Annotated in this window: 54 protein-coding genes and 1 tRNA gene (1 of these 55 cut by a window edge); 24 read left to right on the top strand and 31 right to left on the bottom strand. The window is 62.8% G+C overall.

The window, feature by feature from the left end; translation table 11 throughout:
• Positions 1-190 precede the first annotated feature (190 nt).
• A complete protein-coding gene (locus tag F462_RS12730) occupies positions 191-2428 on the top strand; it encodes a sensor domain-containing diguanylate cyclase (protein WP_038054723.1) in 2238 nt (745 codons plus the stop codon).
• Here the strand turns inward: F462_RS12730 and mnmD are convergent.
• From mnmD to F462_RS12710, 4 genes are all read right to left on the bottom strand, one after another.
• Entirely contained in the window at positions 2425-4278 is a 1854-nt protein-coding gene (gene mnmD, locus F462_RS12725) for a tRNA (5-methylaminomethyl-2-thiouridine)(34)-methyltransferase MnmC2 (RefSeq protein ID WP_038054721.1), read from the bottom strand. The genes F462_RS12730 and mnmD overlap by 4 nt on opposite strands.
• Positions 4279-4342: 64 nt before the next feature.
• Positions 4343-5848: a peptidoglycan DD-metalloendopeptidase family protein gene (locus F462_RS12720; protein WP_038054719.1), complete on the bottom strand. Its 1506-nt coding sequence runs from the start codon at positions 5846-5848 to the stop codon at positions 4343-4345.
• 99 nt (positions 5849-5947) lie between these two features.
• Entirely contained in the window at positions 5948-6730 is a 783-nt protein-coding gene (locus tag F462_RS12715; RefSeq protein WP_038054717.1) for an ABC transporter permease, read from the bottom strand.
• Complete coding sequence (locus tag F462_RS12710) at positions 6727-7704, bottom strand: ABC transporter ATP-binding protein (protein WP_038054715.1); 978 nt, start codon at positions 7702-7704, stop codon at positions 6727-6729. Before F462_RS12710 ends, F462_RS12715 begins: the two co-directional genes overlap by 4 nt.
• Positions 7705-7796: 92 nt before the next feature.
• On the opposite strand from F462_RS12710, the gene F462_RS12705 reads away from it, so the two are divergent.
• Positions 7797-9182: a leucyl aminopeptidase family protein gene (locus tag F462_RS12705; RefSeq protein ID WP_038054713.1), complete on the top strand. Its 1386-nt coding sequence runs from the start codon at positions 7797-7799 to the stop codon at positions 9180-9182.
• A 45-nt stretch (positions 9183-9227) separates the two neighbouring features.
• Here the strand turns inward: F462_RS12705 and F462_RS12700 are convergent, their stop codons facing one another.
• Positions 9228-10655 (bottom strand): Glu/Leu/Phe/Val family dehydrogenase, encoded by a 1428-nt coding sequence (locus tag F462_RS12700; RefSeq protein WP_038054707.1) that lies wholly within the window; start codon positions 10653-10655, stop codon positions 9228-9230.
• Between the two features lie 49 nt (positions 10656-10704).
• Here F462_RS12700 and dusA point away from each other — a divergent pair, with 49 nt between their 5' ends.
• Entirely contained in the window at positions 10705-11700 is a 996-nt protein-coding gene (gene dusA, locus F462_RS12695) for a tRNA dihydrouridine(20/20a) synthase DusA (protein WP_081911420.1), read from the top strand.
• Positions 11701-11747: 47 nt separating this feature from the next.
• Here dusA and F462_RS12690 read toward each other — a convergent pair whose 3' ends face one another.
• A complete protein-coding gene (locus F462_RS12690; RefSeq protein ID WP_038054703.1) occupies positions 11748-12920 on the bottom strand; it encodes a cupin domain-containing protein in 1173 nt (390 codons plus the stop codon).
• A gap of 6 nt (positions 12921-12926) precedes the next feature.
• A complete protein-coding gene (gene purB / locus F462_RS12685; protein WP_038054701.1) occupies positions 12927-14294 on the bottom strand; it encodes an adenylosuccinate lyase in 1368 nt (455 codons plus the stop codon).
• A gap of 111 nt (positions 14295-14405) precedes the next feature.
• Between purB and F462_RS12680 the strand changes: the two genes are divergently transcribed.
• A complete protein-coding gene (locus tag F462_RS12680) occupies positions 14406-15788 on the top strand; it encodes a class II fumarate hydratase (RefSeq protein ID WP_038054699.1) in 1383 nt (460 codons plus the stop codon).
• Positions 15789-15835: 47 nt separating this feature from the next.
• Here the strand turns inward: F462_RS12680 and F462_RS12675 are convergent, their stop codons facing one another.
• From F462_RS12675 to F462_RS12645, 7 genes are all read right to left on the bottom strand, one after another.
• Positions 15836-17806: a putative bifunctional diguanylate cyclase/phosphodiesterase gene (locus F462_RS12675; protein ID WP_038054697.1), complete on the bottom strand. Its 1971-nt coding sequence runs from the start codon at positions 17804-17806 to the stop codon at positions 15836-15838.
• 29 nt (positions 17807-17835) lie between these two features.
• Entirely contained in the window at positions 17836-18675 is an 840-nt protein-coding gene (locus F462_RS12670; protein ID WP_038054695.1) for an HDOD domain-containing protein, read from the bottom strand.
• Positions 18672-19004: a hypothetical protein gene (locus F462_RS12665; protein ID WP_026280152.1), complete on the bottom strand. Its 333-nt coding sequence runs from the start codon at positions 19002-19004 to the stop codon at positions 18672-18674. Before F462_RS12665 ends, F462_RS12670 begins: the two co-directional genes overlap by 4 nt.
• Before the next feature lie 66 nt (positions 19005-19070).
• Positions 19071-21824, bottom strand: coding sequence for an aconitate hydratase AcnA (gene acnA, locus F462_RS12660; protein ID WP_038054694.1), 2754 nt, complete (start codon positions 21822-21824; stop codon positions 19071-19073).
• Between the two features lie 16 nt (positions 21825-21840).
• Positions 21841-22470: a high frequency lysogenization protein HflD gene (hflD, locus tag F462_RS12655; RefSeq protein ID WP_038054692.1), complete on the bottom strand. Its 630-nt coding sequence runs from the start codon at positions 22468-22470 to the stop codon at positions 21841-21843.
• A 73-nt stretch (positions 22471-22543) separates the two neighbouring features.
• Positions 22544-23653: a tRNA 2-thiouridine(34) synthase MnmA gene (gene mnmA / locus F462_RS12650; protein WP_038054691.1), complete on the bottom strand. Its 1110-nt coding sequence runs from the start codon at positions 23651-23653 to the stop codon at positions 22544-22546.
• A complete protein-coding gene (locus F462_RS12645) occupies positions 23650-24114 on the bottom strand; it encodes an NUDIX domain-containing protein (protein ID WP_038055001.1) in 465 nt (154 codons plus the stop codon). Before F462_RS12645 ends, mnmA begins: the two co-directional genes overlap by 4 nt.
• 150 nt (positions 24115-24264) lie before the next feature.
• On the opposite strand from F462_RS12645, the gene icd reads away from it, so the two are divergent.
• The 3 genes from icd (at position 24265) to clpA (ending at position 28235) form a co-directional block, all read left to right on the top strand.
• Positions 24265-25521: an NADP-dependent isocitrate dehydrogenase gene (gene icd, locus F462_RS12640; protein ID WP_018140090.1), complete on the top strand. Its 1257-nt coding sequence runs from the start codon at positions 24265-24267 to the stop codon at positions 25519-25521.
• Positions 25522-25629: 108 nt separating this feature from the next.
• The gene (gene clpS, locus F462_RS12635; protein ID WP_018140091.1) at positions 25630-25956 is read left to right on the top strand and encodes an ATP-dependent Clp protease adapter ClpS; all 327 of its coding nucleotides are present in this window, start codon (positions 25630-25632) and stop codon (positions 25954-25956) included.
• Between the two features lie 5 nt (positions 25957-25961).
• Positions 25962-28235: an ATP-dependent Clp protease ATP-binding subunit ClpA gene (gene clpA, locus F462_RS12630; RefSeq protein ID WP_038054689.1), complete on the top strand. Its 2274-nt coding sequence runs from the start codon at positions 25962-25964 to the stop codon at positions 28233-28235.
• Between the two features lie 88 nt (positions 28236-28323).
• Here the strand turns inward: clpA and infA are convergent, their stop codons facing one another.
• Positions 28324-28542, bottom strand: coding sequence for a translation initiation factor IF-1 (infA, locus tag F462_RS12625; RefSeq protein WP_012982660.1), 219 nt, complete (start codon positions 28540-28542; stop codon positions 28324-28326).
• A 208-nt stretch (positions 28543-28750) separates the two neighbouring features.
• Between infA and fabD the strand changes: the two genes are divergently transcribed.
• The 10 genes from fabD to F462_RS12575 all read left to right on the top strand — a co-directional run bounded on the left by fabD (position 28751) and on the right by F462_RS12575 (position 37510).
• Positions 28751-29698 carry an ACP S-malonyltransferase gene (gene fabD, locus F462_RS12620; protein ID WP_081911418.1) on the top strand — a complete coding sequence of 316 codons (948 nt, stop codon included), beginning with the start codon at positions 28751-28753 and terminating at the stop codon, positions 29696-29698.
• Positions 29699-29748: 50 nt separating this feature from the next.
• On the top strand, positions 29749-30486 hold the full coding sequence (gene fabG, locus F462_RS12615; RefSeq protein ID WP_018874912.1) for a 3-oxoacyl-ACP reductase FabG: 738 nt from the start codon (positions 29749-29751) through the stop codon (positions 30484-30486).
• Between the two features lie 128 nt (positions 30487-30614).
• Positions 30615-30854, top strand: a complete 240-nt coding sequence (acpP, locus tag F462_RS12610) for an acyl carrier protein (RefSeq protein WP_017941560.1) — start codon at positions 30615-30617, stop codon at positions 30852-30854.
• Positions 30855-30983: 129 nt separating this feature from the next.
• The gene (fabF, locus tag F462_RS12605) at positions 30984-32204 is read left to right on the top strand and encodes a beta-ketoacyl-ACP synthase II (protein ID WP_018140095.1); all 1221 of its coding nucleotides are present in this window, start codon (positions 30984-30986) and stop codon (positions 32202-32204) included.
• A 15-nt stretch (positions 32205-32219) separates the two neighbouring features.
• Positions 32220-33569, top strand: coding sequence for an aminodeoxychorismate synthase component I (locus F462_RS12600; protein ID WP_038054688.1), 1350 nt, complete (start codon positions 32220-32222; stop codon positions 33567-33569).
• A complete protein-coding gene (gene pabC, locus F462_RS12595; RefSeq protein WP_038054687.1) occupies positions 33566-34378 on the top strand; it encodes an aminodeoxychorismate lyase in 813 nt (270 codons plus the stop codon). The genes F462_RS12600 and pabC overlap by 4 nt, the downstream gene beginning before the upstream one ends.
• A complete protein-coding gene (gene mltG, locus F462_RS12590) occupies positions 34365-35402 on the top strand; it encodes an endolytic transglycosylase MltG (protein WP_038054685.1) in 1038 nt (345 codons plus the stop codon). Before pabC ends, mltG begins: the two co-directional genes overlap by 14 nt.
• A 17-nt stretch (positions 35403-35419) precedes the next feature.
• Entirely contained in the window at positions 35420-36073 is a 654-nt protein-coding gene (gene tmk, locus F462_RS12585) for a dTMP kinase (RefSeq protein WP_018874916.1), read from the top strand.
• A gap of 7 nt (positions 36074-36080) precedes the next feature.
• Positions 36081-37070: a DNA polymerase III subunit delta' gene (locus F462_RS12580; RefSeq protein WP_038054683.1), complete on the top strand. Its 990-nt coding sequence runs from the start codon at positions 36081-36083 to the stop codon at positions 37068-37070.
• 101 nt (positions 37071-37171) lie between these two features.
• Positions 37172-37510 (top strand): PilZ domain-containing protein, encoded by a 339-nt coding sequence (locus F462_RS12575; RefSeq protein ID WP_017941553.1) that lies wholly within the window; start codon positions 37172-37174, stop codon positions 37508-37510.
• A gap of 47 nt (positions 37511-37557) precedes the next feature.
• Here F462_RS12575 and F462_RS12570 read toward each other — a convergent pair whose 3' ends face one another.
• Positions 37558-38691 carry an aminotransferase class V-fold PLP-dependent enzyme gene (locus tag F462_RS12570; RefSeq protein WP_038054682.1) on the bottom strand — a complete coding sequence of 378 codons (1134 nt, stop codon included), beginning with the start codon at positions 38689-38691 and terminating at the stop codon, positions 37558-37560.
• A gap of 228 nt (positions 38692-38919) precedes the next feature.
• On the opposite strand from F462_RS12570, the gene F462_RS12565 reads away from it, so the two are divergent.
• Complete coding sequence (locus F462_RS12565; protein WP_038054680.1) at positions 38920-40278, top strand: adenosylmethionine--8-amino-7-oxononanoate transaminase; 1359 nt, start codon at positions 38920-38922, stop codon at positions 40276-40278.
• A 195-nt stretch (positions 40279-40473) separates the two neighbouring features.
• On the opposite strand, the gene F462_RS12560 is transcribed toward F462_RS12565, so the two are convergent.
• From F462_RS12560 to uvrB, 5 genes are all read right to left on the bottom strand, one after another.
• Positions 40474-41226 (bottom strand): S-methyl-5'-thioinosine phosphorylase, encoded by a 753-nt coding sequence (locus F462_RS12560; RefSeq protein WP_018140103.1) that lies wholly within the window; start codon positions 41224-41226, stop codon positions 40474-40476.
• A 17-nt stretch (positions 41227-41243) separates the two neighbouring features.
• Positions 41244-41795, bottom strand: a complete 552-nt coding sequence (locus tag F462_RS12555; protein ID WP_038054678.1) for a hypoxanthine-guanine phosphoribosyltransferase — start codon at positions 41793-41795, stop codon at positions 41244-41246.
• A 135-nt stretch (positions 41796-41930) separates the two neighbouring features.
• Entirely contained in the window at positions 41931-42299 is a 369-nt protein-coding gene (locus F462_RS12550) for a DsrE family protein (protein WP_018140105.1), read from the bottom strand.
• Positions 42300-42424: 125 nt separating this feature from the next.
• The gene (nagZ, locus tag F462_RS12545) at positions 42425-43468 is read right to left on the bottom strand and encodes a beta-N-acetylhexosaminidase (protein WP_051918129.1); all 1044 of its coding nucleotides are present in this window, start codon (positions 43466-43468) and stop codon (positions 42425-42427) included.
• Positions 43469-43509: 41 nt separating this feature from the next.
• Positions 43510-45540: an excinuclease ABC subunit UvrB gene (gene uvrB, locus F462_RS12540; protein WP_038054997.1), complete on the bottom strand. Its 2031-nt coding sequence runs from the start codon at positions 45538-45540 to the stop codon at positions 43510-43512.
• A gap of 85 nt (positions 45541-45625) precedes the next feature.
• On the opposite strand from uvrB, the gene F462_RS12535 reads away from it, so the two are divergent.
• Both F462_RS12535 and F462_RS12530 read left to right on the top strand, forming a co-directional pair.
• Entirely contained in the window at positions 45626-46816 is a 1191-nt protein-coding gene (locus tag F462_RS12535; RefSeq protein WP_018140108.1) for a pyridoxal phosphate-dependent aminotransferase, read from the top strand.
• A 74-nt stretch (positions 46817-46890) separates the two neighbouring features.
• A tRNA-Asn gene (locus F462_RS12530) sits at positions 46891-46966 on the top strand.
• A gap of 64 nt (positions 46967-47030) precedes the next feature.
• Here F462_RS12530 and F462_RS12525 read toward each other — a convergent pair.
• Both F462_RS12525 and F462_RS12520 read right to left on the bottom strand, forming a co-directional pair.
• Entirely contained in the window at positions 47031-47885 is an 855-nt protein-coding gene (locus F462_RS12525) for a c-type cytochrome (RefSeq protein ID WP_038054994.1), read from the bottom strand.
• 60 nt (positions 47886-47945) lie between these two features.
• The gene (locus tag F462_RS12520) at positions 47946-48413 is read right to left on the bottom strand and encodes a c-type cytochrome (protein ID WP_038054677.1); all 468 of its coding nucleotides are present in this window, start codon (positions 48411-48413) and stop codon (positions 47946-47948) included.
• Positions 48414-48631: 218 nt separating this feature from the next.
• On the opposite strand from F462_RS12520, the gene F462_RS12515 reads away from it, so the two are divergent.
• Positions 48632-49303, top strand: a complete 672-nt coding sequence (locus tag F462_RS12515; RefSeq protein WP_038054675.1) for an L-fuculose-phosphate aldolase — start codon at positions 48632-48634, stop codon at positions 49301-49303.
• 26 nt (positions 49304-49329) lie between these two features.
• Here the strand turns inward: F462_RS12515 and F462_RS12510 are convergent, their stop codons facing one another.
• Positions 49330-49884 carry an NUDIX hydrolase gene (locus F462_RS12510; protein WP_038054674.1) on the bottom strand — a complete coding sequence of 185 codons (555 nt, stop codon included), beginning with the start codon at positions 49882-49884 and terminating at the stop codon, positions 49330-49332.
• A gap of 140 nt (positions 49885-50024) precedes the next feature.
• Here F462_RS12510 and hspQ point away from each other — a divergent pair, with 140 nt between their 5' ends.
• Genes hspQ through F462_RS12495 form a run of 3 tightly spaced genes read left to right on the top strand, consistent with a single transcriptional unit; the run spans position 50025 to position 52792 of the window.
• Positions 50025-50345: a heat shock protein HspQ gene (hspQ, locus tag F462_RS12505; protein ID WP_038054672.1), complete on the top strand. Its 321-nt coding sequence runs from the start codon at positions 50025-50027 to the stop codon at positions 50343-50345.
• 52 nt (positions 50346-50397) lie between these two features.
• Entirely contained in the window at positions 50398-52083 is a 1686-nt protein-coding gene (gene ilvD, locus F462_RS12500) for a dihydroxy-acid dehydratase (RefSeq protein WP_038054669.1), read from the top strand.
• Between the two features lie 22 nt (positions 52084-52105).
• Positions 52106-52792: a rhomboid family intramembrane serine protease gene (locus F462_RS12495; RefSeq protein ID WP_038054666.1), complete on the top strand. Its 687-nt coding sequence runs from the start codon at positions 52106-52108 to the stop codon at positions 52790-52792.
• A 9-nt stretch (positions 52793-52801) separates the two neighbouring features.
• On the opposite strand, the gene galU is transcribed toward F462_RS12495, so the two are convergent.
• From galU to rpsA, 7 genes are all read right to left on the bottom strand, one after another.
• The gene (gene galU, locus F462_RS12490) at positions 52802-53689 is read right to left on the bottom strand and encodes a UTP--glucose-1-phosphate uridylyltransferase GalU (protein WP_038054664.1); all 888 of its coding nucleotides are present in this window, start codon (positions 53687-53689) and stop codon (positions 52802-52804) included.
• Between the two features lie 128 nt (positions 53690-53817).
• Positions 53818-54099, bottom strand: a complete 282-nt coding sequence (locus F462_RS12485) for a ComEA family DNA-binding protein (RefSeq protein ID WP_038054662.1) — start codon at positions 54097-54099, stop codon at positions 53818-53820.
• A gap of 100 nt (positions 54100-54199) precedes the next feature.
• A complete protein-coding gene (gene pyrF, locus F462_RS12480) occupies positions 54200-54919 on the bottom strand; it encodes an orotidine-5'-phosphate decarboxylase (protein ID WP_038054660.1) in 720 nt (239 codons plus the stop codon).
• Complete coding sequence (locus F462_RS12475; protein ID WP_038054658.1) at positions 54919-56148, bottom strand: tetratricopeptide repeat protein; 1230 nt, start codon at positions 56146-56148, stop codon at positions 54919-54921. Before F462_RS12475 ends, pyrF begins: the two co-directional genes overlap by 1 nt.
• A gap of 69 nt (positions 56149-56217) precedes the next feature.
• Entirely contained in the window at positions 56218-56535 is a 318-nt protein-coding gene (locus tag F462_RS12470; RefSeq protein ID WP_018140120.1) for a lipopolysaccharide assembly protein LapA domain-containing protein, read from the bottom strand.
• Positions 56536-56545: 10 nt separating this feature from the next.
• Positions 56546-56842, bottom strand: a complete 297-nt coding sequence (locus F462_RS12465) for an integration host factor subunit beta (RefSeq protein ID WP_018140121.1) — start codon at positions 56840-56842, stop codon at positions 56546-56548.
• Positions 56843-56936: 94 nt separating this feature from the next.
• Positions 56937-56950, bottom strand: partial view of a 30S ribosomal protein S1 gene (gene rpsA / locus F462_RS12460; protein WP_018140122.1) — the end only. Its footprint extends 1657 nt past the window's final position; only the last 14 of its 1671 coding nucleotides appear in the window; the start codon falls outside the window, past its right edge; its stop codon occupies positions 56937-56939.

Here is a 56950-nt window from a genome sequence, read left to right as displayed (position 1 = left end):
AAAAGCGACTCGAGCGCGGACGCGCGATTTAATCAGCGTCTCTCTAGTGCGTATTCTCGGTTGGGGCACCGTAATGCGCTTGGGGTGAGCCCAGCGTTGGCTGGGGCCGACAGGGGAACCCGTCGGCGCTTTCCGCGTCTGGTAGAAGAGCGCATAGTGTCCCTCTGTGCGTACTCAAAAAGCCCCGCGCATGCACGAGAGAACCCAGACGACGGAAGGGACCGGCTCGCAGGTGGAACATTCCGCCCGCGTACGCACTGTAGAGCCTCTGGTCAGCGGCCCGATGGTCGCCGCCCTGACCAGTGCTGTGCTATTCGTTTTGTTATTCCTCGCGATTGATCTTGGCTGGAAGCAGCAACTCACCGAACGCTATGAACAGACGGTCGCGTCCGAGGCCGCCAGTTTGCGCACTCGGCTGGAAAGTGTGCTCAACGCCTCGGTGCATTCCACCATTGGTCTGGCGGCATATGCCTATGTTCACCCGGACCTAACCGAAGAAGATTTCGCGCGCGCTGCCGACCGCTTGTATCGCGACCAGCCAGACCTCTTTCGGTCTTTGACCCTGGCGCGTGGAGAGAAGCTGGCGCTGGTCTATCCGCGCGAAGGTAATGAAGACGCGATTGGTTTGAACCTCGCACGACACCCGGAGCAGGGCGCCTCTTTCCAGCGTGTATTGGACACCCGGAATACCGTTGTGGCGGGACCCTGGTCGCTGGCACAGGGTGGAAAAGGACTGTTGGTGCGCGCCCCTGTGTTCACGGAAGCCCCGGAAGATGCCCCCGTCACAGTGAATCCGTGGACATTATCCAGCGTCGCACTGGATTTCGACACAGTGCTGGAGCAGGGGGGACTTCTGCCGCGACCAGAGGGCCTTCAACTCGCATTACGCGGACGCGATGGCTTGGGTAGCAGCGGCGATATCTTCTACAACCCGGACGAAATTGACCCGGACGGCGTGCCCTTACAGAAAACGGTCAGTTTTGCGGGAGGGCAATGGGAGATGCTGATCCGCCCGTTGCCCGTGCCGGAGGCGACCGCTCGACCGGCTGCCTGGTGGCTGATGGGGCTGGTTGGGCTCCTTGCGGTCAGCGGCTACACGTATCGGGTGGGCCAGGGTATCCAACAGCGGCGTGATGCCTTGTCTCGCTACCAGGCATTGGTCAACCGCTTGGAAGACCCCACTCTGGTGGTGACGGGGCAACGCATCCTATGGGCCAATCCGGCATTCACGCGTCTTACGGACCAAGCGCCGGAGCCCGGAAAGGCCCTGGTCGATCTCGATTTCATCCATGCCGATGACCGGGCGCGACTGCCAGAACGGCTGGATTTTTCCAAAGCGCGTGAAGAGCCAAAGGGACGCGAGATCCGTGTATATACGCGAGGTGGGAAGGAACGTTTTCATTTGTTGCGTTGGGTGCCAATTGACTGGGAAGGCCAACGAGCGTTTCTGTTGAGCTTTGTGGATGTCCATGACAACCGCATGTTGTTCAATGCGTTGAGTGAGTCTCGCGATCTGCAGGACGCCTTGTTCGAGGCGATGCCGGGCGACGCACTCGTGATCGATGAGAATGGACTGGTGCGGCGGGCTTTCGGGGAGGCACGGCGGGGCGACGTGCCCGCACGCGATGCCGTAGGTCACCTGTTGGAGGAACTCCTGCCGCCAGAGGTCGCGAAACGTTTTGCAGGGGTGGTCCGGGAGGCATTGCGCGAGGGTACATTGCAGGAAATTCAGTACCGACTGACCCCCTGTGGGTTCCATGGGGGCGAGAGGCAGGAGGGCGGTGGGGAGACTCGCTGGTACGAGGCTCGGGTGCGGCCGATCGATACGCCTTTTGAGGGCGCCGCGGCTGTGGTGTGGCACGCCCTGGATGTGACCGAGCGCAAGCATCTTGAGGAGCGGATGCAGGCCCTGGCCTGGGAAGACCCGCTAACGGGAACCGCCAACCGGGCCGCACTGGATCGAGCCTTCCCCCGTCTGGCCGCGCGAGCGGATCGTCAGGAGGCGCAGCTTGCACTGCTGTTTATCGACCTGGATCGTTTTAAACCGGTGAATGATGACTACGGTCACGCGGTGGGTGATGAACTGTTGCGTCAGTTGGCGGAGCGGTTGACGGCCAGCTTGCGTTCGGATGATCTGCTGGTGCGCCTGGGTGGCGACGAGTTCATCGTGTTAAGTGCGCCGCTGCAGCATGCCGGTGAGGCCTCGATCCTGGTCGAGCGGATACAGGCCGCCTTCCAGCGGCCATTTGAGCTGCACCCTGGCCATATGGCACCGGTCGAGAAAAGCCTGTCCTGCAGCATCGGTGTCGCGTTCTATCCGGAGGGTGGCGCACGTTTGGCCGATCTGATGATGGCCGCTGACCACGCGATGTACCGGGCCAAGGCGGCAGGTCGCAACGACGTGGCCTTTGCCACGAGCCCCCACTAGTCGCCGCTGGCTTCGATATCCAGTCGTGAGGGCCTTAGGCGAGCCGCGACCGCCGTCTCCAGAGGCTCCACTAGGCCCAGAAGGTGATCTGCAAGCCACTCACTGGCCATAGGTGCGTACAACAGGCCGCGCGAGCCATGTGCCACAGTCATTAGCACGCGACCGTTCGGGTCCAGTCGGCTTCTACCCACTAACGGTAGACGGTCTCGCACAACTGCGCGTTCGCCGACCCATTGATCCAGCACCTGAGTCTTGTCCGCCTCGTCTAGTCCCGGGACCCAGTTGACGTGTCGCAGATTGGCCGCGTCATCTTCGGCCAGTGGGGCCTTGTCCGTTCCCAGGTGGTTGGTCGCGCCTTCTGTCCGCCGGTAGGTGGCCCCAATCCATGCGGTCCCGCCACCCTGGGGGATGCAGTACCCCTGTCCCGTTGCCACGTAGCCGCCCCAGTCCGGAAAAGGGGCGCGGATTCGAGTCATCTGCCCCATGACCGTCGAGATGGCGGATTGCTCCGGGCAGAGAGGCCCGCCGGTCCCAGCGGCGTTGGCGAGCACGACCGCATCGAATCGTAGCGGCTGTTCATCCGAGGTTTCGAGCATTACACCCGTTCCATCGTCGCAGGGATTCAGCGACAACACTGCTTGTGTGTGGATCGCCGGCAGGTCTTGCGCGGCCGCGCGACAAAGCGCACCCATATCGACCGCCAGGCCGTGGGGATAGAACAGATGTGGTGCCGCGGCGCATCCCGGACCCTCTGGATTAAACAATAGGCCGGTCGCTTCGGGACCCGCCTTGAGCAGGCGTGCCACCCGTTTCTGGCCGTGGGCACTGATGCCATGAAAGGCGACGCCGGTCGCCAGCCGCAGGCAGGGACCATGCGGATCCTCCAGGCGCTGGATGAGGGCCTGGGTTTGGCGCATCCCGGCGATGGCCAGGCGATTGAGTTCGGGGTCGCGCGGGTGCAGGTTCGGCAGGAGCACCGCGGCGGGGTTGCCCGATGCACCGGCCGCGATGCCGGCCGGATCAAAAAGGACAATTCGAACCCCGCGACGATGCAACGCATCGGCCATGCATACACCGGCAAGACCACCCCCAACCACGGCCACATGCTGGACCGGATGGACGGCGGGCCCAGGGCACGTGGTTTTGAAATTCCCGATTAGGCGCTCGCGCTTGCGTCCATGACCCGCCACCCGGTGGACGCTGAATCCCACGCTCTCCAGGTCCCGTCGCACTTGTCCGGCTGCTGTGTAGGTCCCGAAGGTGGTACCGGGACCGGAAAGCCTGGCGACTTGCCGAAAGACCCCGGTATTCCAGAGCGCCGGATTGCTGCGGGGCGCGAATCCATCGAAAAACCAGGCATCGACTCGGCCTTGAACCTGCGTCAGCAATGGGGCCGCTTCGCCCACTCCGAGGGTAAGCACGGCCCGCGCGCCGGGAAACTCGATCCGATGCAACCCAGGTATGGGTGCCGGATACTGATCACGCAGGGCGCGGCTGTCGGCATCATCCAGCCCCAAGTGCCGGTGAAATGCGAGCAGGTCTCCCGGCGACAGTGGGTGCGCCTCAAAGCTCAGGATCGACAAGAAGGCGTTAGGAGGGGCGTGGCGGCGCCACTCCTCAAGGGCCAGTAGAACGTTTAGGCCGGAGCCGAAACCCGTCTCGCCGATAGAGAACCGTTGTGCGCCCGCGAAACGGAGAGACAGATCATTGGCATCGAGGAAGACCTCACGCACCTCCGCCTGTGGGTCGCGGGAGCCAAAATAGCCATCTCCGTAGTCGACAGCGAAGGGGCTGCCGTCACGCCACTCGAGACGTGCCCAGTCAAGCAAAGGGGGGGCAGGGGAGGTCATGCAGGCGCATTACCCCGGCAGGCCGCTACGCCCTCGCGCCGCACACCCGTGTAGTACGGAAGGATTATCGGGTCAGCTCATCGAACGGCGTGAACGCGACCTGCTGATTGCGAACGCCGTTGTCCATCTGCGCGAGCAAGGTGTTGCTAATGGACTTGAAGCGTTCGAGGTCTTCCCCTTCAAGGGAGTCACTTTCCGGCAACTCGACCCGCATCGGGTTCTGCGGACGACTGTTCACGTGGATCTCGTAATGAAGATGCGGGCCGGTGCTGCGCCCCGTATTGCCGGACAGGGCAATGCGGTCGCCGCGTTCCACTCTCTGCCCGGGGCGTACGAGCTGACGATCCAGGTGCAAGTATCGGGTGGAATATCCCTGGCCATGTTCGATCTCGATGAACCGGCCGGCGTAGGGATGGTTCTCGACGCGAGTCACGCGCCCGTCCGCAGGTGCCTGGATCGGAGTGCCGATCGGCATCGCGAAGTCCGTGCCATGGTGCGGCGCGACTTGCCCCGTGACAGGGTGGCGTCGTCGTGGATTAAAGCTGGAGCTGATGCGGTAATTGCCGGCAAACGGGCGCCGATCGAAGGGTGGCAGCAGGCTTTCGCCTTCAGGGGTGTAGAAACGCCCGTTGACATTGCGAGCTGCGCGAATCTCGATCCGTTCGCCTTCGTAGTCAAACGCGAGCAAGCGGAAATTGAGGGGTGTGTCATCACCTACCAGGGTTTCCTGTTCGACCAGCAGCGTAAAGCGGTCTCCGGTCCGAGCGTGGGTGCGGACCGGGAGGTAGCGGTCCAGTAAGACGGAGAGGGCATTGGCGGCGCGAGGCGAGATATCAGCACGCTCGCTCAGCGCCGAGGCGATGTTGCCGTCGATTTCGGCGTTGATGATCAGGTGGCTGACCTCGCGACCGTTTTCGACCTCGGCCCGTTCGAAGTCCCAGCCATCCGTCTCGCGGACCCATTCGTGCCCGCTGGCACGATCGGTCCACAGACGCATGTGCGTCAGATAGCCTTCTTCGTCCACCTGCCACTCGATCTCCTGGCCGGGGCGTACACGGTTGAGGATCGAGGTGTTGTCGTCGTCATCCAGCAGACGGTACAGCGTCGCCAGCGGCAAGTCCCATTCGCGTTCCCAGAGATCGGTCAGCCGCTCACCTTGCTTCAGGGTATGACTGTGCCAGTCCGAGTCGTCGCCAACCTGCTCAGCGACATCGGTATCTCCGTCCAGGTCGAAGGTTTCGTAGGAGGTCGCGGACTCAGCATCCGGATCGACCGTTTCATCGTCGAAGCTCGACGATGATTGATCCAGCCTGTTGGTGGCGAAGGCGACGGTTTGCGCACCCGAATCGAATGACCCGGACGGGGCCGGGCTGATCGACGCGCCACCGGCCGGGTGATCCGCTTGTGCGAGTGACAGCTTGGCGGTGGGGAGCGGGTTGCCGGCACCAATCTGGAGCGGCTGGGAGGTTTCGGCGGGCTGGGAGGCGAGCAGGAGGCTGGTACCCACCAGGATGGCGAGTCCGGCGGTGCCCGCCAGAAAGAAATGCGATGTCTTTCTGTTGTAACCCATATGGCCCTTGCCCCGGAGAGTTTCCGCTTTATACCACGTTTTTTCGGGCAATAAACAGCGCTGCAGGGCGGTTTCCCGGCGTTTCGCTCCCCGCGAGGCTCAGGATCGCACACCGACCCCCCGATTAAGTAGTGTCAGCGCGACCCCATAAAGAACCGCGATAAACCCCGAAATGATGGCAAACGACATGGCCAACGGGAAGTCGCTGTGGCCCAGACTGCCGTACCGGAAGGCATCCACCATGTAGAGGATGGGGTTCAGCATGGACACGCCCTGCCAGAACTCCGGCAAAAGGCTAATGGAGTAGAACACACCGCCCAGGTACGTCAGAGGCGTCAGGATGAATGTGGGCACGATGGCGATGTCGTCGAAGGTTCGGGCGAAGACGCCGTTGATCAAGCCTGCCAGGGCGAACAGGATTGAGGTCATCAGCACGATGACCAGCATCACGCCTGCGTTGTGGACGCTTAACGGGCTGAAAAACAAAGAGACTAGCAATACGGCAACACCAACACTGAGCCCCCGGGCCACGCCCCCGAACACGAAGCCGAGGATGATCACGCTGTTGGGAACGGGCGAGACCAGCATCTCCTCGATATGGCGCTGAAACTTGGAACCGAAAAAGGACGAGACCACGTTGGAGTAGCTGTTGGTGATCACGGCCAGCATGATCAGCCCGGGGACGATGAAGTCCATGTAGCGATAGCCTTCCATGTCCCCGATGCGCTCGCCGATCAGGCCGCCAAAAATAATGAAGTAGAGCGCCGTCGTTATCACCGGAGGCAGCACGGTTTGCACCCAGATACGGGCAAAGCGCAGCACCTCCTTGGTGACAATCGTTCGAAACGCGGTCCAGTAGTCGCGCAGGTGCAAGCCGCTCATGCCTGGTTCTCCGGCTGTTCGGTCGTGCCGCTGGCACCCGTGGTCAGATGGCTCGGTTCTAGCCCATTTCGGGTCATGCGAATGAACAACTCCTCCAGCCGGTTGGACTTGTTGCGCATGCTCTGGACACGAATCCCGGCCTGATCCAGCACGCGGAAGAGGTCGTTCAGGTGCTGGCCACGCTGGATGTCCGCTTCCAGGGTCATCTCGTCCACCTGACGCAAGGCGACGGCGGCGTCATCGGGGAGGCCCTTCGGAGGTTCGCTAAGATCCAGCACCATGGTTTCCGTCTCAAGCTTCGCCAGGAGGCGTTTCATGGTGGTGTTCTCGATGATGCGGCCGTCATCAATGATCGCGATGTTGCGACAGAGGGATTCCGCTTCTTCGAGGTAGTGCGTGGTCAGGATGATGCTGCGACCGTCGGTATTGATTCGGGTCAGGAAGTCCCACATCGACCGGCGCAGTTCGATATCCACCCCGGCGGTCGGCTCGTCCAGGATCAGCAGGCGTGGCTCGTGCACGAGGGCTCGGGCGATCATCAGCCGCCGCTTCATCCCGCCGGACAGGGTGCGTGCCATGTCCTTGCGCTTCTCCCACAGCCCGAGCTCGTGCAGATAGTGCTCACAGCGCTCCCAGGCCTCGCGCCGAGGAATCCCGTAGTACCCGGCCTGGTTGACCACGATCTCGCCGATCGGCTCGAAGTTGTTGAAGTTGAACTCCTGCGGCACCAGACCGATGGAGCGCTTGACCGCCTGCAGATCGGTATCCAGGTCGTGCCCGAACACTTTGACCGTACCGGCGGTCTTGTTGATCAGGGAGGTGATGATGCCGATGGTGGTCGACTTGCCGGCGCCATTCGGGCCGAGGAGGGCAAAGAAGCTACCGGGTGCGACCTCAAGGTCGATGCCTTTCAAGGCCTCGAATCCGTTCTTGTAGGTCTTCTTGAGCCCGCGAATCTCCAGCGCTGGCGTCATCGTCACATCCTGTAAGGCGAGGGGAACACGACCCCGAAGGGTCGACAAGGCAGGTATTATGAAGGCTTTGATTCGTTTTCGAGGAAAGCCGCGTGGATTCTGATTTTGTTGCGTCGTCCGATACCGCCATCCCGCTGATCCCGGTCAGTCGCGAGTCGCTCCCGGTCCGGCTAGAGAGTGCGCCCGAGAGCTGGCGCAAATGGGTCGAGGCCTCGGATTTCGAGGCGGAACCGGGCGCCACCCTGCGCATCCCGGATGCCGAAGGTGGCTTGGCCGCGGTTCTCGCGGGGTTTGATGCGGAAACGCCAATCTGGATGCTGGCTGCCGCTGCTGAGACCCTAGGGACGGGGGACTACCGTTTGGAGACCGACTTCCTGAACGCCGATGTGCAGAACCTCGCGGCGATCGGCTGGGGGTTGGGACGATACCGATTCGATACCTTTCGTGAGGCGCAGAAGCGCGCCCCTCGCCTGGTCTGGCCGGAAGACGCGGATCAGGGGCGGGTGCAAGCCTTTGTCGATTCCATCGGCCTGACCCGCGACCTGATCAATACGCCGGCGGCCGACATGATGCCGGCCAATCTTGTTCTGAAGGCCCGGGAGCTGGCTGAGGAATTTGGCAGCAGCCTGCACGTGGTCAGCGACAGCGACAAGCTGGAAAAGGACTTTCCCTGTATCCATGCGGTCGGGGCCGCGAGTGAACATGGGGCGCGGGTGATCGAAATGACCTGGGGGGCGCCGGATGCGCCTTCGCTGGTATTGGCGGGCAAGGGCGTGTGTTTCGATTCCGGAGGTCTGAACCTGAAACCGGGCAATTCCATGCGCCAGATGAAGAAGGACATGGGTGGGGCCGCCATCGTGCTGGGCCTGGCCCGGCTGATCATGGCGCACAACCTGCCGGTGCGGCTGACGGTCCTGATCGGGGCGGTGGAAAATGCAATCGGCGCCGGGGCCTTCCGTCCGGGCGACGTGCTAACGGCCCGCAACGGCAAGCGTATCGAGGTGGACAATACGGATGCGGAGGGGCGCCTGGTACTGGCCGATTTGCTGGACCGTGCCGCTTCGTTCCATCCCGATGTCCTGGTGGACTTTGCCACTCTTACCGGGGCCGCTCGGGTAGCGGTTGGAACCGAGATCAGTGCTTGCTTCACCCAGGACGAGGGTTGGGCCCGGGCTCTGGTAGAGCCCGCACGCGAATGGGACGATCCGGTCTGTCAGTTGCCTCTGCACGCGCCTTATCGCTACCTGTTGGACAGCGACGTCGCTGACATCGTGAACAGTTCCACCGGGGGGTATGCCGGCGCGATCACCGCTGCGCTGTTCCTGCAGGAATTCGTGCCGGAGGACACGACGTGGATGCACTTTGACATCATGGCGTTCAATGTCCGCGCACGCCCCGGACGCCCAAAGGGCGGCGAAGCGATGGGGCTGCGGGCCCTGTTCGCGGCGTTCGAATCCCGTTTCGGACAGGTCGGGTAGGACGTCCCATCCGCCGCGTTGGAGGTTGCGGGCCCGTCGGATGCACTACACGAGCCGCAGGTCGCTACGGGCACGTATGATCTTGCGCAGGGCGATAAGATACGCAGCCGTGCGGTAGTCGAGGATCTCGCCGTTACTCTCCACTTCGCGGACCTCGTGCATCTCGCGAAACGCCTGGCGCATGCTGTCGTCGAGGCCCGAGCGCACCAGGTCGATCTCTTCGGCACCCCGAACAATGGAATCGCGCATCCAGTCGGGCACGGTCTGGTTTGTCATCATTTCGATTGCGCTGACGATGTGTTGGCCCTGGGCATGATCGTATCGCCGCTCCATTCGACCGAAGCGGATGTGAGACAGATTCCGGACCCACTCGAAATAGGAGACGATGACACCACCGGCATTCACATAGATGTCCGGGAGGATGGTGATGCCGCGCTCGCGCAGGATGCCATCCGCTTCGAAGGTGCATGGACCGTTGGCCGCCTCCACCACCAGTCGTGCCTGGATGTTGGGTGCGTTGTCGCGATGAATGGCGCCTTCCAGCGCTGCGGGAATGAGGATGTCGCAGTCCGCCTCCAGTAGGCGATTACCGTTGCGCTCGAACTGCACACCGGGGTACCCCTCCAGTGTCCCTGCATGGCGCAGGTAGTCGGCGACCGATTCCACATCCAGCCCGTCCGGGTGGTAGATGCCACCGTCGACGTTGATGATTCCCACGATCCGCGCGCCCACTTCGGCCTGTAGGAAGCGTGCGGCGTGCGAGCCCACGTTGCCGAAGCCCTGGATGATGATGCGCTGGTCGCCAAGGCCCCCTTGCAGTCCGGCTTCGGCGGTCGCTCCGGTTTCCCCGAAAAAGGCCTGCAACGCATAGAGAACGCCGCGCCCCGTGGCCTCTAGACGGCCCCGAATTCCACCCATCTCCACGGGCTTGCCGGTTACACAGGCGGCGTGGTTGATGTCTTCTGGATGGCGTTCGCGGTACGTCTCCATGGTCCAGGCCATCTCGCGCTGGGACGTGCCCATATCCGGTGCCGGCACGTTCTGCGCGGGGCTGATGTAACCGCGATGAATCAACTCGTGGGCGAAACGCCGGGTGATGCGCTCCATCTCGGCTTCTTCGTACTGATGAGGGTCGATTCGCAGGCCGCCTTTGGAGCCGCCGAACGGGATGTCCACAATGGCGCATTTATAGGTCATGAGCGCGGCCAGCGCTTCCGCATGCGGTTGGTCCATATTGGGCGCGAACCGAAGGCCACCTTTTACGGGGAGGCGATGGCGGGAATGTACGGCGCGCCATCCAGTGAAGACCTCGATGCGATCCCTGAACCGCATCGGGAAACTCACCTGAATGACCGATTCGCAGGTCTTGAGAGCCACGCGCCCACCCTCGGGAAGCTCCAGGTACGCCATCGCCCGGTCCACCATGTGTGAGACACTATCTTGAAAGGTTTCAGGTGCTTCGCTTTCGGACATGAGGGAATCCCTTCTTGGTTTGCATCATCGCGGACAGCGCACGGTGAGGATGATAGTGACTGAATTGGGCACAACGCCGAATCCGCGATTCTCGGTCGCGCCAATGATGGACTGGACGGATACCTGGTGCCGCCAGTTCCACCGCCTACTGACACGGCGGGCATTGTTGTACACCGAGATGGTGCATGCCAACGCGGTGATCCACGGGGACCGGGATCGCCTGCTGGGCTATGTGCCGATCGAGCACCCGATCGCACTGCAGCTCGGCGGTTCCGAGCCGGCGACCCTGGCCGAGGCCGCTCGCATCGCGGCCGATCGTGGCTACGACGAGATCAACCTGAACGTGGGTTGTCCCTCGGACCGGGTGCAGTCCGGCGCGTTCGGTGCCTGCCTGATGGCGCAACCGGCCCTGGTCGCCGACTGCGTTTCGGCCATGCAGCAGGCGGTGGATGTCCCTGTCACGGTCAAGCACCGCATCGGGATTGATGATCAGGATTCGGAGGCGGACCTTCACGCCTTTGTCGAGCGCGTCGCAGCTGCGGGCTGCCGCCACTTCGTGGTCCATGCCCGGAAGGCCTGGTTGCAGGGCCTGAGCCCAAAGGACAACCGGGATGTACCACCGCTAGACTACGAGCGGGTGTACCGGCTGAAGGCTGAATTCCCGGACCTGACCATCGTATTGAATGGCGGACTCGATGACGTTGCGGCCGCAACGGCCCATCTGGACCGCCTCGATGGGGTGATGTTCGGTCGCCTGGCCTATCACCAGCCCTGGACCCTGTCGGTGGTGGACCGGCTCTATCTCGGGGCGGACCGCGATCCGCAACGCGGCGAGGTCCTGGAGGGGATCCTGGCGATTGCAGAGGGGATGCGCCGCGACGGGGTGCCGCTGGCACGATTTACTCGGCACATCCTCGGGCTGTTCCACGGCGAGCCGGGTGCGCGCCAATGGCGGCGGGCCCTGACCGAGGGGGCCCATCAGGCGGATGCGGGCCCCGAATTGATCGAGCGCGCTGCCGAGGCCTGCTGGCCGCGGGCCGCTTAACGCATCGGGACCGGTCGGCGACGCGGCCAATCAGGTAACGCTTGAAGTCACTCGGTGTCGTCGTTGAGGGCGAGCCATCCAGCCTCCAGACCATCCTCGAGAATCTGCCGGATTGCGGGGATCGCCTCTTCCCATTCCGAGATGGTGAAGGATTCCGCGCAGCAGAAGGCCTCCAGTACCTCGGGTGCGATGGCCTGGGCGGGGTAGTCGTTGCCGGCGATACACAGGACCGGGCCTTCCGGCCCCTGAAACCAGGCGCGGCGTACACCCGGGTGAAAGGCGAATCGCTGTGACGGGCCGGTAGAATGAGCGGTGCCCGGATCGGCGGGCGCGAGTTCCACGTTACCGGCAGGCCGGGTCAGAAAACGGCCCAGATAGGCATCCAGATCGTGGTCGTCGGCGGCCAGCAAGGCGCGCAGGGCCTCACGCAGTTCGCGTCGGTCCCCCGCGGGGATCTCGGCCGCGTGCAGGGCAGGGTGCCGGCCTGGATCCTCGAAGCGGGCCTGGTCGCCGACCACGTTGGCCCGTTCTTCCAGGAACCCGGTCAGGACATCAAGGATGGTGGGTGCGCGAAAGCCCACCGACCAAGTCATGCACTCGTCATCCAGCGACAAGCCGTAATGCGGCAGATTCGGAGGTAGGTAGAGCAGGTCGCCCGGGCCCAGCTCCCAGGTTTCGCTGGGCTGGAAATCGCGCAGGATGGCCAGAGGAAGGTCATCATGGCAGTCCACGGGCCCCGGCGGGTCCTGGATCTGCCAGCGGCGATACCCGGCGGCCTGGAACAGGAAGACGTCGTATTGATCGGCATGCGGCCCGACGGAGCCCCCCGGCGGGGCGTAGGAGATCATCAGGTCATCCCGGCGCCAGCGCGGGATGAAGTCAAAGCGGGCGAGGAAATCCGCTCCCCCGGGCCAGAAGCGCTCGACGTCCGTGACCAGCAAGGTCCAGTCGCGCTCGGGGAGCCCGGCCAGACGCCGTTCGTCGAAGGGACCGTACTCGACATCCCAGTCCTGACGGTCGACGTGCCCGCTGATAATACGGCTGGCCGCATCCGGGTCGGTCGCCAGCCCGGCCAGATCGTCCGGTTCGATGGGATTTTCGAACCCCGGGATCGCCCCACGAATCAGCAATGGGCGCTGCTGCCAGTACTCCCGCAGGAATTGGGCGGGCGAGAGCCCGCCCAGCAGGGGCAGGGGTGGATCCGGGTCGGGGGGCGGCATTCGGGATCAGTGATCGCGGGCGAGGCGATCGGCGATGCCGGTATAGGTGCCTGGCGTCAGCTCGCGCAGGCGGGCGCGTGCCTCTTCCGGGATCTCCAAGCCATCGATGAATGCCGCCAGGGCCTCGGGTGTGATCCGTTGCCCCCGGGTCAGTTCCTTGAGCTTCTCGTAAGGCGACTCGATCCCGTAGCGGCGCATGACGGTCTGCACCGCCTCGCCGAGGACCTCCCAGTTCTGGTCCAGGTCTTCCGCGAGGCGTCCGGGCTCGATCTCCAGCTTGCCCAGACCGCGACCAAAGGCCTTGTAGGCGATCAGCGACCAGGCGAATGCGAGGCCGATATTCCGCAGCACCGTGGAATCGGTCAGATCGCGCTGGAAACGCGATACAGGGAGTTTTCCGGCGAGGTGGTCGAACAGGGCATTGGCCAGCCCCAGGTTGCCCTCGGCGTTTTCGAAGTCAATCGGGTTGACCTTGTGCGGCATGGTGGAGGAGCCGACTTCACCGGCCACGACCTTCTGCTTGAAATAGCCCAGCGAGATGTAGCCCCAGATGTCCCGCGAGGCATCCAGCAGGATGGTGTTTGCACGCATGAAGGCGTGGAACATCTCCGCCAGGAAATCATGCGGCTCGATCTGAGTGGTGTGGGTGTTCGGTTCCAGGCCCAGACCCTCAATCATCCGCTGTGACAGGGCGGGCCAGTCGACCTCGGGGTAAGCCACGGTATGGGCATTGAAGTTGCCGACTGCACCATTGATCTTGCCACGGCAGGCCACGCCCGCGATCTCGGCACGCTGGCGTTCCAGGCGCGCGACCACATTGGCGAGTTCCTTGCCCATGGTGGTGGGCGAGGCGGGCTGGCCGTGGGTGCGGGCCAGCATGGGCTGATCCGCAAAGCGTTCGGCCAACTCGCTCAGGGGCTTCAGTACGGTATCCAGCGCAGGCAGCATCACCCGGTCGCGGGCCTCGCGGACCATAACGCCATAGGCCAGGTTGTTGATGTCCTCGGAGGTGCAGGCGAAGTGGACAAACTCGATCTGGCTTTGCAGATCCCCGCGATCCGACATCTGCTCCTTGATGTAGTACTCGATGGCCTTGACGTCGTGGTTCGTCGTCGCTTCGATCTCTTTGACCCGGGCACCCGCGACCTCGTCAAAGCTAAACGCGATTTCGTCGAGAAAGGCCACCGCCTCGTCCGTAAGCGCCGGGACTTCCGAAATCGCGGGCTCCGCCGCCAAGGCTTTCAGCCAGGCGATCTCGACCCGCACACGGGCTTGCATCAGCCCCTGCTCGGAAAAATAAGGCGCGAGGTCACGGCTATGCCGGGCATAGCGGCCATCAACAGGGCTGATCGCAGTCAGGGACGTCAGGGACATGAGCATTCCGGGGTCGGGTTCGGGACAGGCGGCGCAGTATACTAAGCCGTTCCAGTGCAATACAGCGTTGTGCAAGCCGCACGACCGCGCCGAGCAAACCAGGAGGAAGGCATGTCGAAGCCCGCAATGCGTCAGGAACAGGACAGTCTCGGACCGGTGGAGGTCCCGGAGAAGGCCCTGTGGGGCGCCCAGACTCAGCGTGCGGTGGACAACTTCCAGATCAGCGGCCGGGCCCTGCCGGCGGCCTTTATTCGGGCTCTGGCGCAAACCAAGGCAGCCTGCGCCGAAGCGAATCAGGCGCTGGGGCAGCTCCCGGAGGCGGTGGCAGGTGCCATCGTCGCGGCGGCCGAAGAGATCGTCAGTGGCGAGCATGCCGAGGCTTTCCCGGTGGACGTCTACCAGACCGGGTCCGGCACCAGTAGCAACATGAATATGAACGAGGTGCTTGCCCGCTTGGCCTCCACCGAAGCGACCTCGGTGCATCCGAACGATCACGTAAACCGCTCGCAGAGCTCCAATGACGTGATTCCCACCGCTTTGCACGTCGCCGCCTCGACCGAACTCGAACAGCGGCTATTCCCCGCGCTACGCCATCTGATTGCGGTGATTGCACGCCGTGAAGGCGAGCTCACCGGCGTGGTGAAGACTGGACGCACTCACTTGATGGATGCCATGCCGCTGCGGATGAGCCAGGAGCTTTCCGGTTGGCGGACGCAACTGGAGTTGGACCTCGAGCGCATTCGCGACACGCGTGTCCGGGTGAACCGGCTGGCGATTGGCGGCACGGCGGTGGGAACCGGCATCAATGCCCCAGCGGAATTTGGCGATCGTGTCGCCCGCCGTCTGGCCGAGCGCACCGGGATCGAGTTCGTCCGAGAAGCCAACCGCTTTACCGCCTTGGCCAGCCAGGACACTGCAGTGGAACTCTCCGGTCAACTGCGGACTGTGGCGACCAGCCTGATCAAGATCGCCAACGATCTGCGCTGGATGAACTCAGGCCCGCTGGCCGGCCTGGGCGAAATCGCCTTGCCGGCGCTGCAACCCGGGAGTTCCATCATGCCTGGCAAGGTGAATCCGGTGATTCCCGAGGCGGTGATTATGGCGTCCCAGCAAGTGGTGGGCCTGGATGCCGCGATCGCGGCGGCCGGGCAGGGTGGCAATTTTCAGTTGAACGTGGGGCTGCCTCTGATCGCCGACAACCTCCTGCATCAGGTGGGTCTGTTGGCCCGCGCCGCGGAACACCTGGCGGATCGGGCGATGGCAGGGTTCACCGTGAACGAAGCAGTGTTGAAAGAGGCCCTGGACCGGAATCCGATCCTGGTGACGGCACTGAATGCGGAAATCGGTTACGAGGCGGGTGCGCGCATCGCCAAAGAGGCCTACGCCAGCGGTCGCCCGATCCTGGATGTTGCCGAGGAACACACCGATATCCCGCGCGCACGATTGGAAGCGCTGCTGGATCCGGCTGTATTGACGGATCCACAAGACGTCTAGCCTTCTCGGCCAAGACGCTCCTCGGCACCTGATCGATTGCGTTTGCTTCAGGCGGTTTCGGCGGGCAGTTCCACGCCCTGGCGGAGCAGGGTTTGGAAATCGTCGAATGGAACGGGGCGAGAGAAGTAGTATCCCTGGGCCGTATGGCAATCCAGATCCTGCAGGATCTCCGCCTGGCGCGGTGTCTCCACCCCTTCTGCGATCACGTCCAGGCCCAGGGTTCTGGCCATGAGCACGATCGCGCGGACAATCTGGGAATGCTCCTCGCCTTGATCGAGATCCTTCACGAAGGAGCGGTCGATCTTCAGGGTGTCGGCTGGCAGCTGCTTGAGCTGCATCAGAGAGGCGTGCCCGGTCCCGAAATCGTCGATCGCCAGCGACATTCCCGCCTGGCGCAGTCGCTGGAAGACCCGTACGGCACCCTGTGGATCATCCATGATGGTGGTTTCCGTCAGCTCCAGTTCGATGCAACGCGGCGGGATGCCCATCTGTTGGATGATGCGATGAAAATTACCCGCGAGATCCGGTTGGCGCAGTTGCCGGGCCGATACATTGATCGCCACGCGGAGCAGTGAGTCAGCGCTCGTCGAGTCGGCGTTCATCCCGAGCGATTTCAGATCCTTGCAAACCTGCTTCAGGACCCATTCGCCGATCTCTTCGATCAAGGTCATGGCCTCCGCAAGTTCGATGAAGTGACTGGGGGGAAGGAGGCCCAGAGTCGGGTGTTGCCAACGGATCAGCGCCTCGGCGCCGATGATGCGGCCGGTTGCGAGTTCGACCTTGGGCTGGTAGTGCAACACGAGCTGATCGTTGGCGATGGCCTGGCCGAGTTCGTTTTCCAGTTCGAAATGGCGGAAGGTTCGGGAATTGAGGTCCTGGGTGTAGAACCGGAATCCGTTGCGGCCGCGCTGCTTGGCCTCGTACATCGCGGCATCGGCATTGCCCAGCAGCGTGTCCGCTTCCTCGCCGTCGTAGGGGTAGACCGCAATCCCGCAGGAGACGCTGCTGACCACGGGGTGGTCGAAGATCTGTCGTTCGGTTGCCGTCTTGCGCACGATATCGGTGACCAGACGGACAACCCCCTCCAACCCTTGGGTATCCTCGACCAGGATGCCGAATTCGTCGCCACCCAGGCGTGAGAGGGTCGTGCGCAAATGGCGACCGGAACGTTCTCGGGCGTGGTCCAGCACCGCGGAGAGATCTTGGGCGACTTTGCGGATCAGCTCGTCGCCCGCCCGGTGGCCGAGCGAGTCGTTGGTCCGCTTGAAGTTGTCCAGATCCAGCAGGATCAGTGCCACGTGGCCCACGCCCGTCGTTTCGGAATGGCGTTCCATCGCTTGGGATAGGCGGTCGCTGAACAGCATCCGGTTCGGCAGGTTGGTCAGCGAGTCATGCGACATGTGATGCAGCAGTTCGCGTGACTGGCGCTCGGTGATCCTCTGCAGCGCCTTTTGCCGCCGATCCATGATCTGGAAGAGGTCGGCGCTTTCCAGGGCATAGGCGGTATTGAACAGCACCATGGTCAAGGTCGAAAGAATCATTTCGTAGCGCTGCAGCTCTGACTGACGGAAGCGCGCCACGAACATGCCGCGAATACGGGTGCGCGTCGAGATCACATGCAGCATCACGCTCTCGCCTTGGACGGGCGAGGGGAGGCAGACGGGATGATTCTGGTGCAAGGCCCAGGAAAACTGGCCGTCCAGGATTAGTTGTTCCACCGTTTCGGACAGATCCGGTTGCAACGCCCCTGGGCGTTCCTGGTGGACCAGATTGAACGAGCAGTCATTGTCCAGGATGTACACCGCCAGGTCCTGCGCAGGAAGCAACCGTCGGATCGACTCGACCGTGTTCTGGATGATCAGTTCGGGACTGCGGTTGCGCTCAGTGTCACCAAAGATCGCGGTGGTCGACGCGAGGACGTCCATCGCGTAGGCATTGGCCTCCAGCGCCTCCTCGAGGAAGCGAATCCGCTCATGAAGGGCGTTGACCTCCTCGGGTGTGCGATACGAAGGGCTCATGCAACTGCGTCCTTTGTCTGCATAGGGGCTCAGTCGAGGAGGATCGCCTGCATCTGTTCAAGATGCTTACGGGCGTGGCCGATGATGTCTTCGTAAACTGGCATCTCCAGACCGATACGATCGAAGGTCTCGGGCGCGACCGGGGGTACGTAGCGTTCACCTGAAGAACCCAGGCGGAGCGAATTGGCGATGCTGTCGGCTACATGCACGATCGCGGTCTCGACAGGGAAGGTGCGCGCGTCCGCCGGGGCATGGTGATATCGCGTCACTTCGACATGCGCCGGGCCCATGCCCCAATGTTCGAGTAGGGCCGAGCCAATCGCCGCATGGTCGAAGCCGAGGAGTTCACGCTCCGCCTCGAATAACAGACACTGTTCCCGTTCGCGGATGTTGATCAGGTCTTCGGTACGAGTGCCGAGGCGGATAAACAACAGCAGCCGACCCAGGTCATGCATGATGCCGTAGAGGTACAGGCGCTCGATGTTCGCCTCGCGTCGGAAACGCGCGATGGAGCGGCTGAGGACGCCGACCGCAATGCTGTGGCGCCAAAACGACTCCATGTCGACGCCAATTACCGGCAGGCCGCGGAAGTGCTGGATCACGATAGTGGACATCACGATCTGCCGCATCTGCTGCATGCCGATGATCGAGACGGCACGGTGCAGGGTGTCGATGGGTTCGGGGAAGCCGTACAGCGACGAGTTCGCCATCCGCAGCGTCTTGGCGGCAATGGTGGGGTCGAGTTCGACTGCTTCGGTGATGCCGGCCACGTTAGCGGTCGGATCGTTAAGGCGTGTAAAGATCGTGTTGTAGCTGCCGGAAAAGCTGCAGAGCGCGTCATCCTGATCGAGAAACTCGTCGACCGTCATTCTGGACTCCGACGTTTATGACCGCGACGCATGAGCTCGTCGAGCAGCTGCGTGCGAGCGATCTGGTAGAAGCCATCCATGGGGTGGCGCGAGGCGTCACAGTGGCGAAAGCGCTCAGCCAGAATGGTGTCTGCCTGCGCTTCCATCTCCGGGGTTGGATAGGCCTCGGCAACCTGCTCGGTCGCCTCGTCCTGGGCATCGTTCGCCGCATCCTGCTCGTCTTCGACGACCTCGACCGTACTGATGCCCCAAGACAGCAACACGCGGATCTGCTTGTCCTGAAGCACCATACCAGCAGGGATCAGAAGCCGGCCGGACCGATCATGCACGGCCGTTGCCAGCGTCTGCCCGGACTGTATCGCCTCCGTGGAAATCCGCCGTCCCATAGGCAGACCTTATGCCGAAGCCGCGAGCTGGCGCAACACATAGGGCAGGATGCCACCGTGCTGGAAGTAGTCCACTTCCTGCGGCGTGTCCAGACGCACGCGGACCGTGAATGTCTTGCGCTGGCCGTCATCGCCTACTGCCGTGACCGTGGCTTCTCGGGACGTCCCGTTCTCCACGCCGGTGATGCTGAAGGTCTCGCGGCCGGTCAGGCCGAGACTGGCTGCGTTCTCACCCGGAAGGAACTGCAACGGGAGTACGCCCATGCCAACCAGGTTGGAGCGGTGGATGCGTTCGTAGCTTTCGACAATTACTGCCTTCACGCCCAGCAGCAGCGTGCCCTTGGCGGCCCAGTCACGCGAGGAGCCGGTACCGTACTCCTGTCCCGCGATTACGATCAGGGGCGTGTCCTCTTCCTGGTATTGCATCGCGGCGTCGTAGATCGACATGGGCTCGCCATCCGGCAGGTGCTGCGTCACACCGCCCTGGGTTCCCGGCGCGAGCAGATTACGCAGGCGCACGTTGGCAAAGGTGCCACGCATCATCACCTCGTGATTTCCGCGACGGGAGCCATAGGAGTTGAAGTCGGCCGACTTCACCCCTTTAAACTCGAGGTAGCGGCCCGCCGGGCTGTCCTTGGCGATGGAACCGGCCGGCGAGATGTGGTCCGTGGTAACCGAATCCCCCAGCAGTGCGAGCACCCGAGCACCCTGGATGTCGTTCCAGGGTTTCGGTGTCATGCTCATCCCTTCGAAATAAGGCGGATTGCGCACGTACGTGGAATCATCCTGCCAGTCATAGCGCTGGCCCTTCGGGGCCTCCAGGTTCCGCCAGCGATCCTCTCCGGAATAAAGATCGCCGTAGGCGCTGGTAAAACTCCCGGCGCCCACGTGATTCGCGACTTCCTGGCGCACCTCTTCGGTGGTCGGCCAGATGTCCTTCAGGTAGATCGCGCGGCCTTCGGCGTTCTCGCCGATCGGGTCGTTGTACAGATCGATATTGCTGCGACCGGCCAGGGCGTAGGCCACCACCAGCGGCGGCGAGGCCAGGAAATTCATCTGCACCTCGGAATGGATGCGCCCCTCGAAGTTGCGGTTGCCGGAGAGCACCGAGCTGACGATCAGGTCATCCTTGATAATCGCCTCGCTGATCGGTTCCGGCAGCGGGCCGGAGTTTCCGATACAGGTGGTGCAGCCGTAGCCGACCACATGGAAGCCCAGGTGCTCGAGATCCTTCAGGACCCCGGACTTCTCCAGGTAATCGGTCACCACGCGCGAGCCGGGGGCCAGCGAGGTCTTGACCCACGGCTTCACTTGCAGGCCGAGTTCACGGGCCTTGCGGGCGACCAGGCCCGCACCCAGCATCACCGACGGGTTGGAGGTGTTGGTGCAGGAGGTGATTGCGGCAATCACGATGTCGCCGTGATCCAGGGTAAAGGTCTCGCCATCCATCTCGATCGCGGTGTGGTGCGGTTCTTCCGCCTGGTGTTCCACGCCCACCGCGGTATGCCCACCCTCGGCGGCGAAGCGCTCGGCCTCGGCCGGCTCGTCGGCACCGCTTTCGCGTTCCTTGAGCATCGTGTCCAGGTGGCGGCTGATGGTCGTGCCGGCCTGGCTCAACGGGATGCGGTCCTGCGGGCGCTTGGGTCCGGCCAGGCTGGGCTCCACGGTGGACAGGTCCAGCTCCAGCAGATCGCTGTAGCGGGCCACCGGCGCATGGTCGTCACGCCACATGCCCTGGGCCTTCGCATAGGCCTCGATGAATTCGATGTGTCCGGCCTCGCGCCCGGTCAGGCGTAGATAGGTCAGGGTTTCATCGTCGATCGGGAAGATGCCGCAGGTTGCACCGTACTCCGGCGCCATGTTGGCAATGGTCGCGCGGTCGGCTAGCGGCAGGTCGGCCAGGCCGTCGCCGAAGAATTCGACGAATTTGCCCACCACGCCTTGCTTGCGCAGCATTTCGACGATCACCAGCACCAGGTCAGTCGCGGTCGCGCCTTCGGCCAGCTTGCCGGTCACGCGGAAGCCGACCACTTGCGGGATAAGCATGGAGATGGGCTGACCGAGCATGGCGGCCTCGGCCTCGATGCCGCCCACGCCCCAGCCGAGCACGCCTAGGCCGTTGATCATGGTGGTGTGTGAATCGGTCCCGACCAGGGTGTCGGGGAAGGCCGTGCACCCGCCCTCGGCCTTGTCGTCCACGAACACCGTGCGCGCCAGGTACTCGAGGTTCACCTGGTGGACGATGCCAGTATCCGGGGGCACAACCTTGAAGGTGTCGAACGCCTGCTGTCCCCACTTGAGGAAGCTGTAGCGCTCGCGGTTGCGCGAATACTCGAGTTCCGCGTTCAGATTCATCGCGTTCGCGTTGCCGTGGGCATCCACCTGCACCGAGTGGTCGATCACCAGCTCCGCCGGCTGCAGCGGGGTGATCTTCTTCGGATCGCCCCCCAGCGCCTCCATGGCATCGCGCATCGCGGCCAGGTCGACGACTGCAGGCACTCCGGTGAAGTCCTGCAGGAGCACGCGCGCCGGACGAAAGGCGATCTCCTGGGATGGCTCGGCCTTCGGATCCCAGTCGAGCAGCGCCTCGATATCGGCGCGGCGTACCGTGCGCTCGTCTTCAAATCGCAGCAGGTTCTCCAGCAACACCTTCAGCGCGAAGGGCAGGTCTTTTGCTCGCGGGTCGTCGGTGATCGGCACATAACGGCACTCGTGGCCGCCAGCGGAGAGGGAGCGGGTGTTCTTCGGATCTGCGTGGCTCATGATGCGTCTTCCGCGGTCAGGTGTTGAGTCGATTGAGGATGTTGTTGGCTTCTCGAATCAGCCGCTTGCGGCCGAAAAGTAATTTCCAGCGCGAACCTCCGGCCTGGCGCCAGAGGACCGCAGCCCGAATCCCGGCCAGCAGCAGCGCACGGATGCGCGCGGCGGTTTCCGGGTTCGAGAGGTTGTTCTGTTCGCCCTGCACGATTATGCGTGGGCCGAGTTCGGAGATGGTCTCCTTGTAGACCTCGGCAAGTCGGGCGATCACGCTTTCATGCGCGGTATGGAAGTAGTCGATCTGGCGTTGCGCACCCTGCAGCCCGTCGGTCAGCTTTTGCAGCATGTCGTCGCGTTTTTGCAGCTTGCGTTCGAGAAAGATCAGCCCGATGGCGTAGCGGGTGATCTCCATATCCGGCGGCTTGCTCCCGTTTTGCAGTTGGCTCTCGATCCGTTCCAGGCCGCTGCGCAGGCTGACGGCCTCGCGATAGACCGCTTCCGGCGTCTCCGCGTCGAAGGCGAACAGGCTCCCGACCAGGACTTCGAATTCGTATTCGTCGCAGCTGCCACGCCAGGCAAGATCCTTGACCAGGCTTGCGCACTGGAAGAGGGCTGCCAGCGCCAGGGTGCGGTTATGATCGGAGCGGTCCAAGCCAGTGGATTCCTTGGGTGGGTCGGTCGGGTCAACAGGGAGCCGCCACTATACCGGAAGTGGCCTCCCAGACTCACGGATGAGGCGACGATTGGCCCGTTGTTCGGGTGGCGATGACCGCGCCGCCGAGACAAACATCGCCACGATAGAAGGCGATGGACTGCCCCGGGGTCGCTGCGCGCTGTTGGGTATCGAAGACCACCGTCGCCCCAGCGGCATCCAGTGCCTGGATCCGACAATCCTGCAGAAGCTGGCGATGCCGTAATCGGGCCTGCAGGGGTTCGTCGAGCCCTGGTGCGCCGTGGATCCAGTGCACCGGTTCGGTGGTCAGCGACGGGCTCATCAACAGGGGATGCTGCGGGTCCTGCGCGACGACCAGGGCATTGCCCGGCAGGTCCTTGTCGACGACATACCACGGGGCCTCCGCGAAGCCGTCGACCCCCCCGATCCCGAGGCCCTGGCGTTGCCCAAGGGTATAGAACATCAGGCCCTGATGCCGGCCGACGATGCGCCCATCCGGCGTTTGCATCTCGCCCTCGGGGGCCTTGAGATACTGGGCCAGGAAATCGCGGAAACGGCGCTCGCCGATGAAACAGATGCCGGTGGAATCCTTGCGGGCATGATTAGGCAAGCCCAGCTCGCGCGCCCGCTCGCGGACCTGCTCCTTGGGGATGTCGCCCAACGGGAACAGAGCGGGGCGCAGCTGTTCCTGGGTCAGGGTGTGCAGGAAATAGGTCTGGTCCTTGTTGGCGTCCGCAGCGGTACACAGTTCGCTGTAGTCCGCGTGGTGGCGCACCCGCGCGTAATGCCCGGTCGCGATCCAGCGAGCGCCCAGATCGCGGGCGTGATCAAGGAACGAACGAAACTTGATCTCGCGGTTGCAGAGGATGTCCGGGTTGGGGGTGCGGCCCGCTTCGTACTCATGCAGGAACTGCGCGAATACCCGTTGGCGGTAGTCCTCGGCGAAGTTGGCCTTGTGGAGCGGGATTTCGAGACAGTCCGCGACCTCGCGGGCCATTGCGTAATCGGCCTCCGCGGCGCAGTACTCGGCGTCGTCGTCATCCTCCCAGTTCTTCATGAACAGGCCTTCGACCCGGTAGCCGGCCTCCAGCAGGCGGCTGGCCGCGAGGGCCGAATCGACGCCGCCGGACAGGCCCACGATGACGCGCTCGCCATGGCTCATGGCGTCGTTGCCGCCCGAACACGTCCGGCGACGGCCTCCAGGGGGAGTCGGGTGCCTTCGAGATAGCGCCGGATGCTCCGCAGTACCAGCGGGCTCCGCAGGGACCACTCGCGCTCGGCGGCCTCGGGCGTGAGCCAGTGCAGGGCATGGATGGCGGGATCACGAGGTCCTGGAGCGGGCAAATCGGTGACTGGGCCACAAAAGGTGACACGCAGGATGACGCCACCGGCGGCAAGTTCCAGGAGTTCGCAGCCCAGCGTCGCCTCGGGCGTGAAGTCCAGGCAGGTCTCCTCGCGAACCTCGCGGATCACGGCTTCGATCAGGTCTTCGCCGCCATCCAGGTGGCCCGCGGGCTGGTTCAGTACACGGCGGCCGGCATCGGTTTCTTCGACGAACAGGAAGCGGCCATCACGCTCGATGACGGCGGCTACGGTGATATGGCAGGGGAGGCGGTCGGTCATGGCGCGAATGATAACGCAGCCCACCGGTGAAACCGGCATGCCGGATCCGTCGATCGCGGCGTTGTCGGAAACCGGAAAACCCGGGTCCCTATGTATAATCGGGGTGAACGCACCGAATTCACCGATTGAAGTTCCGCATAAGGAGTTGGCATGGCCTATCAGCACATTCAGGTCCCGGAGAAGGGCGAACGCATCACCGTCGACGACCAGGGCAAGCTGCAGGTACCGGATCATCCGGTGATCCCCTATATCGAGGGTGACGGGATCGGTGTGGATATCACCCCGGTGATGCGCCGGGTCACCGACGCGGCTGTGGAAAAGGCTTATGGCGGGAAGCGGGCCATCGAGTGGATGGAAGTCTATGCCGGGGAGAAGGCGACGAAGGTCTACACCGATGACTCCGGTCTGCCGGATGAGACCCTGGAGGCGGTGAAGGACTTCCGCGTGTCCATCAAGGGTCCTCTGACGACCCCGGTCGGCGGCGGCTTCCGTTCGCTGAACGTCGCCCTGCGCCAGAAGCTGGACCTGTATGTCTGCCTGCGTCCGGTGCGCTACTACGATGGCACGCCAAGCCCGCTGAAAGAGCCGGAGAAGACCGACATGGTCATCTTCCGCGAGAACTCCGAGGACATCTATGCCGGGATCGAGTTCGAATCCGGCACGCCGGAGGTGAAGAAGGTCATCGACTTCTTGCAGGGCGAGATGGGCGTGACCCAGATTCGGTTCCCGGACAGCGCGGGGATTGGTGTGAAGCCGGTATCCAGCGAGGGGACCAAGCGCCTGGTGCGCAAGGCCATCGAGTACGCGATCGACAACGATCGCCCATCGGTGACCCTGGTGCACAAGGGCAACATCATGAAATTCACCGAGGGCTCATTCAAGGCCTGGGGCTACGAGCTGGCGCGCGAGGAGTTCGGCGCGAAGGACCTGGACGGTGGCCCGTGGCAGACCTTCAAGAACCCGAAGACCGGTAACGATATCGTGATCAAGGACGTGATCGCCGATGCCTTCCTGCAGCAAATCCTGCTGCGCCCGGAAGACTACTCGGTGATTGCCACCCTGAACCTCAATGGCGACTACATTTCGGATGCGCTGGCCGCCCAGGTGGGTGGCATCGGCATCGCCCCGGGTGCGAACCTGTCGGATACCACGGCGATGTTCGAGGCGACCCACGGGACCGCGCCGAAGTACGCCGGCCAGGACAAGGTGAACCCCGGCTCATTGATCCTGTCCGCCGAAATGATGCTGCGGCATCTGGGCTGGTCGGAGGCCGCCGATCGGGTGGTCAAGGGCATGGGCGGCGCGATCAGTGCGGGAGAAGTGACCTACGACTTTGCGCGTCTGATGGACGGTGTCGAGCCGATTGCCTGCTCGGCATTCGGCGAGGCGATGATCAAGCACATGTAACCGGGTCGGGTGGTCGGAGTGTCCGTAAGGGCACTTGGCCTCAGCCCGGAACCATTCGAGGATGGAAGGCACCCAAACGAGTAACCGCTGAGTGCGTGAGTTCGACCGATGAGTGATGACAAGCCCCAAAACCCCGATCGAGACGACTCGGTAACGGTCGAAGAATCGAGGCCGGAGCTCAAGCCACCACGACAGTACAAGGTGGTGTTGCTCAACGACGATTTCACGCCGATGGAGTTCGTGATCGAAGTGCTGGAGACGTTCTTCAGCATGGATCGCGAAAAGGCCACCCGGGTGATGCTGCACGTGCATACGCGCGGCAAGGGAGTATGTGGCATCTTTACCCGAGACGTAGCCGAGACCAAGGTGGCGCAGGTGAACGACTACGCCCGCAGTCATCAGCACCCACTGCTTTGCTCGATGGAGGAGGCCTGACTCCCATGCTCGACAAGGAACTCGAATTCAGCCTGAACATGGTCTTCAAGGAGGCCCGCGAGAAACGCCACGAGTTCGTGACCGTGGAGCACTTGCTGATGGCGCTGGCACAAAATCCCAGCGCGGCCACGGTGCTGCGGGCCTGCGGCGGCGATCTTGATCGCATCCGCGACGAACTGGAGGCCTATATTGACGAGAATACGCCGCGCATCCCACCCAACGATGCGCGCGAGACACAGCCCACACTGGGGTTCCAGCGGGTGCTGCAACGGGCGGTGTTCCACGTACAGTCCAGCGGACGCAAGGAGGTCTCCGGTGCAAATGTCTTGGTGGCCCTGTTCGGCGAGCAGGACAGCCAAGCGTTGTATGTGCTCGGCCAGCAGAACATCTCGCGCCTCGATGTAGTCAATTTCATCTCCCACGGCATATCCAAGGTGGGGGAGGATGAACTGGGCGCACAGCCCGGTCCGAACGAGTCACAGGCCGAGCCGGTGGAAGGCGAGCGCGAGGAAAAGACCAACGCGCTGCAGCTCTACGCCAGCAACCTCAATGACAAGGCACGCAAGGACGAGATCGACCCGCTGATTGGTCGCGATCACGAGATCGAACGCACCATTCAGATCCTGTGCCGCCGTCGCAAGAACAACCCGCTGCTGGTGGGTGAGGCCGGGGTGGGCAAGACGGCGATCGCCGAGGGGCTGGCACGACGTATCGTTGATGAAGAGGTCCCGGAAGCGATCGAATCGGCCACCGTCTACTCCCTGGATCTCGGGGCCCTGGTCGCCGGCACCAAGTATCGCGGCGACTTCGAGAAGCGCCTGAAAGGCGTGCTCGCGCAGCTCAAGAAGGAGCCCGGCGCGGTGCTGTTCATTGACGAGATCCACACGATTATCGGCGCGGGTGCGGCTTCCGGTGGGGTCATGGATGCCTCCAACCTGATCAAGCCCGTGCTCGCCTCTGGCGAGTTAAAGTGCATCGGTTCGACCACCTACCAGGAATATCGCGGGATCTTCGAGAAAGATCGCGCCCTGGCCCGTCGCTTCCAGAAGATTGAGGTACCGGAGCCAACAGTGGACGAGACCGAGCAAATCCTGCGTGGTCTCAAATCCCGCTTCGAGACGCACCACAACGTCCGCTTTACCAAACCGGCACTACGTGCGGCGGCGGAGCTGGCCGATCGCTATATCACCGATCGATTCTTGCCGGACAAGGCCATCGACCTGATCGACGAGGCTGGCGCCAGCCGTCAATTGTTGCCTGCAAGCCAGCGCAAGAAGACCATCGGCGTGCAGGACATCGAGACGATCGTGGCCAAGATTGCACGGATCCCGCCAAAGTCGGTATCCAGCTCCGACAAGGAGACCTTGCGCAACCTCGACCGCAACCTGAAGATGACCGTCTTCGGGCAGGACGAGGCCATTGGCACGCTTGCCACCGCCATCAAGATGGCGCGTTCGGGCCTCGGGGACATGGACAAGCCGATCGGCTCGTTCCTGTTCGCGGGTCCGACCGGGGTCGGCAAGACGGAGGTGACCCGGCAACTGGCACAACAGATGGGTATTCACCTGGCCCGCTTCGATATGTCGGAGTACATGGAGCGGCACACCGTCTCGCGTCTCATTGGGGCGCCGCCCGGGTATGTCGGCTACGACGAAGGCGGACTGCTGACGGATGCCATCCTCAAACATCCGCACTCGGTGCTGCTGCTGGACGAGATCGAAAAGGCCCACCCGGACGTGTTCAATGTCCTGCTGCAGGTTATGGACCACGGCACGCTAACCGACACCAATGGCCGCGAGGTGGACTTCCGCAACGTGATCCTCGTCATGACCACAAATGCCGGTGCCGAACAGGCGAGCCGTCCGTCGGTGGGATTCACCCAGCAAGATCACTCCAGTGATGCGATGGAGGCCATCAAGCGCACCTTTACGCCCGAGTTCCGTAACCGCCTGGATGCAACCATCCAGTTCGGACCGCTGGATGAGGCAACCATCCTGAACGTCGTCGACAAGTTCCTGATCCAGCTGCAGGCGCAGCTCGACGAAAAGAAGGTGCACCTCACCGTGGAGCCAGAGGCCCGAGCCTGGCTCGCCGAGCATGGTTACGACGTCAAGATGGGTGCGCGGCCGATGGCGCGTACCCTGCAGGAGCACATCAAGAAGCCACTGGCCGACGAACTGCTATTCGGACGATTGGCGCATGGTGGCGGGGAAGTCGTTGTGCGCCTGGGCGAGTCCGGTCTGGAGCTGGATATCCAGGAAACCGCCGTGTCTTCCTGACGCAGAATCGGGACCAACACATCGGCCACGGAAGGCCCGCAAACGAAGAAGCCCCGGTCTGGCCGGGGCTTCTTCGTTGCCGAGGGACTTACTTGTTGCGGTAGACGATACGACCCTTGGTCAGATCATAGGGCGTCATCTGCACGATCACCTTGTCACCGCGCAAGATCCGGATGTAATGCTTACGCATTTTTCCGGAGATGTGCGCTGTGATCGTGTGCCCATTTTCGAGCTCCACCCGGAAGGTGGTGTTCGGGAGCGTCTCAACGACGGTACCCTCAAGCTCGATTTCGTCTTCCTTCGCCATACAGTCCCTCTCGTATTGAATCAAGGTGGCGACATTATCCGGATGCACCGCCGGAACACAAGTCATGCCGCGGGTTGCGTTGGTTTCCAGTCGTTCAGGGGCCGCAAATGAATGGGGCCGGGGGCAACCACCCAAGACCTTGGCGGTTTGCCGACCTTTCCCCGACCGCCTACACTACGCGCGCTTTCACGCGCGAGATTATTGACGAATGACGATGACTTCTTGGGCCGCCGTATTTCCAGGACAAGGATCCCAGTCCACCGGCATGCTGGCCGATCTGGGCGATGATCATGCCATTGTCCGAGACACCTTCCAGGAAGCCTCGGACTGTCTCGACGCCGACCTCTGGAGCTTGTGTCAGCACGGCCCGGTGGAGCAACTCAACCAGACCGAGTGGACCCAACCGGTGATGCTGGCCGCTGGCGTTGCCACCTGGCGCCTGCTGTGCGAACACACCGATGCACGCCCGCAAGCCGTGGCCGGCCACAGCCTTGGGGAGTACAGCGCACTGGTCGCTTCCGGCGTGCTCCGTTTCCCGGATGCCGTGCGCCTGGTGGCCGAACGGGCCCGCGCGATGCAGGCGGCCGTTCCGGAGGGCGAGGGTGCGATGGCGGCCGTCCTCGGACTCGACGACGATGCCGTGCGAGCCCTGTGCGAGACGCATGCGAATGGCGAGGTCTTGGAAGCGGTCAATCTGAACGCGCCCGGTCAGGTTGTGATCGCTGGCAATGTCGCCGCGGTGGAACGCGCCGTGGGTGCGGCGAAGGATGCCGGTGCCAAGCGCGCCCTGAAGCTGCCTGTGTCCGTACCCTCTCACTGCGCCCTGATGCGTCCGGCGGCCGAGCGCCTGCAGGCCGCGCTGGACAACACCACGTTTAACTCGCCTACCATTGCCGTCTGGCAAAATGCGACAGCGGCACCGGCCGAATCCGCGCAGGCGATCAAGGCGAACCTGGCCGCCCAACTCTATCGTCCGGTACGCTGGGTCGAGACCATCCGCGGATTGCGCGAGCTTGGGACGGGCGTTCAGGTCGAGTGCGGGCCGGGGCGGGTATTGACCGGGTTGGCCAAGCGCATCGACCGCGATCTGGAATTGTTCGACGTAGCCGACCGCGACACGCTGCGGGCCACGATCGACCGTCTTGCGGCGAACTGACCGCAAGCGACCGCTCATACCGACTATTCAATTACGTAAAGGCGAACCCCATGTCCGACAGCAAACGTGTAGCCCTAGTGACTGGTGCGAGCCGCGGGATTGGCGCGGCCATCGCGCGACGCCTGGCTGAACAGGGTCTGCAGGTGGTGGGCACCGCGACCAGCGACGGCGGCGCAGACCGCATCACCGAGGCCCTGCAGGCGTGGGGAGGGCGTGGTATCGCGATGGATGTAACCGACGCGGAATCGGTCGCCGCAGGGTTGAAGGCCGTCCAGGAGCAGGAAGGGCCCATCGAAGTGCTCGTGAACAACGCGGGTATTACGCGCGACAACCTGTTCATGCGAATGAAGGACGAGGAATGGGATGCGATTATCGAGACCAACCTCTCCGCCGCCGTGCGTCTCACCCAGCGATTGATGAAGGGCATGATGAAGCTACGCCGCGGGAGAATCATCCTGATCGGGTCCGTGGTGGGCTCCTCGGGCAACGCCGGGCAGACCAACTACGCTGCGGCCAAGGCCGGGCTGGCCGGTTTTGCCCGCTCCCTGGCCCGTGAGGTGGGCAGCCGCAACATCACGGTGAACACGGTGGCGCCGGGGTTCATCGATACCGACATGACCCGTGAGCTGGGTGATGACACCAAACAGGCCCTGTTGGGCCAGATCCCGCTGGGACGCCTCGGCGCTCCGGAGGAGATTGCTGCCGCGGTGGGTTTCCTTGCGTCAGAGGAGGCCGGGTACATCACCGGCGAGACCCTGCACGTGAATGGCGGCATGTTCATGCACTGATCACGGCGGGTCGGCCGAGGGCCGCCCGCACGTCCCGCGGCGCTTATCGCTAGATCGCGGCGGGGCTTTTCTCTAGAATGGCGGACCTTTCAACGAAGCCGCCTCACACCGAAGGGGATTTCTGAACCATGAGTAGCATTGAAGAACGCGTCAAGAAAATCGTTGTCGAGCAACTGGGTGTCAAGGAAGAGGACGTGACCAACGCGGCCGCCTTCGTCGACGACCTGGGCGCCGATTCGCTGGACACGGTGGAACTCGTGATGGCGCTCGAAGAGGAATTCGAGACGGAGATCCCCGACGAGCAGGCGGAGAAGATCACCACCGTGCAGCAGGCGATCGATTACATCAACGAGCACATGAAGGATTGATCCCCTTCGCCTTCGGGCGTTGGGATAGAACGCGAACGGGCCTTCCTGTGCGCAGGGCGGCCCTTCGTCGTTTCGCTGACCGCGTATTTCAGTCTTTCGAGGAGAACATCATTGGCTAAACGACGTGTCGTGATTACCGGATTGGGGATTGTCTCCCCGGTCGGATCCACCATCGACAAGGCCTGGAACAACATCAAGGCCGGCAAAAGCGGCATTTCCTCCATCGATGTATTCGATGCCTCGGAAATGCCGGTAAAGATTTCCGGCGCCGTCCGGGACTTCGAGGCCAACGACTACGTTCCGACGAAAGACCAGAAGAAGATGGACACCTTCGTCCTGTACGGGATCGCGGCCGGGCTACAGGCCCTGGACGATTCCGGACTCGAGGTGACCGAGGAGAACGCCGATCGAATCGGAGTCGCGATCGGCTCCGGCATTGGTGGTCTGCCGTACATCGAACGCTCCTATGGGGCGTACCTGAAGGGTGGAGCCCGAAAGATCTCTCCCTTCTTCGTGCCCAGTGCCATCATTAACATGGTGGCGGGCAATCTTTCCATCATGCGTAACCTGCAGGGGCCGAATATCTCCATCGTCTCGGCCTGTGCGACGGGTACCCACAACATTGGGGACGCCGCGCGCATGATCGCCTATGGCGATGCCGATGCAATGGTGGCGGGTGGCGCCGAGATGGCCACCACCCCGCTGGGCATTGGCGGCTTTGCCGCCGCGCGGGCGCTCTCCACGCGCAACGATGATCCGCAACGCGCTTCGCGTCCCTGGGATCAGGAGCGCGACGGGTTCGTGCTCAGTGACGGGGCCGGCGTGATGATGCTGGAAGAGTACGAGCACGCGAAGGCACGCGGGGCCCATATTTACTGCGAACTGGCCGGGTTCGCCTGGAATGCGGATGCGCATCACATGACGCAGCCGATCCAGGATGGCTCGGGTGCCGCCAAGTGCATGCACCGCGCGCTGAAGGATGCTGGCGTCAATCCGGAAGAGGTCGGGTATATCAATGCCCATGGCACCTCGACCCCGGCCGGCGACCTGGCCGAGACGCAGGGCTTGAAAAAGGCCTTTGGCGACCATGCCCGCAAACTCCTGGTGAACTCCACCAAGTCGATGACCGGACATCTTCTCGGGGCTGCCGGGGGCATCGAAGGCGTCTTTACCGCCCTGGCGCTGCGCGATCAAGTGTCACCGCCGACGATCAACCTGGAAAACCCCAGCGAAGGGTGTGACCTGGATTATGTGGCCAATGAGGCACGTGACATGAACACCAAGGTCGGCCTGTCCAATTCCTTCGGGTTTGGCGGCACCAACGGCACCCTGGTGTTCCGCAGCATCTGACGGCGGGTCGCCGCCATGGCGGTCCATCGGCTGGCCGCCGGGGTCGATCTCGCGACCCTGGCGCAGCGGTTTCCTGAACGCTATCCGCACCTGCTTGAATCGGCCCTGATTGGGCAGGCGCCTGCGCGTTTCTCGATCCTGTTCGCGTTCCCAGGTTGCACGCTGTCCACTACGGATGGGGACGACGTCCTTGGCGCACTGGACCAAGACCTTTCAGTCTCCAAGGCGTTGGCGCCGGAATTCGCCGCACATGCCTATCTCCCGTTCCTTGGGGGGTGGTTTATCTATGCCGGGTATGAACTGGCCTGGCGCCTGGAGCCGGCTTTAGGCCGATGCCGCCCGGACCCATGGCTCCCGGATGCCCTCGTGACCTATTTCCCCGCCGCGGTCATTCGGGATCACCACGAGGACGTGACGTGGTTTGTCGATGAGGACGCGACAGACCATAGGTTCGAACAGGTGAGCCAGGACCTGTCGATGCTCCAGCAACTGCCCGATACGCTCGACCAGCCGCTGCCCTCGTTGCGTCTGACGGAAGACAATCCACAGGACTATCGTGACGCCGTCAGCCGGGCCCTGGAATACATCGTCGCTGGGGATACGTTTCAGGTGAATCTCTCGCGCGAATGGCATGGCGTGGCCGAAACGGCCCTGGAGCCAGCTGTGCTCTACGCGCGTCTACGGGAGGCCAATGCGGCCCCGTTTGCGGCCTGGCTTCAGTTGCCGGGCGCCGACGTGATCAGCTCATCGCCAGAGCGATTGGTATCGGTAGATGCAGGCATCGTAGAAACGCGACCCATCGCCGGAACCCGGCGGCGTGATGCTGACGAAATTGAAGATCAAAAGCTTTTCAGTGAGCTGGCCTTCAACATTAAAGAGCGCGCTGAGCATGTAATGCTGGTGGATCTGGAACGTAACGATGTCGGGCGGGTCGCGGAGATTGGTAGCGTCCGGGTCGCCGAACTCATGACCATTGAAAGCTATCGCCGCGTGCATCACATCGTTTCGAGCATTGTCGGGCGACTCCGGCCCGGCATCACGGCGGCCGATATCCTGCGCGCGGTCTATCCGGGGGGCACTATTACCGGTTGCCCAAAGATCCGCAGCATGCAGATCATCCAGGAACTGGAGGGGCATGCCCCCCGTGGCGCCTATACGGGCGGCTGCGGCTACGTCAGTCGTCACGGAAGGATGGACACCAATATCTTGATCCGCACGTTGGTGGTGAAAGGCCACGAACTGCGTTTTCGTGCCGGGGCCGGGATCGTCGCCGATTCGGACCCGCAGCGTGAACTGGAGGAGACGCGGCACAAGGCGCGAGGGCTGGTAGAGGCGCTGCGTGGTGACCAGGAGACGATTGGATGATCCTGATTAATGGGGAGCCAGGAATGGCCGTCCGAGCGCAGGACCGGGGCTTGCTGCTGGGTGACGGTCTGTTCGAGACCCTGCGCGTGCAGGCTGGACGTCCCCAGTTGTGGCGCTATCACTGGCAACGCCTGACGCAGGGCCTGAACCGGCTCGGCTTCCCGGAATTGGCCGAAGGTCAGTTGCTCGAAGAGATCGCCCGGGTGGGCGGCAATGCGGATTGCATGGTGCGGCTTACCGTGACCCGCGGCGAAGGCCCACGCGGCTACGCGCCGCCCGAAAACCCAACAGTGACCCGAATTGTGAGCGGCGGCCCCGCGCTGGAGATGCCCAATCCAAAGAGCATCCGATCCCTGACGCTGGGGTGGGCGGACGTCCCGATTGGCATCAATCCGGCGCTGGCCGGGCTCAAACACACGAGCCGACTTGAGCATGTGTTGGCCCGTCGCAGCTGGAGGTCCGGCTGGGACGAGGCCATCCTTTGCGATGCACTGGGGAGAGTGGTGAGCGTGACGCAAGGAAACCTCTGGCTACGCAGGGGCGAGAAGCTGATTACCCCACCAGTGCGCGAGTCGGGCATCGCCGGGACACGGCGCGCCTGGGTGCTCGACCATGCCGCCGCCTTCGGGTTTGAAGGGGTGGAGGCCTATCCCGATCCGGCCGAGGTTCGTGGTGCGGACGCTCTGTATGTAAGCAACGCCCGGATCGGGATGACCCCGGCCAACCTGGCTGAAGCGGACAAGGCGGTGCCCGCGTGGCAGGATGATCCGCTGTATCCAATGGGAATCGCACTGCATGAAGCGGATTAGTCTCGCCGTCCTGACCCTGGTGGTGGTCTTGGCCCTGGGCGCTTCCTGGTGGCTGAGCGAACACTATCGCGCCCAGCTCAATGCGCCGGTCGAGCTTGAGATGGCGGAGCGCTTCGAACTCGCGTCCGGGCAGGGCCTGCGCCAGGTCAGCCGCCGCTTTACCGAGCGTGGCTGGGTGGAATCCGCCTGGGCGCTGGAGTTGTATGGCCGGCGGCAGGGCATCGCGCCCCGGCTACAGGCGGGCGAGTACGCTGTCACCCCGGGTATGACGCCACGCGACCTGATCCACGCCATGGCTCGTGGGGATGTGGTGCAGCACCGCCTTACCATTCCCGAAGGATGGACGGTGCGCCAAGCACTGGCCGCCCTGCGCAGCCACCCCGAGCTCGTGGGTCCGCCCGAATCGGTGGGAGTACATAACCTCCTGGAGGTCCTCGAGCTGGACGATTTGGAGCACCCGGAAGGCTGGTTCCTGCCGGACACCTATTTCTTCGGCTCTGCAACGGACGCGCTGACGGTGCTGCAACGCGCCCATCGTTCGATGCGCATGCAGCTGGAACGCGCCTGGGAAGATCGCATTGAGGATCACCCGGTGGAGTCGCCCTACGACTTGCTGATTCTGGCCTCGATTATCGAACGCGAGACCGGCCGTGGTGACGAGCGTGACCGAGTGGCCGGGGTCTTCGTGAACCGCTTGCAACGCGGCATGCGTCTGCAAACCGACCCGACACTGCTCTATGTACAAGAACCGGGAGTGCAACGCCTGACCCGAGCCGAGCTGGATCGTGACCACCCCTACAACACCTATACCCGTGCCGGACTACCGCCCACGCCGATCGCATTGCCTGGGCGTGCCGCCCTGCAAGCCGCGGCCCGGCCCGCCGAAACCGATGACCTGTTCTTTGTCTCGCGCGGGGATGGCAGTCATCATTTCTCGGAGACCTATCGCGAACACCGCGAGGCCGTGATCCGCTATCAGCTGGGCGGTGATGGCACTCGCTACGGTATTCGCAACCGCCGCTAACCGGAGTCGTGCTGACCATGGAATGCCCGTCCGACCCTGGCCGCTTCCTGGTCCTCGAAGGCATCGAGGGCTCGGGCAAAACCACCCAGATTGAACGACTGGAGACGGCACTGGGTGCCGCTGGCCCCTGTGTACGCAGTACCCGAGAACCCGGTGGAACCGCTCTGGGCGAACGTTTGCGGGGTCTGCTGCTGGACCCGGACCTACCGGGGATGTGCGCAGAATCCGAGCTGCTTTTGATGTTCGCTGCTCGGGCACAGCATCTGAGCGAGGTGATCCTTCCTGCCCTGAACGCGGGCGAGTGGGTCCTCAGTGACCGTTTCACCGATGCCTCCTACGCCTATCAGGGAGCCGGACGCGGTCTGGGCCTGGAGCGCATTGCGCCGCTCGAACAGTGGTTGCAGGGGGAGCTACGCCCGGATCTGGTCATTCTGCTGGACATTGATGCCGAGACGGGGCTCTCGCGTGCGGTGCAGCGGGGGCGCAGAGACCGGATTGAGCGCGAGGCACTGGATTTCTTCGAGCGCGCCCGCCAGGCCTATCTGAAGCGGGCCGCCGAGGCCCCCGATCGGTACCTGATCGTGGATGCAGCAGCCGATCCGGATACGGTGGCCGGGGACATTATTGCGGGCGTTCGCGAGCGTCTGCCGTTACCCGCGTTGCGAGGGTAGGGCGACCATGGATGCACCGGTCGTCGCGGAGGCGCTACCGCCCTGGCTGGAGAAACCGTGGGAGGGCCTGGTTCAACGCGCGCGCCAGGGCCGCTTGCCGACCGGCTTGCTGATCCACGGTGCCACCGGGGTGGGTAAGTCGCTCCTGACGCGGGCCCTGGTCCAGGCACTCTTGTGCCAGCGTGCCCAGGGCTCCGAACCCGCTTGCGGGGAATGCAATGGCTGCCGCAGCTTTCTGGGCGGCGTGCACCCCGAGGTGATGAGCCTGGAACCGGAGGAGGCGGGCAAGGAGATCCTCATTGCAGCGGCCCGCGAGGCAATCGAATTCTTGGGGCTCTCCGGATCCGGTGACCTTCGCAGCGTGATGATCCGCCCCGCCGATGCATTGAACAGCAACGCAGCAAACGCCCTGTTGAAGACCCTGGAAGAACCCCCCTCTGGTGCGGTCCTGATCCTGGAGGCGGCGCAGCCGGCCCGCTTGCCCGCCACCATCCGCAGCCGTTGCCAGATGATCGAGGTGCCCACGCCAAACCCTGGCGAGGCCAAGGCGTGGTTGCGGGGATTCGCCGAGGACCCCAATGCGGTGGACGAGGCCTATGCGGCCAGCCTCGGGAGACCGCTCACCGCCCGCGACGTGCTCGTCGACCCCGAACGCATGGCGCAATGGGAACAGGACCGCGAGGCCCTGACCACGCTCTTGCGCGGCCCCGGGATTACGGCGATGGCCGCGGCGATGCAGCGCTGCCTGCCCGAATCTTTGATTCCCCGGTTACAGGCCTTGCTGGTTGCCGCTCAACGTCTCTTGGTGACCGGCGAGCCGGATGCCTTCGGCCAGCAGTTTCCGCGCGAGCTGCTGGAGCCATTCGCTCGTCACAAGGGGGCGCGTCGCCTCGCCCAACTGTCGGCCGAGGCGCTTGTATGGCAACGCCAGGCCTCTCGCCAGCTGAACCCGCAGCTGCGTATGGAGGATATCGCGCTCGCGATCCTGCGGCGGTAATACCCCCATCTCACGCCGCCTGTCGGGCCGGGGTGGCGCGCGGTTGGTCCGATGGGTGATACTCATCGACCCAGCAGTTTTCAGGTCACTCAGGAGGGTCTATGGCCGGGCAGGGCATGCTCACCTTGGCAATCAAGGAAAAACCCGCGCTGTATGCCGCGTACATGCCGTTCGTGACCAATGGGGGTCTGTTCATCCCTACGGACAAGGCCTACAAGCTGGGAGACCAGGTGTTCCTGCTGCTGTCGTTGCTGGAAGACTCGGACCGGCTGCCGACTCCATGCACCGTTGTCTGGATCACGCCACCCCGGGCCCAGGGCAATCGCCTCCGGGGAATCGGCGTGCAATTCAACAAATCGGACAAGGGAGTGACCCATCGTCGGATCGAGGAACACCTGGGCGGGATGCTGAATTCCGACCGCAAGACTCATACCTTCTAATTCTCGCTTTGTCTGGGGGCCGCACGGGTTCCGTGGTCCCCATTCGGTCAGCTTGTACGATCCGTCCTAGTCGTGCGCAGCGATTCCCTCAGAAACTCCAGCGCGTGATCAATCTGCTCCCGCGTCAGATAGAAATGAGGAGAGAAACGGATGCCTCCGCCGCGCATGGCACAGAGAATGCCGTGTCCCTGCAACGAGGCGTAGAGGGCGTCGAGATCCTCCACCGGGGGGCGGAAGGTCAGGATGCCGGCCCGCCGACCCTTCGGTGTCAGAATGTGACAATCCAGCGAACGCAGGCCATCCTCCAGGTGGAGCCAGTGTTCGCGGATATCGTGATCGACCGTGTCCAGGCCGGTCTCCAGCAGCAATGACAAGCTCGCGTGCAGGGCATGAATACCGAGCATGTTCGGGCTACCCGGTTCGAAGCGCCGTGCACTGGCTGCCGGTTCGATCTCCGGGTTCGAGAAATCACCCGCGTGGGCCAGCATGTTCCAGCCATACTCCTGCAGCGTCAGCCGTTCACGGATCTCGGGGTTCACGTAAAACACCCCGATACCCTCCGGTGCCAACAACCACTTGTGCGCGTCGGCCATGACGAAATCGGCGTGGCAGCCCGGCGCATCAAAGGGCAGGGCGCCAAGATGCTGAATCGCATCGACACAGAACAGAATGCGGCGCGCACGGAGTTCCGCCCCCAGCGCCTGGATATCAATCCGCATCCCGCTGTCATAACGCACCGCGCTGGCGGCTAACAGCTTTGTCTGAGCATCGCAGGCGGCGAGCAGATCGCGCTCCGGTTCTTCACCGATCGGTACTTCCCGTGCCTCGATTCCGAAGCGTTCGGCGGCGGCTAGCCAGACGACACGGTTGGAAGGGAATTCCCCAGCCGGAAACACGACATTGTCTCCCGGCTTCCAATCCAGCCCGAAGGCCACCATGGAAAGGGCCTCGGAGGTGTTCTTCACGAATGCGATGTCCTCGGCAGCGGGCGCGCCAATCAGGGCCCGGGCGAGGTCCCGTGTGGCATCCACGTGTCGCATCCACTGCAGGTAATCACGGGAACCATGCCCCACGTTCTCACCCGCAAAACGGCAAACGGCCTCTTCGGTACGCCTTGGCCAAGGGCCGACCGCGGCATGATTCAGATGGATAATCCCTTCCTGCGGAAATTCGGGGTGCATGCGTTCCTCCTGTGCGGGAGCAAAAGGGTAACCCACTCGAAATCGTGTTGGGAGCGCACGAACCCATCCGACCAGACGGCTTGGCCGGAGAAGGCCATGTGATCCGGACTGGTCACTAGACAGACAAGCCGTTCCGATCCCGCGCATTCCGTGTCTGATTGTCCGTCCAAGCGGCAAAATCCGCCGATGAACGCCGCGTACCCAGCCTGCTTTGGCACAATACCCGCCATGGACAACGAGACCCTCAAGAAGCGCGACCTGCGTGCCCTGTGGCACCCCTGCACGCAGATGAAGGATTACGGAGAAGAAGGGACGCTGCCACTCCTTCCGATCCAACGCGGGGAGGGCGTCTGGCTCTACGACTTTGATGGCAACCGTTACCTCGATGCCATCAGCTCCTGGTGGGTCAACCTGTTCGGCCACGCCAACCCCCGCATTGGCGATGCGGTGAAGGAACAGCTGGATCAGCTCGAACACGTGATCCTGGCGGGATGTACTCACGAGCCCGTCGTCGAGTTGTGCGAGCGCCTGATCGATCTCACTCCGGAAGGCCTCGACCGCGTGTTTCTGGCCGACAACGGCAGCGCCGGCGTCGAGGTTGCGCTCAAGATGAGCTTTCACTACTGGCTGAATATCGGCAAGCCGGAAAAGACCCGCTTTATCCGCCTCTCCAACAGTTATCACGGGGAGACCCTGGGGGCGCTGTCGGTTAGTGATGTACCGCTTTACAGTGCGACCTACGAACCCTTGATGCTGGATGTAATCACTGTGCCGGCCCCCGATTGCTTCGAGCGCGAGGCCGGCGAGAGCTGCGAAGATGTCGCGCGGCGTCAGTTTCACCACATGGAAGACGCGCTCGCGCGCCACGCCGACGAAGTCTGTGCCGTGATCGTCGAACCCCTGGTGCAATGTGCCGGCCACATGCGCATGTACGACCCGGAGTACCTGCGCCTGTTACGCGAGGCCTGCGATCGCCACGGTGTCCATTTGATCGCCGACGAGATCGCGGTGGGCTTTGGCCGCACGGGGACGTTGTTCGCCTGTGAACAGGGACCGATCACGCCCGATTTCATGTGCCTGTCCAAGGGTCTGACCGCGGGCTACCTCCCAATGGCCGCCGTACTTACCACTGAGACGGTCTATCAAGCGTTCTATGACGATTACGAACGCCTTAACATGTTCCTGCATTCCCATTCCTATACCGGCAACCCATTGGCCTGCAGAGCGGCACTGGCCACGCTCGATATCTTCAAAACGGATCCCGTTATCGCGAATAATCGGCGACTTGCGCAGCATATGCAGAAACGACTTAAACCATTACACGATCATCCTCATGTGGCCGACGTGCGCCAGCATGGGATGATCGCCGCCGTCGAGCTCGTACAGGATAAGTGCCGCAAGACCCCATACCCATGGCAGGAGCGTCGCGGCCTGCATATCTATCGCCACGGTCTGACGCGCGGGGCGTTGCTACGGCCACTCGGAAACGTCAGCTATCTGATGCCGCCGTACGTGATTACCGAGGAACAGATCGATTTTCTGGTCGAGGTCATGACCGAGGGGATCGAACAGGCCGTACGGGCCTGATCGAAGCGCGCCGAAAGGCCGCACAGAGAGTGGATGGGACGAGAGTTCAGTACCGACAACACGCCTCTTGGCCCATCCTTAACGACGCATAATACATATTATGTTAAATTTGATATTTGGGATTGGGTATGGCACGTCCGCGCCGCTCCGGTACCGCGCCCCTGGCCCCCACTGCACCGATTTGCGGCCCTCTTATCAGGACAGGCTGTCGATGACGTGAGTCAGGATCTGTTTCACCCGTGCCATGCCAACATCAAGATTGGCGGCAATATCTTCCATGGTGATTTCCCCATCGGCGCGACCCGCGGCCCAGTTGGCGATCACCGCGCAGCAGGCGTAGTTCAGGCCGAGTTCTCGAGCCAACGCTGCTTCCGGCATGCCCGTCATGCCGACCAGGTCGCAGCCATCTCGCTCCAGTCGGTCGATCTCTGCCGCGGTCTCGAGTCGTGGACCCTGAGTGGCGCCGTAGGTCCCGTGGTCAACGGCTGCAATGTCCAACTCGTCGATGGCATGGATCAGGGTCTGTCGGACCGTCTCGCTATAGGGCCAGGTCATGTCGATATGGGTAACACCCTGCTCGTCACCCCCGTCGAAGAAGGTGTTGGCCCGTGACCAGGTGTAATCAATAATCTGATCCGGAATGGCCACCACACCGGGTTTCATCTCCTCGGCAATCCCACCGACGGCGGCCACCGCCACCACGTAGTCGACTCCCGCATTGCGCAGGGCCCAGATATTGGCGCGGTAGTTCACCTGATGTGGTGGAATCGTATGACGCGCACCGTGGCGCGGCAGGAACACGATCTCGATCTCGTTCAGGCGGCCGAATACCAGGGGGCCGGAGGGCTCGCCATACGGCGTATGCATCACCTGTCGACGTGTAATCTCAAGATCTTTCAGCTGTGTCAGGCCTGTTCCGCCAATCACGGCAATACGGGGTGAAGACATGGGTGCCTCGGGCGGGGTTAGTGATTGGCCACGGCGAAAATGCCGGGGGCGTTTCGCAGGTAATCCTGGTAGTCCATGCCGTACCCGAACAGGTAGCGGTTGGGCGCCTCCAGGGCCGCGTAATCCACGGTGATCGCCGGATCACGCTCTGGATTGTGTTTGTCGACCAGCACGATGGAAAGCACTTGTTCGGCCCCCTGCTCCATGCAGAACGTCTTGATGCCTTCCAGGGTAATGCCACCATCGAGGATGTCGTCGACAATCACCACCGTCCGGCCCTTTAGCGGTGCCTGCGGTCGCGCCAGCCAGTGCAAGTGGTCCCCGCCGTGTGTAGCACCGCGATAACGAGTCGCATGCAGGTAATCGACTTGCATGGGGAACGACCAGCGAGTCAGCAACCCGCCCAGGATCACCACGCCGCCATTCATCACACCCAGTACCAACGGGTTGCGGTTTTTGAGCACCGCCGCCGTACGTTCGGCTAGCCGATCAATCGCCGTCTCCACCGCATCGCGACTGAAAAGACAATCGGCATCGCGCAGTGTGGCTCGGGCCTGTTCCGGGCTCATGGCATGTCCTAAGGGCATCGGTGCGGAGAATCATGTCCGAGCGGCCGGAGCGAGGCAAGCGCGCGGGTTCCGAACCTCGGAAACGCAACCGGCCGGCACAAGGGCCGGCCGGCTGGCAATCAAACGACGGTAACCTTAGTAGGTAAAGGTAACCGTGTCGTCGTCCATCGCTTCGGAGATGACGTAGGCGCCGCCCACGGTTTCTTCGATCTCCGGAATCAGGTCGTTGCCCCACAGGTCCAGCGTCGGGGTGCAGACCTTCATGACAACGCCCGCCTCGTGGGCATCTTTCATGAAGTCGTAGACGCTCTTGCTGGAGCCTTCCTGCACGAACAGGTTTTCGGCAACACCCTTCTTGGCCAATTCGCCGGCACGGCCGGTCATCACGACTTCAACGTCGTATTCCATGGCGGCGGCCACAGTGGCCTGGAAGAACGGGGCGCCCAGCTCGGACGGGTTTGTCGGGTCAGTGTTGACCATGACGATCAGGAGCTTATCGGCCATTTTTTATCTCCAACTCAAGTGGTGAATGTGAATATTAATAGCTGCTCAACCGCAATCCGGTGGCGCATTATAGGCGGGTCGGCCCGCGGGCGCCAATGGACCCCCAAAGGCACCCTTTGCGGCGCTCATGCCGTGGCCAGCAAGCAGCCCTGTATCCAGTGATCCAGCTGTGCACGCAAGGCGTTGATTTGTTGTGGGCTGGCCTCCGTCGGGCGTCCTCGCAGGCGCTCGATGCGGTGAAGCGAATCGGACGATAACGGGCGGTCTGCCTGGGCCTCTAGAATCGCGTCGGCCTGCTCCGGCTGGTTGCAGATCAAGACCATGTCGCAACCGGCCTCGCGCGCGGTCGCCGCTCGCTGGTCCGGGGTCCCCGCCCCTTCGGCGCCGCACATGGCCAGGTCGTCGCTGAGGATCGCCCCGCGAAAACGCAACTCACGGCGAAGAATGTCCTGCAACCAGATACGGGAAAAGCCAGCCGGCTGCGGATCGACTTGGGAATACACCACATGGGCGGGCATCACGGCTTCCAGATCGCCAAGCACCGGGCGGAAGGCCTCCAGATCCTCGTTTTCGATCTCGGACAGCGGTCGCTCGTCGACTGGCAACGCCACATGGGAATCCGCCGCGACCGCCCCATGCCCGGGAAAGTGCTTGCCGACCGCCGCGACTCCGGCCTCGGAAAGACCCCGGATCAGTTCGCAGGCCAGGCGGGCGATGACGTCCGGGTCATGGTGGAAGGCCCGGTCGCCAATCACCTCGCTCACGCCGATGTCTCGGTCCAGAACGGGGGTAAAGCTGAAATCGATATTCACCGAGCGCAGTTCGTGACCCAATAATTCGCCCGTAGCATGGGCCAGCTCACAGGCCTTGTTGCGATCGTAATCGTAGACGTGGCCCAACTGGCGCATGGGCGGAATGCGGGTGAAGCCCTCCTGGAGACGCTGGACGCGCCCCCCCTCCTGGTCTACCGCCACCAGGATGCCCGGGCGTTCGGCTCGGATTGCGGCGACCAATGCCCGGATCTGCTCCGGCGTCCCGACATTACGGGCGAACAGAATGACCCCGCCGGTCGCGGGATGACGCAGACGTTTGCGATCTTCCGGCGTGAGTTCCAGGCCGGCGACATCCAGCATCACGGGGCCGAGCGGCAAATCGGCATTTTCTGTCATGACTCGAAGCTCGAAGTGGCGCTCGCGCAGGAGCAATCCCTTCAGGATAGCGATGCTTCGGGGAGAAAGGCGAGTGCCTTCAGCTTTTCGATTCGGTCGCGAATGCGGGCGGCCTCTTCGAACTCAAGGTCGCGAGCCTTGGCGAACATCTCCTGTTCCAGGCGCTCGATCTCTTTAGCCGCTTTCTCTGGGGTGCCCACATAGTCGGCGCCCTCCTCCGCGACCTTGCGACCGCGGCGGCCACCGGAACCGGGCGTTGCATTCCGCGCCTCCAAGATGTCCGCAATGTTTTTCTGAATGCCCTTGGGGGTAATGCCGTGGGCCTCGTTGTGCTCGATCTGTTTCGCCCGGCGGCGCTCGGTTTCGTCAATCGCTCGCCGCATGGAACCGGTCACCTTGTCGGCATACAGAATGGCCTTGCCATTCACGTTGCGCGCCGCGCGCCCAATGGTCTGGATCAACGAACGATCGGAGCGCAGAAAGCCTTCCTTGTCGGCATCAAGAATCGCCACCAGGGAGACTTCGGGCATATCCAGGCCCTCGCGCAGCAGGTTGATGCCAACCAGTACGTCGAATTCCCCCAGGCGCAGGTCGCGGATGATCTCCATGCGCTCCACGGTATCGATATCGGAGTGCAGGTAGCGGACACGCACCCCGTGTTCCGTCAGGTAATCCGTTAGGTCTTCCGCCATGCGCTTGGTCAGCGTGGTGATCAGAACCCGCTCGTTGCGCTCTACTCGATCGCGGACCTCGGACAGGGCATCGTCCACCTGGGTCCCGGCCGGGCGGACTTCGAGCTCCGGGTCCAGCAGGCCCGTCGGGCGCACCACCTGGTCGACAATCGCTCCGGCATGTTCACGTTCGTAGGGACCGGGCGTTGCCGACACGTAGATCGTCTGTGGTTGCAGGGCCTCGAACTCCTCGAAGCGCAGTGGCCGGTTGTCCAGGGCCGAAGGCAGACGGAAGCCGTATTCCACCAGGGTCTCCTTGCGCGAGCGGTCACCCTTGTACATCCCGCCTACCTGCGGCACGGAGACGTGCGACTCGTCGATCACCAGCAGCGCATCCTTGGGCAGGTAATCAAAAAAGGTCGGCGGTGGCTCGCCCGGGGCGCGCCCGGAGAGATAGCGCGAGTAGTTCTCGATCCCGTTGCAATAACCAATCTCCAGGATCATCTCCAGGTCGAACAGAGTGCGTTGTTCCAGGCGCTGCGCCTCGACCAGTCGGTCTTCCTTGCGCAGGAAGTCCAGCCGCTCCTTCAGCTCGTCACGGATGTGATCCACTGCGCCGAGCAGGGTTTCACGCGGCGTCACATAGTGCGTTTTTGGATAAACCGTCAGGCGCGGCACGGTACGTAGCTGTTCACCCGTCAGGGGGTCGAAATACGAAAGCCGCTCCACCTCGTCATCGAATAGCTCGATGCGCACGGCTTCGTTGTCCGATTCCGCCGGGTGGATGTCGATCACCTCGCCCCGCACGCGGTACGTCGCACGGCGCAGCTCGGTGTCGTTGCGGGTGTACTGCAGTTCGGCCAAGCGCCGCAGCAGGTCGCGCTGATCAATGCGGTCGCCGCGTTCAATGTGCAGCACCATCGAGAGATACTTCCGCGGATCGCCCAGGCCGTAGATCGCGGACACCGAGGCCACGATGATTGCGTCACGACGTTCCAGTAGCGCGCGAGTAGCCGAAAGACGCATCTGTTCGATGTGGTCGTTGATCGACGCGTCCTTCTCGATGTAGGTATCCGACGAAGGGACGTAGGCCTCCGGCTGGTAGTAGTCGTAGTACGAAACAAAGTACTCCACCGTGTTGTGGGGGAAGAACTCCTTGAATTCGCCGTACAACTGCGCCGCGAGCGTCTTGTTGGGGGCCAGGATAATGGTGGGGCGCTGAATGTTCTCGATGACGTTCGCAATGGTGAAGGTCTTGCCGGAGCCGGTTACGCCCAGCAGCACCTGATGAGCCAGCCCCGCGTCGATGCCATCCGTCAGCGCCTGGATCGCGGCCGGTTGATCGCCCGCCGGCTGGTACTCCGATACGACCTTGAATTGCTCACCCTCGCCTGGTTGCACCTTATCCTCCGCGCCTGATTTCAGTATCATTTCGCACCTAGCCGCCCACGCGGACCATCGACCCGATCACACAGAGGCCCCCACCTTGGAAATCGAGCTCTCCGACCGCGTCCAGCGCATCCAGCCCTCCCCCACTCTCGCCGTCAGCGCCTTGGCCGCCCAGCTGCGATCGGAGGGTCGGGATATTGTCGGGCTGGGGGCCGGAGAGCCGGATTTCGATACCCCCGAGCATATCAAGCAGGCCGCAGTGGACGCGCTTGCCCGCGGAGAAACCAAGTACACTCCCGTCGACGGAACGGCCAGCCTGAAGGCCGCGATTATTCGGAAGTTTGATCGCGACAACGGCCTGACGTTCACCCCCGACCAGATCCTGGTTTCCTCCGGCGGCAAGCAGAGCATCTTCAACCTCTGCCAGGCCCTGCTGAATCCGGGTGACGAGGTCGTCATTCCTGCCCCCTACTGGGTCTCCTACCCTGACATTGCCCTGCTCGCAGGCGCCCGCCCGGTTGTCGTCAGTGCCGAGCAGGAGGCGGGGTTCCGCATCACCGGAAAACAACTGGAGGCCGCGATTACGCCGAACACGCGGCTCGTGTTTCTGAACAGTCCATCCAATCCGACGGGTGCAGCCTACACCGCAGACGAGCTGAACGATCTTGCCGATGTGCTTCGGCGCCACCCACGGGTGGTGATCGCGACCGACGACATGTATGAGCATATCCGCTTCGGGTCAGCCCCGTTCGTCAACATCGTGAATGTGGCCCCGGATCTCCTGGAGCGCACGGTGGTACTGAATGGTGTCTCCAAGGCTTATGCGATGACCGGCTGGCGCATCGGTTATGCCGCCGGGCCGAAGAACCTGATCGCCGCGATGAAGAAGATCCAGTCGCAAAGCACGTCCAACCCGACCTCCATCGCCCAGGCGGGTGCCGAGGCGGCACTGGAAGGTGATCAGGGCTGCGTGGTCGCCATGTGCTCCGCATTTGCTGAGCGTGCTCGCCACGTGGTGGACGGCCTGAACGCCATCGACGGCATTGACTGCCTGATGCCGGATGGCACCTTCTACTGCTTTCCCCGGGTTACGGGGCTAATGCAAGCGGCGGATATCGATACCGACGTTGCCCTGACCAAACAACTCCTGGACGAGGTCGGCGTGGCTCTGGTCCCGGGCAGCGCTTTTGGTGCCCCCGGGCACGTCCGCGTCTCCTTTGCCACCAGCGTTGACCAGCTGGACAAGGCCCTGGATCGCCTGCGCGAGTTCGCCGCTCGCCACCGGTAATGACCAGCGAAGGGGGCATGAGGCCAGATTTTCCTTGACGCCCCTGCCCCGCCCGATTAGGATTTGCGCCCAATTCCCCGGTAGCTCAGTCGGTAGAGCGGGTGACTGTTAATCACTAGGTCGGCGGTTCGAGCCCGTCCCGGGGAGCCAGATACAAAGGAAGGCCAGATCAACGTGATCTGGCCTTTTTTGTGGCGACCAACAAGTCATCCGGCTAATCCGGTTCGTGGGCGATCGGGTCCAGAGATTTCAAATAGACGGCGATGGCGCGTCGGTCTTCGTCGGTGAGGTGCGATGTACCGTGATCGATTACATCCGCCATACCACCGCCAGCGAAGTCACCATCCCGAGTCAGTCCCATCTCCAGATAACGCGCGATGTGGCGCTCGCCCCAGCGCCCGATACCGGTTTCCCGGTCCGGGGTGATGTTGCCGGCGACATCGTCATCCGGTAGCCGGGCACCCGCCCCAAGACGTTCCAGGTCGAGCCCGCCGGTGCGTGTACGTGGAGTGTGGCACTCCATGCAGTGTCCCAGTGCCAGGGTCAGGTAGGCCCCGCGATTCCACTGCTCGGATTGATCCGGGTCCGGTTCGAAGGTACCGGGTTCGAAATGCAGCCACTTCCAACCCACCAGAGAGGGCCGAAACCGCGCAAACCACACCAGATCGTGCGGTGTGTTCTCCCGCGCCTCAGGCTCCACTTCAGACTGCAGGAAGGCCCATAACGCCTCCACGTCCTGCGGCTTCATCTTGGTGTAGGACGTGTATGGGAATGCCGGGTAATAATGCCGGCCATCCGGGCCACGGCCCTCGAGCATGGCGCGTTTGAAGTCCGCCTCCGACCAGCGGCCGATCCCGTATTCTTCATCAGGCGTGATATTGGGTCCGTAGAAGACACCGAATGGGCTTTCGATCGGGCGCCCACCGGCCAGAAACTCGCCATCTTGGGCGGTGTGGCAGGTGACACACCCCCCCGCGCGCAAGACATACTCACCATAGGCAATCTGTTCATCGCCACCCGCAGCGGGGTCATGCTCGCCAATGGACACCTCGGCTTGTACCGAAGGCATCAACAAAAACAGGGCTGACAGCAAAGCTGTCAGCCCCTTGAGTTGCAGACCAAGCATGACTTAGTCGCGGCGGAAATCGTCGTGACAGGCCTGGCAGGACTGGCCAAGGTTGCGGAACCGGATGGCGTATTCGTCTTCGTCACCGGCCTCGACGGCAGCATGCAGGGCCTCGGCGGCCTCACGAGTGTCGTTCGAAAGCTCTACGTAACGGTCCCAGTTCTCCCATATCTCTTCTTTCGCATCGGTATCGGGGAAGTCGCTCCCTTCCGGAAACAGGCTGGGGATATCCTGGGTCAGCGCGACCAACTGACTGGTGTGCATCTTCAGGTTGTCGCCGAAATCGGCACCATCCACGACGACGGCGGCAAAGGCACCCACGTTCCCACCAATGGCGCGCATGACACCCTGACGGTAATCGATGGTGGCCTCATGTTCATCGAATGCATGGACCGTGCTGCCCGCACTTAGACCAAGCGTCAGCGCGGCAGCGACAGAAGTGGCGGTAACGAGGCGTGCAATGTTCTTCATGGTGTTTCCTCCCTGTACTGATCCCAAAAAGCGAGCCCCTTCGCAGACGGCGACTCGGATATCCAAATTGACTATAGAGAGACGGTCCGCTTCGTGCCATGCAGAACCGCCATCACCACACCCGCTACGCGGGCTTATGTGATGGACCTCAAAAGGCCCCCGGTGTTCCCGTTTCAAAACGGTACAATCAGGTCACTTCCACCTTCGGTTCACGATTCATGTCCCACCCCTCTGCCTGCTCGCCTGAAGAGACCCGACTCCGAGAAGCGATCATCCATACAGGACTGGAGACGAACCGCCGCGGCCTGAACCAAGGTACCTCTGGAAACATCAGCGCCCGGCTTGGGGCCGGCATGCTGATCACGCCATCCGGCGTTCGCTACGAGGACCTGGAGCCCGACGACCTGGTGTATGTGGATGCGAATGGGCGCTGGCTGGACGGACGCAAGCCTTCCAGCGAATGGCATTTCCATCGCGCGATCCTTCAGGCCCGGCCGGAACTTCACGCGGTGGTTCACGTGCATTCGGTTTATGCCAGTGTGGTCGCAATACAGGGCCGCGATATCCCTGCCCTGCACTATATGGTGGCCGCCGCCGGCGGAAACTCCATCCGTTGTGCACCCTATGCCACCTTCGGGACCGAGAACCTGTCGCAGCAAGCCGTCACGGCACTCGAAGGGCGCACGGCCTGCCTGCTGGCCAATCATGGGATGATTGCGGCTGGGCCGTCGCTGGAACGGGCCTTGTGGCTCACCGAAGAAGTCGAACTGCTGGCGCAACAGTACGTGCTCAGCCTGCAGATCGGCGGGCCGCAGCTCCTGGACGACGCGGAGATGGAACGAGTGATGGAGAAGTTCAGGGACTACGGCCCCCGGCGCGGGGACTCGTAGCGCTCCCTAGGTGTGAAACTCCACACCTAGAGACCCGCGGACTCGGCATCCACCACCGGCAGCGGTGCGGAACGCGGGGCGAAATCGGTCTGATCCCGGGTCTCGAGGTAGTGCTCCAGGGCCCAGGTGACCGAAGGGAACGCCAGATCCGTTGGCAAGTCATCGAACCGGAACAGGCCGACTTCCTCCGATTCCGGGCCCGGTGCAATGGCATCGGTTAGCAGCCGGGCACGGTAGATCATCTGGACATGCCCGATGTGCTGCACGCTGTAAACCCCGAGTAGCTGCTCGGTCTCCAGGTTCGCGCGGGCCTCTTCCCAGGCCTCGCGACGCGCACCCTGATCGGGCGTTTCACCCCGTTCCATGAAACCGGCCGGCAGGGTCCAGTAACCCTTCCGTGGTTCGATGGCGCGCCGACAGAGCAATACGCGGTCCTCCCAGATGGCCACGCTGCCGACGATGATTCGCGGATTCTCATAGTCGATGAAGCCACAATGGTCACAGACGCGCCGCTCGCGATCATCACCCTCGGGGACGAGGCGTTGAAAATGGGGGCTCAGGCCTGAAGGCTCGTGACTCATGACGGTACCGTAGGGGCAATAGGCAAGAAAAATCGCCGGTTTGTTGATGGATGGGAATTGAGTCCGGCCAACCGCGAACACGCACCACCCAGCGTGGTCCATAGTTAAGACCGATGCACCAAGGCCGTACAGAGGCGGACATGACCACACGCACACGCTTTACCATTGGTGAGCTCGTCCACCATACCAAGTTCGATTACCGTGGTGTGATCGTCGACGTCGACCCGGTATACGCCGGCTCCGACGAATGGTACGAGACCGTCGCGAAGAGTCGCCCACCCAGAGACCAGCCGTGGTATCACGTGCTGGTAGATGGCTATTCGCACAGCACCTACGTAGCCGAGCGTCACCTCGAAGCCGACACCCGTGGTGAGCAGATCGAGCATCCCACCCTGGGTCGTTTCTTCGATCGTTTCATGAACGGCCGCTATCTGCGCCACGGGGATCCGGGCGCCCACTAGCTCGGGCACCCATTGGCGTCGTGGCGCCTTAACTCAAACCACAGGGAAGACCATGGCACAGGACAACCGCCGCAGTCGCGTCGTCACCGAAGGCACGCGCCGCACGCCTAACCGCGCCATGTTGCGCGCCGTCGGGTTTGGCGACGAGGATTTCCAGCGTCCGATCGTGGGCCTCGCGAATGCGCACAGCACCATCACCCCCTGCAACATGGGGATTGGCGCCCTGGCCGAACGTGCGGAGCAAGCCGTGCGCCGTGCCGGCGGGATGCCACAGACCTTCGGCACCATCACGATCTCCGATGGCATCTCCATGGGCACCCCGGGCATGAAGTACTCGCTGGTGTCCCGTGAGGTCATTGCCGATGCCATCGAGACGGTGGTCAATGGCCAGAGCATGGACGGCATCCTGGCCACCGGAGGCTGTGACAAGAACATGCCCGGCGCAATGATCGCCCTGGCCCGTCTAAACGTGCCGGGCATCTTTGTCTATGGTGGCACCATCAAGCCCGGCCATTACAAGGATCAGGACCTGACGATCGTCAGCGCCTTCGAGGCCGTCGGCCAGCATGGCGCAGGGAAGCTTTCGGACGAGGATCTGCAGGGTGTCGAACGCAACGCCTGCCCAGGAGCGGGTTCCTGTGGCGGCATGTTTACCGCCAACACCATGTCCAGTGCCTTCGAGGCAATGGGTATGAGCCTTCCTGGTTCGTCCACGCAGGCGGCCGAAGACCCGGAAAAAGCGGAATCCGCCGCCCGATCGGCCGAAGTCCTGCTGGATGCCATCCATGCGAATCGCCGCCCCCGCGACATCCTGACCCGCGAGGCCTTCGAGAATGCCCTGGCCGTGGTCATGGCCGTGGGAGGCTCGACCAATGCCGTCCTCCACCTGCTGGCCATTGCGCATGCGGCCGAAGTCCCGCTCGACATCGACGACGTCGAACGGATCCGCCGCAAGGTCCCGGTGTTATGTGACCTGAAGCCCTCCGGGCGCTATGTGACCACCCAGTTTCACCAAGTCGGCGGCACGCCCCAGGTGATGAAGATGTTGCTCACTGCCGGCCTTCTGCATGGGGATTGTCTGACCATTAGCGGCCAGACCCTGGCCGAAACGCTGGCCGATATCCCGGATGCCCCGCCCTCCGACCAGGACATCATCCGACCGCTGAACAATCCGTTGTACGCCCATGGCCACCTGGCCGTGCTCAAGGGGAATCTGGCCGAAGAGGGAGCGGTTGCCAAGATCACGGGACTCAAACGAACGGCGATCTCCGGCCCTGCCCGCTGCTTTGATTCCGAGGAGGAATGCCTGGATGCGATCCTTGCGGGCAAGATCCAGGCAGGTGACATCCTGGTGATTCGCTACGAGGGGCCACGGGGCGGACCTGGCATGCGCGAGATGCTCGCACCCACTGCCGCCATCATCGGGGCAGGCCTCGGCGATACCGTCGGTCTGATTACCGACGGGCGCTTTTCCGGGGGAACCTACGGCATGGTCGTCGGGCATGTGGCGCCCGAAGCCGCCGCGGGCGGGACCATTGCCCTGGTGCACGATGGCGACACCATCGAGATCGACGCGTACACCAATCGCCTTTCGCTGGAAGTCGACGAACGCGAGCTGGAGAGCCGCCGCGCCGCCTGGCAGGTCCCGGCACCCCGCTTCGATCGCGGGGTGCTGGGCAAGTATGCGCGAACGGTCGGATCCGCCAGTCGGGGTGCCGTAACCGACGACTTCACCTAATGCCCGAGAGACGCACAGGGCAATGACTCATCCCGACCCCCGCCATCCGGACTTCCGCATGATGCCACCGGTGATCGGCTTCCTGCTGATCACCAACGTCGCCCTGTTTCTGTCCATGCCCTGGCTGGGCGACTGGCTGATCAGCCATTTCGGACTGTGGCCTATTGGGACACCGGCCACTGTCCATCAGCATGGGGCGTGGATGCGGGTGCCCGATTTCCAGCTCTGGCAGCTGGTTTCGTACGGCTTTTTGCACGGCGGGCCGATCCACCTGTTCGTGAATCTGTTCGCCGTCTGGATGCTGGGGGTTCAGATCGAAAACGCCTGGGGTTCGCGGACATTCGCGACCTATTTCCTGCTCTGCGTGATTGGTGCCGGGCTGGTCCAACTGGTGGTGACGGCCTACGGCAACGGCGACATGATCTACCCCACTATTGGAGCCTCGGGCGGGGTCTTCGGCGTCTTGCTGGCATTCGGGATGATGTTTCCCAACCAGCGCTTGTTCCTGATCTTCCTGCCCATCCCGATCAAGGCGAAGTACTTCGTGATGGCGTATGGAGCCCTGGAGTTGTATCTGGGGATATCGGGCACCCTGGCCGGGATCGCCCACTTCGCCCACTTGGGTGGGATGGCCTTTGGCTTCCTGCTGATCCAGTACTGGCGTGGGCGCTTGCCGATTCGGCCGCGCGAGCGCCGCTTCTGGTGGTGAAGCCCGCTATTAGCCCGCCGTACGCGTGCGCAGATAGTCCGCGAAATCGTCTTTGAGTTCCGGGTGGTTAAGTGCGAACTCGACCGTCGCCTCCAGATAGCCCAGCTTGCTACCGCAATCAAATCGGCGGCCCGCGAAGTTGAAGGCAGTCACCCGTTCCAGTTCGAGCAAACGAGCAATGGCATCGGTCAGCTGGATCTCTCCGCCCGCACCCGGCTCCTGAGTGGCCAGCATCTTGAAAATCTTTGGCGTCAGGATATAACGCCCGACGACGGCCACGCTGGATGGGGCTTCGGACGGTTCCGGCTTCTCCACAATCCCTTTCACGTCCCAGCTACGCGGCCCGGTCTGAACCGGATCGATGATGCCGTACTGGTGGGTACGATCTTCCGGGACCTCTTCGACGCCTAGCACGCTACAACCGTGTTGATTGTACTGCTCGACCATCTGGCGGGTGGCGCCCCCGTTGGTCGATTCAATCAAGTCGTCCGCCAGGATCACCGCGAAAGGCTCATTGCGCACAATAGGATGAGCGCAAGCGACGGCGTGCCCCAAACCCAGCGCATCCGACTGACGTACGTACACGCAAGTCACCCGCGGCGGCACGATATTGCGCACCTGTTCCAACAGCTCGGTCTTGCCGCGCTCCTCGAGTTCCATCTCCAACTCGTAGGCCTTGTCGAAATGATCCGGGATGGACCGCTTGTTGCGACCGGTTACGAACACGAGCGTTTCGATCCCCGCCGCAACGGCCTCCTCGGCCGCGTACTGGATCAGCGGCTTATCGACGACCGGAAGCATTTCCTTTGGATTCGCCTTGGTTGCAGGCAGAAAACGCGTACCCATCCCGGCAACGGGGAACACGGCGGTACGGATTGGGGCGTGATTCTGGCTCATTCAATCTCCGGGGCACTCAAGGGAAAAGCGATCAAGGGATCCTTAACCATAAACCCCCAGCCCATGCGTCCTGCCGGACCCATCGACCGGGGGCTGCAGTCAGGCGGCCACGTATGCCGCCGCGACTACTACTCGACGACGATACGGTCGAGATTCATCTCCACCGTGCGTTCGCCAATGCCGGATACCTCCGACAGCGCCTGCACCGAGGCAAAGTCACCATGCGCCTCGCGATGTTCCACGATCGCCTGTGCCTTGACCGGACCCACGTTGTCCAGCATGGACAGCTCGTCGGCGGATGCGGCATTCAGGTCGACGGGTTGCCCACCAGACGCGGTGAGCATCACCAGCGGCAGTACGCAGAGTGCGGCCAGGGCCCAGCATTTGGCGCATTGAAAAATCGGTTTCATGAAAATCCTCCTTATCTTCGCTAAGTCATCGGTGCGTCCATGCACCAACGGCATCCTAGCGGGATCGATTCCATCCGAAAAGCCCCTGGACCCACAGGCGTTATCCGGCGGACCCCAGACGTGAGACGAAAGTCTCCATTGCGGCCGCCGGATCCGCAGCCCGGGTAATGGGCCGGCCGACCACGATTGCGCTGGCCCCGGCCGCAATCGCCCGCTCCGGGGTCATTACCCGTTTCTGGTCGTCGTCTCCGGCTCCTTCCAGTCGGATTCCGGGCGTCACCAGCAGGGCCTCGTCTCCCAGCTCCCGTCGTAAAGCGCTTGCCTCCTGGGCCGAGCACACCAGACCCTCAAGCCCGGCCTGCTTGACGGCCAACTCCCCCAACAGGCTGACCTGATCGGCGGGCGATCGGCTCACGCCTGTTTCGCGCAGGGTCTCGGAGTCGCTGGAGGTAAGCACGGTCACGGCGAGAAGCGCGGTGGTGTCATTCGTCTCACGCACAGCCTCATGGGCAACCCGCATCATCTCCAGGCCACCACTGGCGTGGACGTTGATCAGCCACACTCCTTTGCGTGCGGCCGCGCGACAGGCGGCGGCCACCGTGTTCGGGATATCGTGAAACTTCAGGTCCAGAAAAACCCGGAATCCCAGGTCATGCAGCCGCTGCAGAAGGTCGGGGCCGGCAACCACAAAGAGCTCGAATCCCACCTTCAGCGCGCATTGCCGCGGGTCCAGCTGTCCAGCAAAACGGAGGGCGGCGTCCGCATCCGGAAAGTCGAGAGCTACAATCAATCGGGTCGCAGGTTCCAGGGCTGGGTTCATCAATTGGAGCTCCCTTCGCGGATGAGCGCCTCCTCGGCGGCCTCCGTCGTTTGATCAATGTCGAAATCCAGGCCGCGCAACGTGTCCCAACGACGACAGCTGGGGCACTGCCACACATGCGCCCGCCCCTGATAACCGCAGTTCACGCACTGGTACAGGTGCTGACTACCCAGTTGGTCCGCCAATGCCTTTTCAAACGCCGAAAATTCGGCGCTGTATTGCTGCACCGCTGGAAGGATCTTCATCCAGCGTACCGCCTCGAGCAGGCCCGATGTCGGGACCGGACGTTGCGACAGGATCATACCCAGTTCGGCCAGTGCCGCATCCAGGCGACCGGTGCGGCGGTAAAGTCGCATCAACGCAATACGGGCCATGGTGATACCACGGGTCCGTGCAAGCTCGTCCAAAAGCTCTTCCAATTGACCGAGGCGATTCTCGCCCGGGAGTGCCTGGTGAAGCCGCTCCAGGCGCGGCACCAGCAAAGGAGCCAACTGCGGGGTCCGAGCCACCGCATCGCGCCCGAAACGGATTGCCTCTCGAACCTCGTCCCGCCGTGCAGCGATCTCCGACTGGATTAATAGCGCCCGCGACAGACCGGGAACCAGGGCCTCTGCCTGCGCGGCCCGTGACCGGGCCGCGTCCCAATCCTCTTTCTCCAGCGCGATCTGTGCGAGCTCGCAATGATAGTGAGCAATCCGCTGTTGCTCATGCGGAACGCCATGAGCCTTTAGACGATCCCCTACCTCAATCGCCCTTTCCCACTCCCTTTGCGTTTCGTACACCTGCCGCAACCCTTCCAGAGCGGCGACCGCCTGGTGGGGAGAGTCGGCCAGCTCTCGAAACACTGCCTCCGCCCGGTCAAGCACTCCGGCAAGAAGGAAATCCTCTCCCAACTCACACATGGCTTGGGCACGTTGGGATGGCGGCAAGGTGGGGCGAGCAACGAGGTTTTGATGAATCCGTATGGCGCGGTCGACTTCTCCCCGGCGCCGAAACAACCGGCCCAGAATGACGTGCGTCTCGAAGGTCTCGTGATCCACCTCCACCATCTCGATGAAGGCCTGCAGGGCATCATCGGTACGATCATCCAGCAGGTGCCGCACCCCTTCCAGATAGCGGTCCAGCGAAGGTTCCGGTTCCTCACGGTCTTCCAGGACGCCATAGCGCGCCAGCCACCAACCGCTTGCGGCCGCGATGGGGAGCAGCAGCCAAAACCAGTCGTCAATCATGGGGTGGGGAATTCCCGGGTGCGAGCAACACGATGAGTGTGACCACGGATCGCATGCAGCAACGCGCGACTAGTAGAAGTCCCGCATGGGAGCGGTACGCAGTTGTTCCACCTCAACCTTGAGGGCGTGGTTTTGTTCACGCAGCTGGGCAATCTTCTGCCGCAGGCGACGCAGACGCAGCCAAAGGATCAGCGAAGCAATGGCGACCCCGAACAGGGCCGAGATACCAAGCAGCACCACCAAGGGTGCCTCGATGCGGACACCCGGCAGGGCCAGTGTGACCAGCTCTTCATTCAGTACAACGAGGATGCCCACCGCCGAAGAAATCACGATGAGCGCGGCAAAAGCCACGATATTGCGGATCTGCTGACGACGACGATCGTCCATCGACGGTCGCCTAATCGTTTCCGTCTGCCGAACCGTTTACCCGTTCACGCAGTTCCTTGCCGGGCTTGAAATGAGGGACATGTTTGCCGGGCAGGGCCACGCCCTCTCCCGTTTTCGGATTGCGTCCCAGCCGCGGGGGCCGGAAATGCAGGGAAAAACTACCGAAGCCACGGATCTCCACCCGTTGACCATTGGCCAAGGCATGACTCATCCGTTCGAGTAATGCCTTCACCGACATCTCGACATCCCTGGCAGGCAGGTGAGGCGATTTCCGGGCGAGGTTCTCGATCAATTCCGATTTGGTCATCTGGCACTCGTCACAGACTAGGAAATTATCCGGTTTCCCGGTACAAAATGGCCCACGACACCCCGCGGCGTCGTGGGCCTGATCAGAGCGGGCTTTAGTCGTTCTTGC

Origin of the sequence: Thioalkalivibrio sp. ALJ1 (genome assembly GCF_000745395.1) — a bacterium.
Lineage (GTDB): Bacteria > Pseudomonadota > Gammaproteobacteria > Ectothiorhodospirales > Ectothiorhodospiraceae > Thioalkalivibrio.
The sequence above is the reverse complement of the archived record's forward strand: the minus strand, read 5'-3'. Positions and strand labels throughout refer to the sequence as shown.

Excerpts from the sequence above, each read along its gene's own strand:
- F462_RS12730 (WP_038054723.1), top strand. The coding sequence starts at position 191 with ATGCACGAGAGAACCCAGACGACGGAAGGGACCGGCTCGCAGGTGGAA.
- mnmD (WP_038054721.1), bottom strand. The coding sequence starts at position 4,278 with ATGACCTCCCCTGCCCCCCCTTTGCTTGACTGGGCACGTCTCGAGTGG.
- F462_RS12720 (WP_038054719.1), bottom strand. The coding sequence starts at position 5,848 with ATGGGTTACAACAGAAAGACATCGCATTTCTTTCTGGCGGGCACCGCC.
- F462_RS12715 (WP_038054717.1), bottom strand. The coding sequence starts at position 6,730 with ATGAGCGGCTTGCACCTGCGCGACTACTGGACCGCGTTTCGAACGATT.
- F462_RS12710 (WP_038054715.1), bottom strand. The coding sequence starts at position 7,704 with ATGACGCCAGCGCTGGAGATTCGCGGGCTCAAGAAGACCTACAAGAAC.
- F462_RS12700 (WP_038054707.1), bottom strand. The coding sequence starts at position 10,655 with ATGTCCGAAAGCGAAGCACCTGAAACCTTTCAAGATAGTGTCTCACAC.
- dusA (WP_081911420.1), top strand. The coding sequence starts at position 10,705 with ATGATAGTGACTGAATTGGGCACAACGCCGAATCCGCGATTCTCGGTC.
- F462_RS12690 (WP_038054703.1), bottom strand. The coding sequence starts at position 12,920 with ATGCCGCCCCCCGACCCGGATCCACCCCTGCCCCTGCTGGGCGGGCTC.
- purB (WP_038054701.1), bottom strand. The coding sequence starts at position 14,294 with ATGTCCCTGACGTCCCTGACTGCGATCAGCCCTGTTGATGGCCGCTAT.
- F462_RS12680 (WP_038054699.1), top strand. The coding sequence starts at position 14,406 with ATGTCGAAGCCCGCAATGCGTCAGGAACAGGACAGTCTCGGACCGGTG.
- F462_RS12675 (WP_038054697.1), bottom strand. The coding sequence starts at position 17,806 with ATGAGCCCTTCGTATCGCACACCCGAGGAGGTCAACGCCCTTCATGAG.
- F462_RS12670 (WP_038054695.1), bottom strand. The coding sequence starts at position 18,675 with ATGACGGTCGACGAGTTTCTCGATCAGGATGACGCGCTCTGCAGCTTT.
- acnA (WP_038054694.1), bottom strand. The coding sequence starts at position 21,824 with ATGAGCCACGCAGATCCGAAGAACACCCGCTCCCTCTCCGCTGGCGGC.
- mnmA (WP_038054691.1), bottom strand. The coding sequence starts at position 23,653 with ATGAGCCATGGCGAGCGCGTCATCGTGGGCCTGTCCGGCGGCGTCGAT.
- F462_RS12645 (WP_038055001.1), bottom strand. The coding sequence starts at position 24,114 with ATGACCGACCGCCTCCCCTGCCATATCACCGTAGCCGCCGTCATCGAG.
- icd (WP_018140090.1), top strand. The coding sequence starts at position 24,265 with ATGGCCTATCAGCACATTCAGGTCCCGGAGAAGGGCGAACGCATCACC.
- clpS (WP_018140091.1), top strand. The coding sequence starts at position 25,630 with ATGAGTGATGACAAGCCCCAAAACCCCGATCGAGACGACTCGGTAACG.
- clpA (WP_038054689.1), top strand. The coding sequence starts at position 25,962 with ATGCTCGACAAGGAACTCGAATTCAGCCTGAACATGGTCTTCAAGGAG.
- infA (WP_012982660.1), bottom strand. The coding sequence starts at position 28,542 with ATGGCGAAGGAAGACGAAATCGAGCTTGAGGGTACCGTCGTTGAGACG.
- fabD (WP_081911418.1), top strand. The coding sequence starts at position 28,751 with ATGACGATGACTTCTTGGGCCGCCGTATTTCCAGGACAAGGATCCCAG.
- fabG (WP_018874912.1), top strand. The coding sequence starts at position 29,749 with ATGTCCGACAGCAAACGTGTAGCCCTAGTGACTGGTGCGAGCCGCGGG.
- acpP (WP_017941560.1), top strand. The coding sequence starts at position 30,615 with ATGAGTAGCATTGAAGAACGCGTCAAGAAAATCGTTGTCGAGCAACTG.
- F462_RS12600 (WP_038054688.1), top strand. The coding sequence starts at position 32,220 with ATGGCGGTCCATCGGCTGGCCGCCGGGGTCGATCTCGCGACCCTGGCG.
- pabC (WP_038054687.1), top strand. The coding sequence starts at position 33,566 with ATGATCCTGATTAATGGGGAGCCAGGAATGGCCGTCCGAGCGCAGGAC.
- mltG (WP_038054685.1), top strand. The coding sequence starts at position 34,365 with ATGAAGCGGATTAGTCTCGCCGTCCTGACCCTGGTGGTGGTCTTGGCC.
- tmk (WP_018874916.1), top strand. The coding sequence starts at position 35,420 with ATGGAATGCCCGTCCGACCCTGGCCGCTTCCTGGTCCTCGAAGGCATC.
- F462_RS12580 (WP_038054683.1), top strand. The coding sequence starts at position 36,081 with ATGGATGCACCGGTCGTCGCGGAGGCGCTACCGCCCTGGCTGGAGAAA.
- F462_RS12575 (WP_017941553.1), top strand. The coding sequence starts at position 37,172 with ATGGCCGGGCAGGGCATGCTCACCTTGGCAATCAAGGAAAAACCCGCG.
- F462_RS12570 (WP_038054682.1), bottom strand. The coding sequence starts at position 38,691 with ATGCACCCCGAATTTCCGCAGGAAGGGATTATCCATCTGAATCATGCC.
- F462_RS12565 (WP_038054680.1), top strand. The coding sequence starts at position 38,920 with ATGGACAACGAGACCCTCAAGAAGCGCGACCTGCGTGCCCTGTGGCAC.
- F462_RS12560 (WP_018140103.1), bottom strand. The coding sequence starts at position 41,226 with ATGTCTTCACCCCGTATTGCCGTGATTGGCGGAACAGGCCTGACACAG.
- F462_RS12555 (WP_038054678.1), bottom strand. The coding sequence starts at position 41,795 with ATGAGCCCGGAACAGGCCCGAGCCACACTGCGCGATGCCGATTGTCTT.
- F462_RS12550 (WP_018140105.1), bottom strand. The coding sequence starts at position 42,299 with ATGGCCGATAAGCTCCTGATCGTCATGGTCAACACTGACCCGACAAAC.
- nagZ (WP_051918129.1), bottom strand. The coding sequence starts at position 43,468 with ATGACAGAAAATGCCGATTTGCCGCTCGGCCCCGTGATGCTGGATGTC.
- F462_RS12525 (WP_038054994.1), bottom strand. The coding sequence starts at position 47,885 with ATGCCTTCGGTACAAGCCGAGGTGTCCATTGGCGAGCATGACCCCGCT.
- F462_RS12520 (WP_038054677.1), bottom strand. The coding sequence starts at position 48,413 with ATGAAGAACATTGCACGCCTCGTTACCGCCACTTCTGTCGCTGCCGCG.
- F462_RS12515 (WP_038054675.1), top strand. The coding sequence starts at position 48,632 with ATGTCCCACCCCTCTGCCTGCTCGCCTGAAGAGACCCGACTCCGAGAA.
- F462_RS12510 (WP_038054674.1), bottom strand. The coding sequence starts at position 49,884 with ATGAGTCACGAGCCTTCAGGCCTGAGCCCCCATTTTCAACGCCTCGTC.
- hspQ (WP_038054672.1), top strand. The coding sequence starts at position 50,025 with ATGACCACACGCACACGCTTTACCATTGGTGAGCTCGTCCACCATACC.
- ilvD (WP_038054669.1), top strand. The coding sequence starts at position 50,398 with ATGGCACAGGACAACCGCCGCAGTCGCGTCGTCACCGAAGGCACGCGC.
- F462_RS12495 (WP_038054666.1), top strand. The coding sequence starts at position 52,106 with ATGACTCATCCCGACCCCCGCCATCCGGACTTCCGCATGATGCCACCG.
- galU (WP_038054664.1), bottom strand. The coding sequence starts at position 53,689 with ATGAGCCAGAATCACGCCCCAATCCGTACCGCCGTGTTCCCCGTTGCC.
- F462_RS12485 (WP_038054662.1), bottom strand. The coding sequence starts at position 54,099 with ATGAAACCGATTTTTCAATGCGCCAAATGCTGGGCCCTGGCCGCACTC.
- pyrF (WP_038054660.1), bottom strand. The coding sequence starts at position 54,919 with ATGAACCCAGCCCTGGAACCTGCGACCCGATTGATTGTAGCTCTCGAC.
- F462_RS12475 (WP_038054658.1), bottom strand. The coding sequence starts at position 56,148 with ATGATTGACGACTGGTTTTGGCTGCTGCTCCCCATCGCGGCCGCAAGC.
- F462_RS12470 (WP_018140120.1), bottom strand. The coding sequence starts at position 56,535 with ATGGACGATCGTCGTCGTCAGCAGATCCGCAATATCGTGGCTTTTGCC.
- F462_RS12465 (WP_018140121.1), bottom strand. The coding sequence starts at position 56,842 with ATGACCAAATCGGAATTGATCGAGAACCTCGCCCGGAAATCGCCTCAC.